Raw genomic sequence first — 48,828 nt, 5'->3', positions numbered from 1 at the left:
TGGTCATTGGGAGAGCGACCTCATCATATTCGAGCGCCCGTTTGGCCATGCCAACGTCACATCACTCGTTGAGCGCAAAAGCCGCTACACCGTTCTGAGGTGGGTTCAAGGATGAAGTGCGACTTGCTAATGATCCCAATGGGTTATCACGCGCAAGGAAGACGCAATGCGACACACCTACTCTCAGATTGGATTGGACGAACGCCGTAAGGTTGAAAGCAACGCATTGCGCTAAACGCAATACACTCGTTAGATTTATTGCAATTCACGGCGCAGTCAAACTCGTTCAGTTTTGGGGCTCCAAACATTTCTCGAAGGAGTTCAAGATGACGAACGAAACAAACACTCTACGCGTTCAATCCGCAAACCACGGCGTGGCCTGGGAAAAAGCATTTGGCTACGCACAAGCGGTCAAGGTTAAGGATACGATTTACATCTCTGGGCAGCTTAGCCATGACAGCCAAGGTAATCTGGTCGCACCCGCCGAAATCGACGCCGCTGGAAAGCCAGCCTCGTTCGAGACCATGGAAGCTCAAATTCGTCAAACCTACCAGAACGCCAAGGTCCTCCTGCAACAATTCGGCGCGACCTTCGATGACGTGGTTGAAGAGACACTTTACGTACTGGACGTCGATGCAGCCTTCGGCCCCGCCGCGGAAATTCGAAAAAAAGTCTACGGTTCCGATCTTCCTCAGCTTGCGAGCAATATCATTGGTGTTACGCGGCTCGCCTTTCCAGAGCAGCTCGTTGAAATCACGTTCCGCGCAGTTGTGGACCGGTAAATGGCTGTGAGGATACTCAGATAGAAAAGCGCGGTTTGTCAAAAAGACCGCGGCTGATTGTCGGAGCGAGTGTCGCATTTCTAACGGGGCAGCGGGGTCGCGTCTCTACCCTGCTTTAACATCGTTTGTAAGGGGGTACATTCTAATTCCAAGTGCGAGCTTGCCAGCCTCGGTTTGGCGAAAGCCGCGGGTTTTGTCGATGTTTTCGCCGATGAGATAGAGGGGCATATATGTAACTTTCGCGCACTTCAGATGCGCGAAAGTTACATGCCTCAATCGCAAAGCGCTCGTGTTTGGGGCTACGACACTGCTCTCTAAACGGAGACCATGAGCAGAATTAGACCCTTGGCACCCTATTTGTCTGCGCCCACTTCGAACGAAATCAGCAGCCTGGCGTTCAATGCGAGGACGGTCTATTCGCCAAACGGAAGTTCAATATCTTCGCGGTTTTTCTTTGCGCCGTCGATTCGCACCGTTTTGAACCGGTCTGCATCTAGTGCCGGCAGCATCCCCGCCCCGACTCGGATAGCTTCTTGCCACGCAGGCCCGCGCTCCCATGCTTCGTTGTAGACGAGTGCCAAGGCGGCGGATCGTCTTGTCTGCTGCAGTGCCTCAAAAAGCAGCGCGGCTTGACGAATGTCCTTCGCGCGCTTCGCCGGCCCCTGCCCGTCAGTGTGGCCGCGGCTGGCGACTATGAGCTTATGGACCGCATACCGAGTTGGATCGGGGACGACGACCGGGATGCAGCTTCGGTGGAGCAGTATAAGTCGAGAAGCGTAGCGGATCCGCGCTGGCGCCGCCAGGGGCGGGCATCTTCGCCGGCTGATCAATGTAGTCGTCCGAGCCGGTTCGATGTCAAAAATTCCACCCTGTAGCCGTCGGCATTCTGAAATGCCGACGAAGCCGCTGATCCCGATCTATGTGGAAGGGGCCGGAAACTGGCGAGGTTATACTGTTTTTCAGAAACGGTATAACGATCGAAAGGCAGGTCGTAATACGGAACGCAAGTTTATTGCCTTAAAACCATATCGAACGCATGCACCCGATAGACTGCTCCAGATGCAATTTGTTTCCTTAATTAAATTGGATATCGACGTTATTGTTAGTCATTGTTTCCCAGGGGGCGGGACTTTTCTATTCCATCGGCCGGTAGAATGCGAACATGCGATGGACGTACGGTTGATATTGCCTCTCGGCTGCATCAAAGCCTTATCGCGCCCGGCGCTGCGAACTTGGCCCTCCAGAACGAACCTGAAACATCGGGCGCCGGCAGCGCCAAGCCCGGAGGTGACAAACTCATGGAGCAACCAGGCATATTACCGGGTGCAGAGATGATCAGAATAATCAACTCTGCCCGGAAACGCGAAGTCATCGATAGTGCCCCTCTTCCCGCCAACCGGAAGAAGCACTCGGTTTGAGGAAGAAAGCGAGCGGTGTCGCCGCCCGTTATTCCCATATTGCGTCCCACACCCATAATCGATGGAACGAGAGCGGACGCAGATCGTTAGATTTGCGTGTGGCGCGCTGATGTTGCCCGGGAATACCGGCACTTTGCGAACAAGTGGGACGCGCCCGGATCGACATCTAATATGGGAGTGACCGCGATGACAGACCGCCTCGAGCCGCAGGATCCGCGTAACCAATATCCGCGTCCACCCTTCTCGACCCCGGAGCAGGAGATGCCGGGTCTGGTTACGAATATGACGCCTTTTCCGGATCACGGGGAAAAGAGCTACAAGGGCTCGGGCAAGCTTGCCGGCCGCAAGGCGCTGATAACCGGCGGCGATTCCGGCATTGGCCGGGCGGTCGCCATAGCCTTTGCACGCGAAGGCGCGGACGTGGCAATCTCCTATCTTCCCGAAGAAGAACCCGATGCAGAAGAGGTTGTGGCACTGATAGAGGCGGAAGGTCGCATCGCCGTGGCGCTGCCGGGGGATATCACCCATGAAGGCTGGTGTCGCGAAATGGTCGAAAAAGCGGCCGGCGATCTAAACGGGCTGGACATTCTGGTGATCAACGCCGCAAGGCAGCAATATCGCGAAGGTATAGACGAGCTGTTGACCGAAGATTTCGACCGCACGATGAAGACCAATCTTTACGCGCTGCACTGGATCGCCCAAGCCGCCGTTCCGCATCTCAAACCCGGCTCGTCCGTGATTACCACAGCATCTATACAGGCCTATGAGCCGTCGCCGATCCTGCTCGATTACGCGACCACCAAGGCTGGCATTGTTGCCTATACCAAGGCGCTGGCCAAGCAACTGATCGAAAAGGGTGTGCGTGCAAATGCGGTGGCGCCCGGACCTTTCTGGACTGTGCTGCAGCCGAGCGGCGGCCAGCCCAACGAGAAGGTGCGCAATTTCGGAAAGGACAGCGATTTCGGTCGTCCGGGGCAGCCGGTGGAACTGGCGCCTGTCTATGTGCTGCTGGCATCGCAGGACGGCAGCTTTATCAATGGGGAAGTCTATGGCGTGACCGGCGGCAAGGGCATCGCCTGATTGCGATGCGTCGACCTTGAGGATTTTACATGAAAGAGCAAGCTGAACGCTCAGACGCGGGGATAAATCTTTCGATGTTCGCGACCAGCTGATTTTGGCGCTTTATGCGCATCTTAAGGCCAAGAGGTGTTGGTTTCCAGGCCGAACTGATGAAGTTCGTCTAATCACAACTGTGGTGTCAAGCTTGAATTTCTCTGAAGATCGCTGCCGGGTGCATGGTTGTCTTCGCGGTCGACATCAGTCGCCGCATGATAGAGCTACGCAGCACGAGCCTTCAATGTGGACGACGCATTCAGCTGAGACAGCGATGCAACCCCATCAACGGAATGGCACGGCTCACGTCCCGGCAGGGACACTTCAAGCGCTCAGTTATTGAGCGCTATCAGATACTATGCCGCCACGCCCGCAGTCGGATTGAAGAACTCTCCGGTTTTCAGCATGGTGTGCATAATGACAGCCAGCTTTCGCGCGACAGCCACGGCAGCTCTTTTGAAGCCGATCCTCTCTCGCAGCTGAAGCCCCCATGTCCGCAACGAACTCTGTTTGGAACTGCGCGTGAGAATAACCGAGGCTGCTTCGTATAGGAGCCCGCGCAAATGGCGGTCTCCGCGTCGGGATATATGTCCGTCATCATCGACTTCACCGGATTGGTAGCGGCGCGTGGTGAGGCCGACGCACCCACGGACCGAGACTTCCTGAAGTTTTCCGGCTCTTCAATGGCGGTAGCGAAAGATGTCGCAGAATCGATGGGGTGTCATCTATCTGGAAGCACAAAGCAGTTGAGCGGAAACGAGCAGCCGGTCACCTGGATAATGACTTTGGTGGGGTTCATTAGACTGGCAGCAATTTATTTCTGTAATGACAGCGAGTACCGGGTATGCCTACGTTCACCCGTACGCGTAAGTGCACCGGTCTCCACGAGCTGCTGAAGGTCGCGTGTTGCTGTGTCGCGGGCTGGACACACTACTGGGTAATAAGTAGCCGCGGGCGCGATTTGCATGCGCTGGGCGGGAAATCAAGCGAGGAAGGCACAAATGGTAAGCGGGGGCGATCACGGCCAACGGTCAGAAAAATCCATTCCTTCACCCCACGTCTTTGTTGTTTTGCTGGCGGCAGGCTTATCAAATCGGATGGGAACGTATGGATCAAAGCTGCTAGCGGATTTTGATGGCACTGCACTCGTACGACGTTCCGCCCACGTCGCGCTCGGCTCGACCGCCGACGCCGTGGTCGTGGTAACCGGCCATCGTCGACTTCAGATTGAAGCCGTGCTCGACGGCCTGAAGGTCGAGTGTGTCGAAAACCCGCTATACGAGTCCGGAATGGGAACCTCACTTGCTGCCGGGGTATCCCGCTGTCGTGATCGAGGAGCGGACGCCATCCTGATCATGCTTGCCGATATGCCGGGATTGACAAGCGGTGATCTGGATCAACTTATTGCCGCCTTCCGTTCCACCAACGGTGACGTGGTGGTTCGCGCGATGGGGGCCGGCAAGCCGGGAAATCCCGTATTACTCCCAAAAACGCTATTTGAAGCCGTGGAGCAGTTGGAGGGCGACGTGGGAGCTCGACAAGTTATCGAAGCGTCCGGCCTTCCGGTCGTTTATGTAGAAATCGGCCAAGCGGCGCTCCTGGACGTAGATACACCTGAAGCAGTACGCGCAGCAGGTGGAACACTGAACGCGTAACTTTATAGCTCTGTCAGGTGGTCGCGACGGCGACCAACCCGAAACCTGTTCAATGACGCACGTTATTTCGAACACATACTCAAACCATGCAGGCCGGGGCCGGGCAACGAATGCTATCCGAAATCGGGCGCCTGTTGACCGCAAGACCTGGCCGCAGCGATATCGGCGACAACGGAAAGCGCTATAGACGAAGCATCCCTTGCTTTGTCGAAAACGCCGATCGGCGCCTTGATCCTCGCAATATCCGCATCTTCAAAGCCATGCTCGCGAAGCAAAGCGATCCGTTTCTCGTGGGTTCGTCTGCTCCCGAGAGCCCCGATGTAGAACGGGTTTGAGCGCAACGCGGCCTGAAGTAATGGCAATTCCCGGTCGAGGTCGTGGAATAACAGCGCGACAGCGGAAAACTGGTCAATCCTCGAAGCGAACGCGCTGCTATCGACGGCCAGATCGATCTGGTCGACCTCGTAACCAGCCGCCCTCGCCACCGCGGCGGTGATCGTCAACTCGACGGATCGGCCACACAGCAGAACACGAATGCGCGGTTGATAATGTGTAGTAAACGTTCCGTCGAACCACCCAGCTTGGCTCCGACTACCCTCTTCGCCGAACTCCATTGATTCCGATCCGGGCGTGTACCGAAGCGTAGCGGGGCGCCGGGAGGCCAGATTTGATAGCACCTCGCCCAATGGGTCTGCCTTCTTGAGGATGTGAATTGAAAGGGTGATCCCTCCCCCGCATGGGAGCACGATATCGAAGAAAGGCGAACCTTCTCCAAGCCGCAAAAAACGATCATGCCCCTTACGCAAAGCCTGGATAGCTTCCGCTGCCACCGCCGCCTCGGTACAGCCGCCGGAAACGAAGCCGCAGTAGCGGCCGTCTCCCCGCACTGCCATCTGCGCTCCGATCGCGCGCGCCGCGCCGCCACGAACCTCAACCAGAGTTACCAAGGCAACGGGAATGCCCGCACGAAAAGAGTCGTACGCGTAACGGAGGATTTCGACCGGTTCGTCCGTCGCGAGCGCAACCGTCGGCAAAACCACTTCGTCCTCACCAAAATCATGCAGGCTCATTCGTGACCTCCCGTTAACACAGGTCAGAAGTTCTGGACCTGACTTCGATCACCGTCTCAATAAACTGCTGATTTCAGCGGCGACCTCGTCAATGCCGGCTGCAGCGTCAATACGACGAAGCAACTGGCGATGATCATAGAACGGCGTTAGCGCCGCTGTTGCGCGAGCAAATTCTTCTACCCTTTTCTTCAACACGTTCACATTATCATCAGTCCGCGTTGAGGTCCCGGTGGCCCGCGATTGTTCGGCTCTCTTCGCAATTCGCTCCTCGAGAAAGCCGATCGGGATATCGAATATGATGACGTGATCGAGCGGGCTGTTCAAACTATAGAGTAGACGCTCGAGCGCCTCGGCCTGCCCGACCGTTCTCGGAAAACCGTCTAGGATAAAGCCCTGGTCCGGTTTTTTATCGGACAACCGTTCCTCAACGAGGCCGATTACAACTTCATCCGGGACGAGTGCCCCGCTGTCGACAGCCGCCCTGGCCTCGCGGCCGAGCAACGTCTCTGCCCTGATCGCCTCGCGCAGCAGGTCGCCAGTAGAGATATGAATGAGCCCATATTCCCGCACGAGACGCTCGGCCTGCGTTCCTTTCCCCGCTCCGGGTGGGCCAATGAGGACCAGATTGATCATCACGAAACCCCCATGCACATATATTTGATCTCGAGGTAATCATCCATGCCGTACTTCGATCCCTCGCGACCATTGCCGCTTTCCTTTACGCCGCCGAAGGGAGCGACCTCGGTCGAGATAAGACCCTCGTTGATGCCGACGATGCCGTATTCGAGCGCCTCGGCAACACGCCAGACACGCGCGATGTCGCGGCCGTAAAAATAGGCCGCCAGCCCGAACTGCGTGTTGTTGGCGAGCCGGATGGCTTCGTCCTCTGTGTCGAAGCGGAAGACTGGCGCAACGGGCCCGAAGATCTCTTCAGCAAAGATCTGAGCATCGGAAGACGCGTCGGCAACGACGGTCGGCTCGTAAAAGCTGTGGCCGAGGGCGTGCCGGTGACCTCCTGTCAGAATGCGTCCGCCGCGGCTGATGGCGTCCGATACCAGCTCCTCGACTTTCGCGACCGCCTTGTCGTCGATCAGAGGACCGATCTGGACGCCATCATCAAAACCGTTCCCGACCTTGAGAACGGAGACGACTTCGGCCAGCCGCTTGACGAAAGCGTCGTGGATCCCGGACTGGACAAGGAAACGGTTGGCGCAAACGCAGGTCTGTCCGGCATTCCGGTATTTTGAGGCGATCGCGCCTTTGACCGCCGCCTCGACATCGGCATCGTCAAAGACGATGAACGGCGCGTTGCCACCAAGCTCCATCGACGTCCGCTTCACTGTCTGCGCGCATTGCGCCATCAGGACCTTGCCAATTTCCGTCGAGCCGGTGAAGCTGAGCTTGCGCACGATCGGGTTGGATGTCAGTTCCTCGCCGATCTCGCTCGCCGACCCTGTCACGCAGGAGAGCACGCCCTTCGGCACGCCGGCGCGCTCGGCCAACACACAAAGAGCCAGCGCTGACAGCGGTGTCTGGCTGGCTGGTTTTATGACCGTGGTGCAGCCCGCGGCGAGCGCCGGCCCTACCTTTCGGGTGATCATAGCGGCCGGGAAATTCCACGGCGTGATTGCGGCGCACACGCCGATCGGTTGCTTGATGACGACGATCCGTTTGTCGGACGTGGGCGCAGGAATGGTGTCGCCATAGACCCGCTTCGCCTCTTCGCCGAACCATTCGATATACGACGCTGCGTAGGCGATCTCGCCTTTTGCTTCGGCAAGCGGCTTGCCCTGTTCTGCCGTCATGATGGCGGCCAGATCGTCCTGGTTATCGATCAGGAGATCAAACCATTTCCGCAGGATGGCCGCACGCTGCTTTCCAGAAAGCGCCTTCCATCCCGCCTGCGCCTCCTGGGCGCTTTCAATCGCCCGGCGCGTTTCACTGGCACCCATCCGCGGGACCGTCGCAACGACGGAGCCGTTGGCAGGGTTGGTGACGTCAATCACCCGGTTATCGTCCGCATCACGCCATTCGCCGCCGATGAAGCACTTGTCGCGCAGGAGCGACCGATCCTTGAGAGTAAGAACTGCCATGGGTGTTTCCTTGTCTTTTTTTAATCAGGTTGAATGACAAGCGGCTCCAGCAGCCGTCTTGCCTTGGCGCCAAAGGGAATGGGCCGACGCGATAGCCGATCAACGTTTACGTGAATGAAGAAGCCTTCGGCAGCCGCCACGTCCTCGTCATTGCGGAACAGTCCGATCTCGTAACGCACAGAGGAACTGCCAAGCTTCGCAACACGGATGCCCGCCGTCACGCGATCCGGGAAGGACATTTCGGCATGGTAGCGGCAGCCCGTTTCAACCACCAGAAACACTTCTGCACCGCCCTTGATGTCGAGCACATCATGCTCGATCAGGTAGGCGTTCACTGCCGTGTCGAACAGACTGTAATGCACGACGTTGTTCATATGACCGTAGGTGTCGTTGTCTGACCACCGCAGACCGATCTCCCGGAAAACCTTGTAGACAGCGCGGCTCGATGGGGTTGCACGCTCCGCCATTACCACGCCGCCCTGTAGATCGAGAGCGCATCCGCTTCGTTAACTTCACGCGGATTATTCACGAGGAGGCGCGTCTGCTTCATCGCGTCGCTCGCCATGCCTGCCAGATGCTCTTCACCGATGCCGACATCACGAAGTCTTGGCTGGAGGCCGAGTTTTGCGGACAGACCGGTAAGCTTCTCGATGAAAGCGGCGCAGCGTCCCTGTGCCCCCTGCTCCGCGGCAAGCTCCGGAAACGCATCCGCCGCGATTTCAGCGTAGACGGAAGCCGCGTCCGGGGCATTAAACCGCAGGACATGGGGCAAAACGAGGGCGTTGGACAGGCCATGCGGGATATGGAACGTACCGCCGATCGGGTAAGCCAGCGCGTGGACGGCAGCAACCGGAGAGTTGGCAAAAGCCTGGCCAGCCAGCATCGATCCGAGAAGCATGGCGCCGCGGGCGTTGAGGTCCTTCCCGTCGAAAACAGCTTTCTCGATGTTCGCACCCAGAAGCTGGAGTGCCTGCCTCGCCAGCATCTTCGAAAGTGGGTTGTTGTTCGCGCTTTTCGACGCGTAGGCTTCGATCGCGTGCACCATGGCGTCGATACCTGTGGCCGCGGTGATATGAGCGGGAAGGCCGACGGTCAGGTCCGCGTCGAGAATGGCGATATCGGGCAGGATGATCGGCGACGACACGCCGCGCTTCTCGTCGCCGCCGACGGTGATGATCGAGACGGAAGTGACTTCCGACCCGGTTCCGGCGGTAGTCGGCACGAGCACGAGCGGCAAGCGGGGGCCCTTGGCATTGCCGACGCCCCACGCTCCGTCGATATCTTCACCAGAGCCGCACAGTAGTGCCACGACCTTGGCGACATCGAGAGACGACCCGCCACCGAAGCCTATGATCCCGGTCGCACCTGTCGTCTTGGCCGCACCCACCGCCGCCATCACGGTGGCAAGCGACGGATCGGCCTCGACGCTGTCGAATACGGTTGCCTCGATCCCCGAGGTGGCAAGCGAGGCGAGCGCCGGATCACACAGTCCGAGTTTCCGCAACCCCGGATCGGTCACGAAGAGGATGCGCTGTCCGAGCTTCGCCTTGACGATATCGCCGATCTCAGCTGCAGCACCTGGCCGGAAAACGATCTGCGCGGTCGTGTTGAAGACGAACGGGTTCATTGCAATTCTCCTTAGTCATGTCCCTCAGGCCGGCAGGCTCTCGCGCAGCTTCACGCGCAGGATCTTGCCCGATCCCGTTCGGGGTATCTCCTGGACAACATAGATGCGGTCGGGTACCTTGTAGGCGGACAGCCGCTCCTTGCAGTGATTGAGAAGCGTCGCCTGATCGAAGGCATCGGCGTCCTTAAGAACGACGCAGGCGACCGGAACCTCGCCCAGCATCGTGTGCGGCATGCCGATGACGGCGCAATCCAACACCGCGTGGTCGAGCAGGATCGTTTCCTCGACCTCGGCCGGCGCGATATTCTGTCCGCCGCGGATGATCAGTTCCCTCAGGCGGCCGGTGATCGTCAGGAAACCGTTGGGATCGGACCTGGCGAGATCGCCGGTGCGGTACCAGCCGTCGACAATCGCCTTCTGCGTCTCCTGCGGCTTGTTGTGATAACCCTGCATCAGGTTCGGCCCCTTGCAGATCAGTTCGCCTTCCATACCGGCCGGAACGTCGAGGCCGGTCTTCGGATCGACAAGGCGGACCGCCAGCCCCGGCACAGGCAGACCGCAGGAACCGGGCAAACGCCAACGGCCGGGCCAGTTCATGGTCACCATGGTCGAAGTCTCAGTGATCCCGTACCCGTCGAGCAGGGAAACGCCAAAAAATTGCTCGAAGTCGTTGTTCAGCGTACCGGGCAGAATGGCACCGGCGGATACGCAGAGCCGCACCGATGACAGCAGCTTCTCGCCGCTCGCCTGGCAGGCGGAGAGAAAATAGTGGAAGACGGTCGGCACGCCGGGCATGAACGTGAAGCGGGCTGTGCGGAGGAGTTCTGTTGCCTGCGTCGTGGAGAATTTCTCCATGATGTATTCGCTGGCGCCGGTCGCGATGATCGACAGCACTGCGATGTTCAACGCGTAGGAATGGTAGAGGGGCAGCGTATTGAGGACGACATCGTTCTCGTTCATGCCCGCAATTGGCGCCCAGCAGGCGGCAGTAACCCAGAGCATCGATCGTGTCGAAAGAAGCACGCCCTTCGGCTGGCCGGTCGTTCCCGACGTATAGACAATGTAGGCAGCACGATCGACATCCGCATCGTCTTCGAAACCGGCTGGTCCCACCTGCGTCGCTGTTTCAAATCCTGAGGCGGGATCGGCCCCAACCACCGTGACGGGGCGATCGAGGCGCGCCAGCACCGCGTCCACCATCGGCCGCTTTTCGGCAAGGCTAACGATCACCGTACATCCGGCATCAGTGATGCGATAGGCAAGCTCGGCTTCGGTGGATTCGATGCTGACCGGGACGGCGATACCACCGGCACGCACGACGGCAAGACAGGCAACCACCCAGTTGACCGAGTTCGGCAGGAAGATCGCGACGGCCTCCCCCTTTTGCAATCCCGAAGTAACAATATGCGAGGCAAGAGCCTCCGTCTCCTTATCGAGTTCAGGATAGGTGACCGCCCGCCTCCGATCTTCGAAGGCCATCTTTTCCGGGTACTGGCGTGTGTTCCGTCGAAGGATCTCTCCGACGGGCGCGATCAGATCGAAGTGTATCATGTTGGATCCTCCCAATCCTCCGGTTAGACCATGCAAAAGCCGCCGTTGACACTGATCACCTGACCCGTCACCCAAGACGATGCGCCAGCGGCAAGGAACGTTACCATGGGCGCCACGTCATCCGGCTTGCCGATGCGGCGCAGCGGATAGGCCTTGACGATCTTCTCCCGGTTCTTCTCGAGGAATTCCGGATCGGAGTGGGAGGTCTCGATAAGACCGAGCGAGACCGTGTTGACGGTAATGTTGTTGCGGCCGAATTCACGAGCGAGCGACTTGCCGAGCGCGATCGTGCCGCCACGCGCTGCCGCCGCCAGAGCAAGGTTGGCTTCGCCGATGCGGGAGCTATCACCGACGAGATTGATGATCCTGCCCGAGTTCTGGGCGATCATCAAAGGTGCCACCTCGTGGCAGCAATTGATCGCGCCATAGAGGCACACATCGATCTGCTTTTTCCATTCGTCCGGCGTCGAATCCACAAAGCGCTGGTATTTGACGTAGCCGGCATTGTTGACGAGAATGTCAACCGTTCCGAAGTCCGACTTGATCGCGGCGACCATCGTCTTGACCTGAGCATTATCGCTGATATCGGCCTGATACGCCTTCGCCTTGCCGCCGCCTGCCTCGATTGATTGCACGACCGCTTGGGCTTCGTCTTTCGACCGGGCGTAGTTTACCGCAACGATGGCGCCTTCGGCCGCAAGAGCACGCGCGATATCGCCGCCGACATCGCGGCCGCCGCCCGTGACGAGCGCTACCTTGCCCTTGAGATTGGTCTCCATTGAATGTCTCCTTGGGGTGGGATGCTGCCTGTGCAGCGGATTGAGGGGTTGGTTGAAACCTGGCCGTCAGCGGCCCATAAATCGTGGCGACCGCTTTTCGGCGAAGGCTTTGCGTCCTTCGGCGTAGTCCTCGCTGGAACTCGCCTGGTCGATCAGCCCTTCAGCTTCGGTGCGGTCGAGATCACCCCGGGCACAGCCATTGAGGATGAACTTCGCGCCCTTGATCGTCAGGGGCGCATTCGCGACCATCGCATTGGCGCGCTCCGAGGCTGCCGCCGTGGCATCATCCGCCAGCTCGTCGATGAAGCCGTTGCCAAGCGCCTGAGCGGCGGTAAAACGGTTAGCCGAATAGAGAATTCGCTTCGCCTCCGTGACACCAACGAGCGAGAACAGCTTGCGTGTCGCAGAGACGCCATAGACGATCGACAACCGGGCCGCTGGAATGCCGAACACAGCGCTTTCTTCCGCAATCCGGAAATCGCAAGACATGGCCAAATGTGCTGCACCACCAAGGCAATATCCACGCAACACCGCGATAGTGAGTTTCGAAACGTCGTAAATGGCATCGCCAGCAGCGTCGACGGCTATCTCATAACGCGTGCTCTCTTCTGCCCCGCCCCTTACCGCATCGAACTCGCTGATGTCGGCGCCGGCGGAGAAGTCCGCGCCCGCCCCGGTCAGCAGAATGGCGCGGACATCCGCATCCTTGTCGAATGCGCGGAACCGCTCGGCAAGCTCGCACCACATCGCATAGGTCACGGCATTGCGCTGGTTGGGCCTGTTCAGTGTAACGATGGCGACACCATCCGTTTTCTCGACCTTAATGTCAGTCATGCCTGCTCGTCTCTTCCTGCCGACCGCGACCGCGTTCAGCGTTTAGGGTGCGCCCGGCGCGGGAGAGCCGGGCGCTTCTCTGGATCACTTCTTAACCAGCGGGCACTGGCTTTCGGAGAGAGGACGGAAGGCCTGGTCGCCTGGAATGGTGGTGACAAGCTTCAGAAGGTCCCATTCGCCCTTCGATTCAGCGGGCGTCTTGACCTGGTAGACATACATGTCATGCACCATGCGACCGTCCTCGCGGATTTTGCCGTCCTTGGCGAAGAAGTCATTGACGGGTGTTTCCTTCATCTTCGCCATGACCTGCTTCGTGTCAGTTGTGCCGGCGGCCTTCACAGCCTGCAGGTAATGCATCGTCGAGGAGTAGTCGCCCGCGTCGCCCATATGCGGCGGACGCCCTACCCGCGCCTCGAACTTCTTAGCGAATGCCCGGGTCTCTTCGTCGCGATCCCAGTAGAAGGCGTTGGTCAGGATCATGCCCTGCGCGGTATCAAGTCCCAGCGAATGGACGTCAGTATCCCAGACGAGCAGGCCGGCAACGGTTTTGCCCGAGGACGCGAGACCGAACTCGGCGGCGGATTTGACCGCGTTGACAAAAGTCGTTCCGGACCCTGCCATCGCAACGACATCGGCGGGCGACGCCTGCGCCTGCAGCATGAAGGCGCTATGGTCGGAGGTCTCGATGGGGTAGCGGACAGCACCGGAAACAGTGCCCCCGTTCGTTTTGACAATCTGGCTCGCATCCGCTTCCAGCGCATGGCCGAAGGCATAGTCGGCAGTCAGGAAGTACCAGTTCTTCTTGCCTTCCCGGATCAGTTCGTTAGCGGTGCCATTTGCCAGCGCATAGGTATCGTACGAGTAATGGATGCTGTTTGGCGTGCAGCCGTCGTTCGTTAAACGTGACGAACCGGAGCCGTTGACGATCGCGATCTTGTCCTCGTCCTTGGCAACCTGTGTGACAGCCAGCGCGATTCCGGAATTGATCAGGTTGTTGATCATCGTCACGCCTTGCGACTCGTACCACTCGCGGGCGGTGGAGACCGCGACCTCCGGCTTGTTCTGGTGGTCTGCTACGACCACTTCCAGCGGACGGTCGAGGACCTTGCCGCCGAAATCCTCAACGGCCATCTTCACCGCAGCGATCGCCCCCTCGCCCGCCTCATGCGAGAACTGACCGCTGACATCGGTCAGGACGCCAATCCGGATCGGCCCCGAATCCTGGGCTTGGGCACTCATCCCCATAGCGGTGAAAGCGGCCGTACACGACAGCAAAATTCGCAGATGCTTCATCAATCCATCCTCCCAGATGCGGCACCGAAACTCCTCCTCAAGCGCCGACGTTAAACTTGCGCTATCATACTTACGGTCGGTTGTGAGCCAACGTTATAATGCGCTGCACCAAGATGCCTAAATAAGATAAGCAGAGTTTTTGCCGTCATGCAAGCTTGCATTATTAGACTTTGTGTGTTTTTCTAAAACTGCCTTTTGTGAGGAGAGGCACGTGGCGATCATCACCCGACGCCACCGGAGGAGAAAATCGAGCCGGTAGGGAGGACTCGTGCCGGAGAACGTACCCATCATCGAGGCGCGCAACTTGACGCGCTCGTTTGGCGGCTTCATCGCCGTCAACAATGTCGACATCCAGATTCGACCCGGAACGATCCACGCCCTGATCGGCCCTAACGGCGCCGGGAAGAGCACGCTGTTCAATCTGCTGACCAAGTTTCTTTCACCGAGTTCCGGCCAGATTTTCTTCAAGGGTCGCGACATCACGCAAATGGCGCCGGCCGACATCGCGCGGCTCGGCCTCGTGCGATCGTTTCAGATCTCGTCGGTCTTCCCGCACCTGAGCGCACAGGAAAACGTGCGAGTGGCGCTGCAGGCCCGCGAGCGAGAAACCTTTTCATTCTGGAAGTCCAACCAGTGTCTGAAACGCTTCGACGGGGAGGCGATGGCGCTCCTTGAAAGCGTTGGCCTTGCGGAAAAGGCGCAAACAAAAGCCAGCGAGCTTTCGTACGGACGCAAGCGTGCGCTGGAACTGGCGACCACACTGGCGCTCGAGCCGGACGTGCTTTTGCTCGACGAGCCTATGGCCGGGATGGGCACAGAAGACATCGGCAGGACGGCAGCACTGATCCGCCGCGTCGGCACGGGTCGCACTGTGCTGATGGTCGAGCACAATCTTGGCGTCGTCGCCGATCTTTCCGACACGATCACAGTGCTGCGCCGCGGGGAGGTCATTGCCGAGGGCGCCTATGCCGACGTCTCCACGAACAGCGAGGTTCGCAAGGCCTATATGGGAGGAACCCATGTCTGAAACACTTCTAGACGTCACCAATCTTCAGGCCTGGTATGGCGAAAGCCACGTCCTTCACGGCGTGGAATTCAACGTCAGGAAGGGCGAGGTCGTCACCCTGATCGGCCGCAACGGCGCCGGCAAGACCACCACCCTGCGCAGCTTGATCGGCGTCGTCAGCAAACGGGCCGGCAGCAGCACCTATAAAGGCGTCGATCTCTTGCGAACGCCGGCGCACAGGGTCGCCCGGCTCGGCATCGGCTATGTTCCGGAGGAGCGCGGCATCTTCTCGACGCTGAACGTCCTTGAAAATCTGATGTTTCCACCCGCCTGGCAATCGGGCGGAATGAGCGTCGAGGAAATCTACAGCCTCTTCCCCAACCTTAAGGGCCGCGACACCACGCCCGGCACGCGGCTTTCCGGCGGCGAACAGCAGATGTTGGCGATTGGCCGTATCCTGCGCACCGGCGCCGATTTCATCCTGCTCGACGAGCCGACCGAAGGCATCGCACCCGTCATCGTTGAGGAGATCGGAGCGGCGCTCCGCATCCTCAAGGATCGCGGCATGACCATCATTCTCGTCGAACAGAACCTGCGCTTTGCAGCCTCCGTCGCCGACCGGCACTTCGTCCTCGACCAGGGAAAGGTCGTTGACGAGATTTCCAATGATGCGCTCGACGCCAACATGGACCGGCTGAACCGGTATCTGGGGGTATGATTGCCATGCGCACGCTTCAACAGGTCAAAATCAGATGACAGATTTTCTCGGGGTGCCGATACCCGTTCTCCTCGGCCAATTGCTGCTCGGACTAATCAACGGCTCATTCTATGCGCTCCTCAGCCTCGGGCTGGCGATCATCTTCGGCATGCTTAACGTCATCAATTTCGCGCATGGCGCTTTTTACATGTTGGGCGGCTTCGTCGCCTGGTACCTGCTGTCGACACTTGGTCTTGGGTATTGGGGAACGCTCCTCGCGGCCCCCATACTGGTCGGGTTCGCCGGCGTTGTGGTTGAAAAGCTGTTTCTGAAACGGCTTTATCGCATGGACCATCTCTACAGCCTCCTCCTGACATTCGGCATTGCACTGATGCTGGAAGGGCTGTTCCGACACGTCTTTGGCGCAGCAGGAAAGCCCTATCCGGTTCCCGCGGCGCTGACGGGCGGCATCAATCTCGGCTTCATGTTTCTGCCCATGTACCGCGCGTGGGTGATCGTGATCTCACTCATTATCTGCCTGCTCACCTGGATGGCGATCGAGAAGACCAAGCTGGGCGCCTATCTGCGGGCAGCGACCGAAAACCCCTCCCTGGTTCAGGCTTTCGGCATCAACGTGCCGCTCATGCTGACGCTGACTTATGCATTCTGCGTCGGGCTCGCTGGCTTTGCCGGCGCGCTTGCAGCACCTCTCTATCAGGTCAGTCCCGGCATGGGCTCGAGCATCATCATCACCGTCTTCGCGGTCGTCGTCATCGGCGGAATGGGGTCGATCGGCGGTGCGATCGTCACCGCGCTCGGTCTTGGTGTCATCGAAGGCCTCACCAAGACATTCTATCCGGCAGCCTCCTCGATTGCGGTCTTCGTCGTGATGGTGCTCGTGATCCTCATCCGGCCAGCCGGCCTGTTCAGCCGGGAGGCATGACATGAAAAGCGCAACCCTTTCCAACGCGGCTGCCACCTCCGGTCATAGCCAATTGATCGGACGCATCCTGCTGCTCGCCGTTGTGGCGATCATGCTGATCGCGCCGCTCGCAGTCTATCCGCTCTTTCTGATCAAGATCCTTTGCTTTGTGCTGTTCGCCGCGGCCTTCAACCTTGTACTCGGCTACGCGGGTCTGCTGTCCTTCGGACACGCCGCCTTCTTCGGCGGCGGCGCCTATATCGCGGCCCAGGCCGCGAAGGTGTGGCAGTGGCCATTCGAACTGTCGGTATTGGCGGGGACGCTGTTTGCGACCTTGCTGGGGCTGGCCTTTGGAGCGCTCGCCATCCGCCGTCACGGCATCTACTTCGCCATGATTACGCTGGCACTTGCCCAGATGGTCTATTTCATGGCGGTCCAGATGCCCTTCACGGGCGGTGAGGACGGCATCCAGGCCGTGCCCCGCGGCTACCTTTTCGGCATGATCGACCTCAGGAATATCACTGCAATGTACTACACCGTGCTCGGCGGCACGGTCATCGGCCTCTTCATCATCTGGCGCGCGGTTAACTCGCCTTTCGGGCATACGCTGTCCGCCATTCGCGAGAACGAAACGCGCGTCACCTCACTCGGCCTGAAGCCGGAACGTTACAAGCTGATCGCATTCACGCTCTCAGCAGCACTCTCGGGCTTTGCCGGGTCGCTCAAGGCGATCTCCTTCCAGCTCGCCTCGTTGGTCGACGTTACATGGCACATGTCTGGGGAAGTCATTCTGATGACCCTTCTTGGGGGCATGGGAACACTGATCGGCCCAATCGTCGGCGCGACCATCGTCGTCGGGCTCGAACATTTTCTGTCGACCAGTGGGCTGCCGATCACGTTCATTATCGGCCTGTTCTTCGTGGTCTGCGTGATGATGTTCAGACGGGGGGTGTTCGGCGAACTGAAACTTCTCCTTGATCGACGCAAGAACAACTAGGAAGTCTTCCTGTGCAAGTTAAAATAAAAAGGCCGGAGCCCTCGCTCCGGCCTTTTTGCTGGAATGGGAAAGCCTAGTTCGAGATTCGCCCGAACAGGTAGCCGATGGCAGCCGCCATGATCAGTTGCGCGATGCTGGCAAGGTCGGGCGAGATGCGAGCGGGCGCATCCGCCGGTGCAAGGCTCGGCAACAGCCCACCATAGACCGCCCACAGGGCGACAAGGACGGAAGCAAGGACCACGAGCGCAAGCACCGGCCAAGAGACGCTGGAACCAACAGCCACCCCGGCCTTCGCGGAAGGCTGGGCCACTGCCATTGTCGACGCCTCCCGCCGCGGCGAAACGGCTCTTGCTTGTACCGGCGCGGGCCCCGCCCCCGCCGGCTGAACCGCCCCGGCTGCTTCCTGCGGGTTCTGGCGCGCCTGAATTTCCTCGGCGAATCGCTTGAAGAACTGGCCGGCCATTTGTTTCGCGGTCACGTCGATCAACCGGCCACCGAGTTGTGAAAGCTTGCCGCCGATCTGCGCGTCCACCGTATAGTCGAGCACGGTCCCGCCACCCGCCGCAGAAAGTTTGACGACAGCGATCCCCTTGGCAAAGCCTGCCACGCCACCCTGCCCTTCGCCGGTGATCTTGTAGCCATTCGGAGGATCCAGATCCGACAGTGTTACCGCCCCCTGGAACCGCGCCTTGACCGGCCCGACCTTCATGACCGCGACGGCTGCCATCTCTGTATCCGAGGATTTCGTCAGCTCCTGACAGCCGGGAATACAGACCTTGAGCACGTCAGGATCGTTGAGCGCGGCCCAGACTTCTTCCTTAGTCGCCGGGATCAATTGTTGGCCAGACATTTCCATGGATAATCCTCCTCACGTGTCATTAGAACGGAAACGCTCCGCTCCGCTCGATCTGCCTGCTTGACATTCTCCCTTTAAGTCTAATAATGCAAGTCAAATTTGGTATAGGCATCATCGATGGGAAATGATGTCGGAGGAGCAGTTATGGCACGATCTTCAGTCAGTGCGACGGCCGCACCGGCGGCACGGGCAAAACCATGAAGCCCGCACAGTTCGACTACAGCGTACCGGCAACGGTCGAAGAAGCGGCATCAATGCTCGCCGCATCGGCCGGTGACGGCAAGATCATCGCCGGCGGGCAGAGCCTGATGCCGATGATCAACTTCAGACTGGTGAAGCCCTCCATCCTTATCGATATTAACCGTATCGCTGGTTTGGATAAGATAGAGTTCGACGGCAGCCGGCTGAAGATCGGGGCGACCGTCCGTCATCGCATGACAGCCACCGATGCGCTCGTCGCCCGGCACCTGCCGGTCGTTCACGACGCTATGCATCACGTCGCACACATGACTGTGCGCAACCGTGGCACGTTTTGCGGCAGCGTCGCCCATGCGGACCCCGCAGCAGAAATGCCGATGATGACCCGCTTTCTCGACGGTACGATCATCGCCTTTTCCGAGCGTGGCGAGCGCCGCATCCCTGCCGCCGACTTCTTTGCCGGTTCGCTGGTAAATGCGCTTGACGAGGACGAACTCGTCACCGCGGTGGAAATCGACGCCATGCCAGAGGACGCCGGCTGGGGTTTCGAGGAATTTGCCCGCCGCCACGGCGACTTTGCGCTTGCCTGCTTCGCAACAACCTTTCGCGTCGAAAACGGTGCAGCAACCGGCGTTCGCGTTGGCATGATGGGCGTCGGTGAAACCCCGCTGCGCCTGCCGGAAATCGAAGAGATCGTCGAGGGCACCAACCTGTCGGAACCCGTTCTCGATACGGTGGCAGAGAGACTGGCAAACATCCTGACCCCCAACTCCGATATCCACGCGTCAGCGGATTATCGCAGGCATCTTTCCGGCGTATTGGCGAAGCGGGCATTACGCACAGCTTGGAACCGCGCCAATGGAAGGGAGATACGACGCCATGGCTGAAAAGCAGATCACTTTCAACGTCAACGGCCTATCCTACACGCGCGCAGTCGAACCCCGCATGCTCCTCAGCGATCTCCTGCGCCATGAGCTCGGCCTGACAGGAACCCATGTCGGCTGCGAGCACGGTGTCTGCGGCGCGTGCACCGTCCTCCTCGACGGGCGTAGCGCCCGCTCTTGCCTCACGCTCGCAGTGCAGGCCGAGGGCATGGTGATCGAGACCATTGAGGGGCAGGGCAGCATCGACCGGCTCGGTCGGGTTCAGGAGGCGTTTCGCCAGCATCATGGCCTGCAATGCGGCTTCTGCACGCCGGGCTTCATCATGGCGATCACCGATCTTCTCCGCCATCACCCGCTGGAAAGCGACGAGGAGATCCGGGAAGCGCTCTCCGGAAATATCTGTCGCTGCACGGGCTATGAGCACATCGTCAATGCCGTCCGCGAGCTCGCACGTGAAAGAGGACCCCTGACATGAAGATGCATTTTCTCGAAGGCGGCCGGCTGCGTATGCGCCGCTCGATCTTTGTAGCCGGAGCTGCAAAGGAAGAAACCATCGAACTGCCCGTCCATGCCACGCTGATGCGCCATACCCGGGGCAATGTGCTCTTCGACAGCGGATGCAATCCGGATGCGGCGATCGATGCCCAGGCACGTTGGGGCGGCCTGAGCAAGGTCATGACGCCAGTCTTTTCACCGGAGCAGACCGTCGTCCGCCAGCTCGAAGCCATCGGCCTGCAGCCCGACGACATCGACGTCGTCATTTGCTCCCATCTTCATCCCGACCATTGCGGATGCAATTCCTATTTCCGCAAGGCGACCATTCTGTGCCACGAAGCTGAGGCCGCGGCAGCCAGGGCCGAGGGTGCCGAAAACCTCGGCTACTTGCCTAGGGAATGGGATCAGCCCCAAGGCTTCCAGACGTTTGATACAGACCATGACGTGTTCGGCGACGGCCGTATCGTCGTCATGCCCATGCCTGGGCATACAACCGGCATGAGCGTGGCGCGCATAGAACTGGAAAAGGACGGCAACTTCATTCTCGCGTCGGATGCCGCCCCCCTCCAGGCCAATATCGACACCGGCATTGCGCCGAAGAACACTTGGAACATGGATCTGGCAGCTGGCTCGCTCGCGCGGCTCAAGGCCTTGCGCGACAGCGGCGAAACGATCATCTCTGGCCATGACGACGTCCAGTGGCAGGGCCTGAGAAAAGGCCGGGAGTTCTATGAATGAAACATTCTGACCATTCCGTCGAACTTCGTCCCAAGCTGGTTGGCAAGCGCGTCAAGCGCACGGAGGATCCTCGTCTTCTGACCGGCGTCGGGAAATATGTCGACGACATGGCGCCTGCCGGCATGCTTCATGTCGCGTTGCGCCGCTCCGACCAGCCTCATGCGAAAATCCTCAACATCGATATTGGCGACGCCTTCTCGGTCCCGGGCGTCATCGCGATCTATGATGCAAGCGATCTCGAGGGAGAGATAAAGCCTGCCATTCCGACCTCACGCATGCCGGGCTATTACGCCACGCCGATCTGGCCGCTGGCACGGGGCAAAGTCCGCTACGTCGGCGAACCGGTCGTCGCTATAGTGGCGGAAAGCCGCTATGCCGCCGAGGACGCGCTGGAACACATTACTATCGAATACGAGCCCCTCCCCTTCGCGATCCGGCAGGTCGATGCGGTCAAGGACGACGCGCCACTCCTGCATGAAGAGGCCGGCACGAATACGATCATCCGCCGCGAATTCAAGCGCGGCGATGTCGACGAAGCATTCAAGGACGCGGCGGTGACCGTCAGGGGCCGGTTCCGGATGACCCGCAAGACGGCCGTCGCCATGGAAAACCGGTCCTATCTCGCCGAGTGGGACAGCCGAAAACAATCGCTGACGCTCTACACCTCGTCCAACATACCTGGCGTTATCCGCGACGTGCTCTCCGGCTGCCTCGAACTTCCCGGAACCCGGATGCGCGTCGTCGCGCCAGACGTGGGCGGCAGCTTCGGCGGCAAGGGTTCTCTTTACGGAGAGGAAATTCTCGTCTGCACACTGGCGCGGAAGCTGAAACGGCCCGTCAAATACATCAGCGACCGCCTCGAGGATCTTTCCGCCACCAGCCAGGCGTTCGACGAACTGATCGAGGCGGAACTGGCGGTTACAAAGGACGGCATGCTGATCGGCCTGCGCGCCGATGTGATCGGCGATGTCGGCGCGTATTCGATCTATCCGTGGACGGCGGCGCTCGAAACGGTGCAGGTCGTCAGCTTCCTGCCCGGCCCTTACCGGATGGAGCATTACCGCGGTCGCATTCGCGGCGTGCTGACCCCAAAGCCGCCCACCGGCCCCTATCGCGGCGTCGGCCGTCCCTCGTCTACCTTTGCAATGGAGCGCCTGGTCGAGATGGCGGCGCGTAAACTGGGCATGGACCCGGTCGAGTTTCGGCGAAAGAACCTTGTGAGGGATGACGAATTTCCCTATCGCACTGCCTCCGGTATCATCTGGGACAAGTCGGCCTTTCAGGAGTGTCTCGAAGGCGCCTGCACGCATGTCGATTATCCATTGCTGGTTCGCGAGCGTGACGAGGCAAGAAAGGCCGGCCGCTGGGTCGGCATCGGGCTTGCGAGCTATGCGGAGCTTACCGGCATCGGATCGCGGATTTCGGTCGCTCCGGGCATGCCGATCAATACCGGGACCGAGACTTCCAAGATCGAGATCGACGCGACCGGCGCGATCACCGCCGCCTTCGGTATTTCGTCCCATGGCCAGGGGCTGGAAACGACGCTGGCGCAAGTCATCGTCGACGAACTCGGCTGCAAGCTGGAGGACATTGAGGTCAAGCACGGTGACAGCGCTCTTGTCCCAATGGCCAGCGGCACCTATGCCAGTCGCTCGGCCGTGCTCGGCGGTGGCGCGGCCACGCTTGCCGCCCGCGTCGTCAAGGCCAAGGTGCTGCGCGCTGCAGCCTATCTGATGGAGCAAAGCGTCGAGGAGCTAGACATTCACGACGGCATCATCAGCAGCCGAAACTCCAATTTGTCGATGACGTTGAAAGAGGTCGCCTCCGCCGTCTATACCCAGATGGGACGCATTCCACGCGACCAGCGCGAGGACCTGGCGGCATCGGAGACCTATGACCCCTATCTCGGAACTGCCTGCTCGTCGACGCATCTTGCCATGGTAGAGGTAGATTCAGAGACCTACGGTGTGAAGATCCTCCGCTATGTGGTGGCGGAGGATTGCGGCAAGATCATCAACCCGATGATTGTGGACGGACAGGTTCATGGCGCGGTGGCGCAGGGTATAGGCGCAGCTCTGCTCGAAGAGATCGTCCATGACGATCAGGGACAGGCGGTGGCGGCCAGCCTCGCCGATTACCTGGTCCCGGTGGCGAGCAGCGTGCCTGAAATCGGCATCGTCCATATCGAGGCCGATCTGCCCAATAATATCGGTGGCTTCCGCGGCATGGGAGAAGGCGGCACGATCGGCGCGCCGGCGACAATCGCAAATGCTGTGTCCGACGCACTGGCTCATCTCGGTGTGTCGGTGGAGACACTCCCGGTCACGCCCGAACGGATCTTCCAGATGTTGCGCGAGAGACGCCAGGCATCCGCAGAAGCGACAGATACCGCGTAAGTCGATGATCGACCGGCTATAGGTCGAACTGATATCGGAGCAGATAGTCGGTATCCTTGGCCGCGATCGGCTTGCGGCATTCGGAACATACGACGATCGCCGAAAAATCCTGGCCACAGGTCTTGTGACGCAGTCGCATGGGCGGCTTTCCGTCTGCCAGCCAGCGATCTCCCCAGGCCATCATCACCAGCATCGGCTTGTAGAGATCGAGACCCATTTCGGTAAACCGATATTCGAACCGCTCGCCGGAATTGTATGGGACCTTTCGAAACACGCCAGCCTGCACGAGGCGAGCTAGACGATCGGACAGGATATTCGTCGCGATCCCGAGATTTTCCCGCATTTCTTCGAAGCGCCGCACGCCGTTCCAACCTTCGCGCAGGATCAGAAAACTCCAGCGGTCGCCAATGATGCCCAGCGTGCGTGCCACCGAGCACGGTCGAACTCTCTCCAGAAGGGTTGGATCGGAGCTTCGTCTCGATGTAGGGCGATTTTCAACCGGAGCATAGCCTGCGCCAGGCCCGTCCCGCGGTGCCACCTCTTTGGCGGTGAATGGCTCGAGACATTCACCGCAGACGGTTACAGGATGGCAATTGCATCCGCAGCTCTTGTGGATGAGTTGAAGGGGCGGCTCGTTGGGGCCGGCCAGCCACTTGTCGCCAAACTCCATCAGAGAAAGCATTGTTGGGAAAAGATCTTTGCCACGCACCGTCAAAAAATACTGCTGCCCCGGTTCGTTCGGTCGTTTCCCGGTGCTGAAGATCTCATTTGCGACGAGCGCAGACAGTCTGGAAGAAAGGGTCTGCCGTGGAATTCCTAACCGCTGCTGAAACTTATCGAACCTGCGCACGCCAAAATAGGCTTCCCGAAGTATCAGGAAGTTCCACGTGTCCAGAACAATCTCCATGGTCCGACGCACGGATGATTGCCGCTGCATGGAGAGGGGCTTGTCCGATACAGCTAGGGGAAAGTTTTCGACTTTTGTCGTCGTTATGTCATTCACGGAGTAAAACCTGTAGGGGATACGATTACGTTGCGAATAGAATATAGAGAGTAAAGTCTGACAATGAAAGTTAATCCGTGCTCTGACTGTGGACATTCGACCTTGGTCGTGTGTCATTCACGTCCGCGATGGACTTCTTACAAGGAGTGATCTCCGAGATCGACAGGTCGCAACTTCCAACGCCCCGTTTCGATGTCATCAGACTTGATAAAAAGAGTGCTATCTCGGCTCTCGCTGGCACAATCGGCGCGACCATCATTGTCGGCAGTTCGGTTTTTCGACTGTGTCCGCAATTGCATTGTGCACCAGATGGGCCGGGCAAATAGCGAATTGGTCATGCTACGTGACTTCAAGGAGTTGCATGATGATGCGCACGAAATCGCCCCTTTGCTGAAGTCAATCGACAGGTGGGAACCTGTCAAAGCGGTTTTTCAGCAGAACTATCCAAATCATTTGCTCACTTGACTCTGGTTCTGGCGCGTTCGCCAAGGTCACAGCATGTCGGGTGGCAGGCCGAGCGCGAGCATGCCTTCAAAGACGGTTGCTCGGGTCGATTCTCAGACCAGCTCGCACCGAAGGGTGGCGGCGACCACGATCGAAGCAGCGCCGCTGGCAGTGGCAAGCGATAGCGTTCTGAGTTTGCCCCCTACTCCAGATTCCGCTTGCCCACCAACAGCGCCATTTCAAGCATACGGTTGGCGAAACCCCATTCGTTGTCGTACCAACCGAAAATTCTGAGCAACCCGCTGGCTGCGGACATCGAAAGCTCTGGTCCGCTGACAGTCAGCGATTCCGGGCGCCCGCGCAAATCCACCGAAACGAGAGGTTTTTCGATCCACCCAAGGACAGGTGATCTCTCGCAAAGGTCGCGGAGAATATCGCGAACGTTCCCGATATCCGTTTGCGCCCGTAGAGCAACGGTGAGGTCTATCGCCGAGACGCTTGCAGTAGGCACACGAAGGGCTCGTGCTTCTATGAGGCCGGCAAGATGAGGAAGAACTTCACCTAAAAGAAGATGCGCGCTGGTCGTCGTTGGCACCATGGACAAGGCTGCCGCTCTACTGCGTGCCGGATCTCCCCTTGGCTGATCAACGGTAGGCTGACTTCCGGTGTAGCAATGTACCGTCGTCAGATGTCCTCCAATTACGCCAAACTGGTCATTAACGATCCGCAGCAGAGGAGCAATCGCATTAGTCGTACATGACCCATTCGAAACAATGTGCTGGTCACGATAGCTCTCCTCATTCGCACCCATCACGAGGGTCATATCGGCCCCTTTTGCAGGACCTGATATGACGACACGGCGCGCGCCCGCAGCCAAGGAGGAACGCGAGAACATTAGCGTGTCGCGGTGCCCCGTGCATTCGAGAACGACATCGACGTTCGACAAATCCAGGCTCCCTATGTCGGGCTCATGATGAAATGGAATAACGCGACCGTCGATTACGAGGTTATTTCCCGCTATTTCCACACGCCCGGTCCAAGGCCCGAATACACTGTCAAACTCGAAGAGATACGCCAAAGTTTCAAGCGAAGCGACATCATTGATCAATGCAATGTCGAAGTCGTCGCACTTCGCAGCCAGACGCAAAACGGACCGCCCGATGCGTCCAAAACCATTAATGGCAATCCTCATCTGAGCCGACCTTGCGCTGTGATTTACCGGATAGAAAACGCTACATGCGATGTCGACCTTCCGAAGCCCCACGGCTTCCGAGCAGATCGAACGGGTTGCTCTTCCTCACCTCCCCGGGCGCCTAGAAATCCACGACAACGGCCACACCTTTTTGAACAGCCAGATCGACCGCTTTCGACGCCACGGCCAGATCCTGAAGCCCGACCCCGGTTCCATCGAATATTGTGATCTCTTTGGCGTTTGAACGACCCGGATGATCCCCGTTGATGACCGCCCCGATCTCGACGATCTTTTCGGGAGAGAGCAGCCCCTTGGCAACTGAATGTTGCGCTTCGCCGATCGTAACCGATTGAGCGATCTGATCGGTGAAAACGGTCGCGGCCGCAAGCAGTTCGGCCTCGACTTCCTGTTTACCCTTGGTGTCCGTGCCCATGCAGGCAAGATGGGTACCGGAGCGAATTTGCGCGGCCCTTAGGATCGGGGCGAAAGACGATGTAATCGTGATAATGACATCGGCTTCTGCACCCAGCCGATCGAGGTCAACCGCCTCGAATGGAATATCATGCTCAGCGGCGATCTTGGCGAGACGGTCAAGCGCCTCGGGATAAATATTCCAACCAACGACCTTCTCGAAAGGGCGCTGCTCGAGGGCTGCCCGAAGCTGGAAGGTAGACTGATGGCCCGCACCCACCATGCCGAGCACTTTGGCGTCAGGCCGCGCCAGATATTTAATCGACACAGCGGATGCAGCCGCGGTGCGCAGCGCTGTCAGCAGGTTGCCACCGACGACGGCCCGGCATTTACCGGTATCCGCATCGAAGAGAAATATGGTCGACTGATGGTTCGTCAGCCCTTTTTCCATGTTGCTGGGCCAGAAGCCGCCGGACTTCAGGCCAAGAGCCAGACTTACCCTATCGAAACCCGATTTGAAACCGTAGAGCGCATCGGCGTGTCCGATGGCCTCACGGATGACCGGGAAGTTATAAGCGGATTTCTGCGCCATCGATGCAAAGACCTGCTCCACTGCAGTCAAGCAATCGGATGCAGAAACGAGGCCTTCGATCTCGCGTTCGGGGACAATGATCATGAAAATTACTCCCGCCTTCGATAACGCCGGGGCAAGCAATATGCCCCGGGTCGTGAACTCCATCGGCCACCGTCGATGCTTCAGTAGGCCTTGCCGCGGGCCGAGACCGGCCACAGGGTCTCGACCTTGCCATTGCGCACCCCGACATACCAGTCGTGGACATTGCAGGTCGGATCGCAGTGACCGGGTACGAGACGCAGTTTCTCATTGATCTTGAGAACCCCGTTCGTGTCCTCCACCACGCCATGCTCGTCGGAACATTTGACGTATTTGACATCGTCGCGACCATAGACAAACGGAAGACCGCTATCGACAGATTGCGCCTTGAGGCCGGCATCAACAACGGCGATATGCGGCTTTGCATGGCTCATCACGGAGGTCAGGATGAACAGGGCGTTTTCCCACTCTCCCTGGTCGATCCGCTTGCCGTCCTTGTCGTGAATGCGGCCATAGTCTGCATCCATGAAGGCGTATGAGCCGCACTGAAGCTCGTTGTAAACACCGGAGTTGGACTCGAAATAATACGAGCCAGTGCCGCCGCCCGAGACCAGTTCCGGGTCAAGCCCCTCGGCCTTGAGGACCTCGACAGCCTCCGTCACCTGGGAAATCGCCGCATCGAGCTTGGCCTTGCGGTCTTCAAAGCTGTTCATATGCTGCATCGCGCCCTGATAGGCTTGGATGCCCGTGAATTTCAGGCCCGCTGCTGCGTCGATCGCCTTGGCTATCTCCACCACCTCGGACGTCGCCTTTACGCCGCAGCGCCCGGCGCCGCAGTCGATTTCGACGAGGCATTCGAGGGTCACGCCGTGCTTTTGCGCCGCGGCCGACAGATCATCGACATTGGCGAGATCATCGACGCAGACGATAATCCGGCTGCCGAACTTAGGCAAACGCGCCAGACGGTCGATCTTGGCCGGGTCGCGGACCTGGTTGGATACGAGGACGTCCTTGATACCGCCACGCACAAAGACCTCAGCCTCCGAGACCTTCTGGCAGCACACGCCAATCGCGCCGCCGAGCTTTTCCTGAAGCTTCAGAACGTCGACGGACTTGTGCATTTTGCCATGGGCGCGGTGGCGCATGCCGTGGGCCTTGGCATAGTCGCCCATCTTCTGGATGTTGCGTTCCAAGGCGTCGAGATCGAGGATCAGGCAGGGTGTCTGAATGTCCTTCTCATCCATGCCCGGAAAGGCAGGAACATCGTATCCGACTTCAAGGCCGGCGAATTCTGTATGGGCGTTCATGGTTCTCTCCTCAGTTCCAGGGCAGCTTGTCGAGATCGACGTTACCGCCGGTGATGATGATGCCGACACGCTTGCCGGCAAATGCCTCGCGATTCTTCAGGATGGTTGCCAAGGGCACGGCGCTGGACGGTTCCAGCACCACGCGCAGGTGTTTCCAGGCGAGCTTCATCGCATCGATGATCTCCTGATCGGAGGCGGTATAGATCTCGGAGACATGGTTCGACACGAAATGCCAGGTGAGATCTTTCAGCGGCACAAGCAGCCCATCCGCGACGGTCTTCGGCGCATCGTCGGCGATGATGTAACCCGCCTTGAAGCTGCGATAGGCGTCATCGGCCTGTTCAGGTTCGGCCGCAATCACCTTCGTCTCGGGCGCCAGCGTCGACAGAGTAAGGCAGGTCCCCGAAATCATGCCGCCGCCGCCGATCGGCGCTACGACCATCTCAAGCCCATCAGCCTGTTCCATGAATTCTTTCGAGCAGGTTCCCTGACCGGCAATCACGCGCGAATCGTTATAGGGATGGACGAAATCCCCTCCTGTTTCGGCTTGGACCTTCGCGAAAGTCTCTTCCCGTGAGGAGGTGGAAGGCTCGCACTCGGTAATTCTGCCGCCATAACGGCGCACGGTATCCTTTTTGGCCTGAGGTGCCGTGCGGGGCATGACGACATTGCAGGGGATTCCGCGCCGCATGGCCGCATAGGACAGGCATGAGGCGTGATTGCCTGAGGAATGCGTGGCCACACCACTGGCTGCCTGCGCTTCGTCCAGCCCGAATACGGCATTGGCGGCGCCGCGCACCTTGAAGGCGCCCGGCTCCTGAAAGTTTTCGCATTTGAAGAACAATTGCGCGCCGCTGAGATCGTTGAGATACTCCGACTGCCGGATCGGTGTAAGCCTAATATGAGGCCTGATCCGCTCATGGGCGGCGAGCATGTCCTCATAGCTGGGAATATACATCTCGATATCGCTCATCACGCGGCTTTCCTCTGGGCGTTTCCTGCGCTCTGACGGTAGGACTGCTGAGCCGCAGCGACGCCGGAACCGAGAGTGACCGGCAGCCCGAGGTCCGCCATCACCATCTCGGCGGTGGCGATACCGGACAACGCCATGACGTCGGTCAGGCTGCCCAGATGACCGATGCGGAACACTTTCCCCGCGACATCGCCAAGGCCCGTTCCGAAAGCAACGCCATACGTGTTGAGCGCGTGAGCGACGATCTTGTTGGCGTCGAACCCTTCCGGCGTGCGGATGGCGCTGACGCTGTCCGAATAGAGTTCGGGACGGGCAGCGCAAAGCTTCAGCCCCCAGGCGGAAACAGCGCGACGTACACCTTCGGCAATCCGATGGTGTCGGGCAAAGACGTTTTCGAGCCCTTCATCCAGCAGCATGTCGGTCGCCACCTTCAACCCGTTCAGCAAACCGACCGGAGGCGTATAGGGATATCCATTCGAAGCATAACCCTTGGCCATGTCACGGACATCGAAAAAGGTTCGCGGCAGCTTGGCGGAACCGGTCGCTGCCAGAGCCTTTTGGGAGAAACCAACGATTGCGAGGCCCGGTGGAAGCATGAAGCCTTTCTGGGATCCAGTGACGGCGACATCGACACCCCATTCGTCCATCCGAAAGTCGTAGCAGGCGATCGAGCTGACGCCGTCGACGAAGAGCAGGGCTGGATGTTTTGCGTTGTCGAGCGCACGGCGCACGGCGGCAATATCAGAACGAACGCCCGTTGCCGTTTCGTTGTGCGTGGCAAGCACAACCTTGATTTCGTGACCTTTGTCCGCCGTCAGAATTTCTTCGAACGTGTCTGTGGGTACGCCTTCGCCCCATTCTTGCATCACGACCTGAACGTCGAGGCCATGGCGTTGGCACATGTCGATCCAGCGGTGGCTGAACATGCCGTTACGCGTCGCCAGGAGCTTATCCCCTGCCGACAGGGTATTCGTAATCGCGGTCTCCCAACCACCGGTACCGGTGGAAGGAAACACGAAAACTTCAGCCTTGGAGGTCTTGAGGATCGCTTTGACGCCTTCAAGCGCAGGATGAAGGATATTGCCAAAAAGCGGACTACGGTGATCAATGGTCGGCATATCAACGGCTTTACGGAGCACCTCGGGGATGTTCGTCGGGCCGGGAATGAAAATAGGATTCTGGGTGCTCATGGCTACTCCTCCTTGTTTAATTAGAGAATTACCACGCACGCTTCATTTAGTAAATTTTTTTGAAATGATTTTTCATTTTACTAAAAAAATACAAATAGCTATTTAAAAACATAGCATTGCATTTTTTCATTATTCCTAAGTTGATTTTACTATTATTTTTTCTACCCTAAAGCCATGCAGCAAACGGTCAGAAAACGAGGACGCCCAAAGGGTGCCAAGCCAACTCAGCCAGCGGCGAGCATTCAGGCTCTCGCCCGGGCGCTCGATGTGCTCGAGGCGCTGGCGGCCCACGATGGCGTTACTCTCACGGAATTGTCCAAATACCTCGATCAGTCCCCGGCAACTCTTCACCGCATACTCGCAACGCTTGAAAACCGGAGATACGTTGAAAGCAACACGGAACGGCAAGAGTGGTTTGTTGGACCGGAAGCCTTTCGCCTGGGCTCCGCTTTCTTGCGCAGAACGAATATCGTCGAACGAAGTCGGCCAGTGATGCGCGATCTTATGGCCCGGACAGGAGAGACCTCCAATCTTGGCATCGAACGAGATGGCGACGTATTGTTTATAAGTCAGGTGGAAACGCACGACACAATCCGTGCATTTTTCCCTCCCGGCACCCGCTCTCCCCTGCATGCGTCAGGAATAGGAAAAGCGCTTCTCAGCGCTTTCGACGACGATAGGCTGGAAGCGTTCCTTAAAACCGCGACGTTCACCCGCTTCACTGATAAGACGATCGCGAACATCAAAGAATTGCGCGAATCAATTCAGCAAACGCGCCGTCTTGGCTATTCCTTCGACGACGAAGAGAGAACCATAGGCATGCGCTGCGTTGCAGCTTCTATTGTGAACAGTTATGGCGAGGCCGTGGCAGGTATTTCCGTTTCAGGTCCAACAATACGTATGCCGGACAAAAGGGTCCGAGAGATCGGCCAACTGGTTTCGGATGCCGCGAACGAAATATCGCTGCAACTCGGATCTCCGCTGCTCAACCTTCCTCGCCACAGAGACTGATGGGAGCAAAACCGCCCTGTCCTTCAACCCCAACGCCGGTTCGGCACAAAAGGGTCGACGCCGGAGCGCGAATGGGTGATCCGCCTCCCGGCCTTTACCGTCGGGCGGCGCAATAGGAATTAGAAGGTAGGTGGCAAACATGAATGGGAACGCACCAAGCAGACCAGAAAGAGCGGCGGACACCGTGGCGAGGCATATTGAGACCCTTATTCTCGAAGGCTCTTTACGCCCTGGCGTGCCACTGCTCCCGGAGCGAGAACTGGCGCTGAAACTTAACGTTTCGCGGCCAACACTTCGTGATGCGTTGCAATCTCTCGAAAAGCGAGGCTTCCTGACAAGTAGGGAAGGAAAAGGCGTGAAAGTGGCTCAAATCGGCGCGACAACTATTACGGATCCATTGATAGCGATGCTCTCTGAGCGAAGTGAAGTCGCGGACGATTACCTCGAGTTCCGGGACGTGGTGGAAAGCTCAGCTGCCGCGCTGGCGGCGCAACGGGCAAACGAACCAGAGATCCAACGTATTAAAGAATGCGTGTTGAAGATCGAAGCGGCGCACAAAGCCAACAACCCAATCGAGGAGGCAGATGCCGACGCGGAGATGCACATCGCAATCTACGAAGCCAGCCACAATCTGGTAATTCTCCAGATCATGCGTGCACTCTCCGAAAACCTCAGAACCGACGTTCTGCATAATAGACGGCGCCTTTTCGCGATCCCCTATGTTCGGGATCTCCTGCGCGATCAACATATCGCTATTGCGCAAGCAATCATCGACAGAAAGCCTGAGGCAGCGCAATCCGCCGCACATGAACACCTCAGTTATCTAAGACAGGCGTCCAGAGAAATTCGAGAAGCGGAAGAAAAACTCGAGATTTCCCTTCGTCGTCTTGAAAGTGGTGGCCTCAGCACTTCGAAAAGCTGAGGCTGTCGGAGGCGGTTTTCATTGAATTTCGTTCGCGGACGAGGTTGGCTGGTTGTTGCAGGTTGCTCTCTATCCGCTCAAAAGAGGGAACTCAAAACTCGAAATAATGACTACCGGAAACGAAGATGCCCGGCGTTGAGTTGATCAAGTTTCGTTAATCCCATCAACTTCATGTCGCGCTCAATCTCAGCTTTTAGATTTGAAAGTGTTTTTTCCACACCAAGCTGACCACCCGCTGCCAGCGCGTAAAGATAGAGATGACCACCCGAGCAGGCAGTAGCACCGGCAGCCATTGCCTTAAGTACGTGTGTTCCCCGACGGATCCCTCCGTCGCAAATAATTTCAATTTGCCCGCCGACAGCATCGGCGATCTCCGAGATTTGGTCAAACGGCGCACGGGACCCATCGAGTTGGCGACCGGCATGATTTGAAATCATGATAGCCGTCGCACCGATGTCCACGGCACGTTTGGCGTCTTCGACACTCATCACCCCTTTAAGGCAAAAATGACCGCCCCAACGCTCCCTAACCTGTTCAGCGTCTTTCCAGCTCATCGATTGGTCGAGCATCGTTGAAAAATATTCCCCGACCGAAATGGCAATGTTGGTGCCTTGGCTAACGTGACCGTCAAGCTGGGGGAGGCTGAATTTTTCCTTCGTCAGATGGTGCCATGTCCATCTGGGTTTCATCGCAAAGCTTGCGAGGCTGGAAAGCGTCAATTTTGGAGGGGATGTAAATCCTGTGCGCAAATCGCGCTCACGGTTTCCACCGGTGATCGTATCGACGGTCAAAGCGATAGCGTCGAATTTTGCCTCACGGCACCGCTCTACCATGCTCCAGGTCAGTTCACGATCCTTATGAAAATAAAGCTGGAACATCTTCGGAGTCTGAATTGTCTTTCCGATCTCCTCGACACTCACTGTGCCAAGTGACGAAACACCGAAGAAGGTGCCAAATTTTTCAGCCGCCCGAGCCACCGCCCGCTCGCCGTCGTGATGAAACAGGCGCTGGAGCGCTGTGGGTGAAAGAAACAGCGGCAAATCCAGTTTTTTGCCCATGACCGTGACGGACATGTCTACGGTCTCCACTCCAGCCAACACGTTTGGTACCAAATCGCAGGTCGCAAACGCCTCGGTGTTCCGGCGGTATGTAATCTCATCGTCAGCCGCGCCGTCGATATAGTGAAAAATCGGAGCAGGAAGGCGTCTTTTTGCAAGCAAACGAAAATCGTCGACGTTTCTGCAACGGGCAATGGCTCTGGACACTGAATTTCCTACCTTTCGGATAAAAACAAATGCTCCGGCACTCCCCCGACAGCACAGCGCCTAACCCTCAGCCGTCCCCTTAAAGATCAGCCCGTGGCATATGGCGCTGATCTTTGGTAAATTAATTTTACCACGTATGTCAATTGGTAAAATATATGTTCATATAGGAATGACTGAGGTAGAACTGACAGCTGAGCCTTGGAACTGCCCGTCAACCCTGCGCATCAAGTGAACCGAAGGTGATGTCTGGATTTCCTCCATAATCACCCTCGGAATTGACTAGGATACAAAGCAGATCGGAAATTCTTGCCGCCCGGCAAGTTAGTCCACCTCTGCTATAGCCTCAATTTCAACTGCCATCCCCGAAGGAAGGGCGTTGGTTCCAAATGAGATGCGAGCATGCTTGCCGGCGTGCCCGAGAACATCACAAATCAGGTCTGAGGCTGCGTTCAGTACGCGGGCCTGTTCCTCAAAGTTATCTGCGCACCGGACAAGACCGCCGACACGAACCATTCTGACAATTCTGCCGAGGTCCCCTTCGCATGCATGTTTGAGTTGTCCCAAAACATTGAGCGCGCAGAGACGGGCTGCGGCTTGACCGTCCTCGACAGACAGATCATGGCCAACTGCGCCTTTATAGAGCAATTGGCCGTTCTGCCGGGGCCCCTGGCCCGCAACGAAAACGAGCGAACCTGTTCGGACATAGGGCAGATAATTGCCCTGGGGAGGATTGACCTGGGGAATTTCGATTCCGAGGTCTGACAACCGGTCTTCAATTGTGTTCATTTGACCACTCATTTCAGCTGCCGCCAGTCCCCGCTATCCCCTTTCCATCCTGTCACCCTGCCTGCAAGTCTCTCCAGGGTATTACGAAGTGTATCAACAAGCCCTTCCCACTCCTGCGCGGAAATACCGTCTACGGCCGGCTCCGGCCCCATGAACATGCCGTCTACACCACCGAAGGAGACACATTGCTCAATACACCGGCGTTCAAGCCCGCCGTCGTGAAACACCGACGGCTTTTCGAGCAGCGCTGAAAGCGCCGCCACAAGACCGGTCGCCCCCCAATTGGAGACATTGGAGACGATAAGATGATCTGCGGCAGTAGCCGCGGCGACGCCCCCTCTCCCTGGATGGCCGCTATCCCTCGCCTTCGGCGAGAACTCTTTCAACTCCTCCGCGATGACCCCCATGCCCAGTTCGTTACCGCCATCACCAATACCAATGAATGGTACGCCTTGCTCTTTTGCGCGCAGGAAGAATTGGTCGAGATCGGCCACGAGTTTATCAAGCGGCCTGCCCCCAAGACCATGGTAGAGGCCTAGATCATTGCGACCTGGACGTTCGATGGAGAGCACCAGTGAGGGTCTCGTAACGTCGAGGAGTTCGTCCGTTATTGCTTTGCAACCCGCATCGTCTTTCGGGACGCTGCGAATATAGACCGGACGAATAAAATCGATCGGCTTTATCTTGCCGTCTTCAGGGAAGGGCAAGGGTGCAAGACCCGCACCGCGGCACGTCCCTTCCATCATTCCGACCCAATCATTGTCGGTGAGGATCACACTTTCAACGCCCAGGCCGAGAAATAAGGCCCGAGCGATGAATGCGGCCCCTACCGGGCCGTCAGTTTCGGGCACACCCGCTCCTTCGGGAAACCCCGTCGCAATGACGACTGGCCCGCCATGGTCACGCACTCGCTCAACGATAAGCTTCGCGGCCGACATACAGGCAAAGCCGGGCTGTCGTTTCTGCAGGGCTTCATAAATCTTTCCGATGAGCCCCACCCCCGTGAGGTCAAGTGTCATGAAGTGTTCGATGGTTTGAGCAATATTCTTGCCCTTAGCGCTTTCCAGATCGAGCATTATCGTTGTCCCGGACAGGTGTTACAGAATGTATGAAGCAAATTTTTCGGCATCGACGTTTCCGCCGCTGAGAAGGATTGCAACCTTCTTTTTCTTGACATCGAGTTTGCCAGCGAGGATGGCTGCCAAGGCCACTGCACCGCCAGGTTCAACCACGAGCTTCAGCTCCCGATATGCAAATCGGATCGCCTCAATGACCTCGTCGTTCGAGACCGACAAGCCACCCGCCAGATGGGATCTGCATATAGGATAGGTGAGATCGCCTGGAACAGGCACTAAAAGGGCATCACAGATAGAATTCCCGGTCGCTGGTGCTTTCTGGCGGGTCCCGCTTGCGAGCGAAAGGGCCATTCCATCGAAATTGTCAGGCTCCACACTGAAAACAGACGCTTGCGGCATGATTGTGTGGACGCCACAGGCGGCACCGGCGACAAGCCCACCGCCCGAACACGGGAACAGTGCAAGATCCAATTCGTAGTCTCGATCTTGAACCTGCTCTGCTATCTCCTGTCCCAACGTCGCCTGCCCGGTGATGACATAAGGGTCGTCATAGGGAGGCACGATCACAGCGCCGGTTTCCAAAGCAATCTTCGCCCCGATTTCTTCTCGTACTTCCTTCGTTTTGTCGTAGAGACGTACGGTTGCGCCGTTAGCCCGGACACCATCGATTTTCGTTCTCGGTGCCTCCTGCGGCATAAGCACAGTCGCCTTTATGCCTAGTTCTTTCGCCACATAGGAAATGGCAAGTCCATGGTTGCCCGACGACCAGGCGACGATACCACCTTCGCGCTCTGCCGGGCTGAGTTGCAAAGCCCTGTTGAGCGCTCCCCGAAGTTTGAAGGATCCCGACCGTTGCAGGTTCTCCGGCTTAATGAAGACCTTGGCATCTGCCAGTCGGTTCAGAACTTCACTCTCGAGTATTGGCGTGCAAACCGCATATTCTGCAATTCGCACTCTCGCTTCCGCGATTTCGGTGACGGCTGGTCTAAAGTCTTTGGGGTGCGGGGTATTCAGCAAATCAATCTCCCAAGGTGTTGTGGGAGGATTAAATCGCGGGAGCATATTGAAGTGAAATTATATTATTCGATCAATTTTCATTAGAGAATTGAATACATAGTCGGTTCACAGCTCCGTTGCCGATGCAACATCCAAAGCGATACCGGCGAGTTGTTCGAATACCTCTCCACGCACACCGTTCTGAAAATAGGCATAAAAGCTCAGTGGCTGCAATTCGATGTCGCTTTGCAGAACTTTCATTTTAGCCAGCGCCTGATCGCTCAATGCCCCTTCGGCGACAAGGGCGACGCCCAAACCGTCCAGCGCCATTTTCTCGATCGTGGAAATTGACGAGTTCGTGAAAATGCGCGGGATGCGACCAATTTCCCTGAAGATGATCTCTCTCAGATAGGTATAGGGATACGTGTTTCGTGGATAGGTTATAATAGGTGTCATCGGCATTGAATTGACCGAGAAAACATCCGTCGATACCAGATCAGGGATTGCATAAAACTTAAGGGCGTAATCGCGTAGCTTTAGACAACTGAAGCCCTCCACGATCGTTGGTCCCAGCATCAACGCCATATCAATTTCACCGCTGCGAAGAGCGTTCAACATCGATGGTGTCACGTCCACCGTCATGTCTATATCGAGCCGAGGGAAATGGCGGGCGGCTTGTTCAAGGAATGTCGCGAGCCAGGTTTGCACGATCGTTTCCGAGACCCCAAGCCTTATCGTACCTTCGAAACGATTGCTGAGTTCGAGATCACGCTCCATCGCTTCAACGTGCCGCAGTAATAATTCCGAATGCCCAAAAAGAACACGCCCAACAGCAGTAAGCGCTATCGGTTTTGCGGAGCGATCGAAGAGTGCTGCCCCTATCACGCCTTCCATCGCCGCAATTCGCTGGGAGATCGTTGGTTGCGTCGTGTGAAGCTTATCCGCAGCGCGGGAAAAACTCCGCAGATGCGCGGTCCAGTAAAAGACTTCGAGACTTCGAAAGCTGAACATGCCTAGCGCTACCTTGCCTGATCACAGATCGTCTGCGAATGCTATTCCATTAAGATCGAACATTGCTTTTCGCCCCTGGTTCGTCATCAAAAACGCTCAAGCCCCGACGTCAGCCTGTGCTTCCAAAAATAAAACCCGGGACGGCTGAGATGAGAATGGTCAAAGATGTCCTTGCATCTAAAGTGGCAACTTTGATGCGCTCCCGGGGAAAATTTGGTTGAGTGAAGGGCGTTGGGAAATGTAGAGAAGAGCTAGGGACAGATTGCCGCCCTGACGGAACTCATGCGATTTCCTCAAACATAAGATCAACGACGTCCACGACTTTAATCTGGTCAGCCAAGCCAAGATTATTGACCGCCGCAGTATACATGACCTTGTCTTTCGGACAAGAAACAACAAAACGCTGAATCTCGCCGAGAGCAATCGCCTCCTTGATACGGTTTTCACTCGGTCGTTCCGTAAAATCGCTGTCATCCATCCAAAAGCGGCCGCCACCGGCACCGCAACAAAAGCTGTTCTCGCGATTTCGCGGCATCTCCAGAAGATCATACCCCGCAGCGGTAATGAGGGCTCGAGGAGCATCGTAATCACCGTTGTAGCGGCCGAGATAACACGGATCATGATAGGTTACCTTGGTTTTATCGGCATTTTTTGGAGGAGCAAGGCGCCCGTCCGTTACCGCTGCCAAAAGGACCGACGCATGGTGATGAACCTCGAAATTTCCACCGAGGGACGGGTATTCGTTCCTGAGTGCATTCAAACTGTGCGGGTCCGAAGTAACAATCCTGTTGAATTGCGCCTCCGACAAGGCGGCGATGTTGTTGGATGCCAAAGCACGAAACGTGCCCTCTTCTCCGGCGCGTCTCACGTCATTTCCCGAGTTACTCTCTCCATCATAAAGAATGCCATAATTCAGTCCCGCGCGATGAAACAGCTCGGCCAAACGGCGCGTCGTCTCCAGGGCGCGGGGATCAAACGCAGCAACGTCTCCGACAAACCAGAGCCAGTCGACCGGTTGATCCCGGGCATCGGGTATTCGAAAGGCAAGATCTTTCGTCCATTTTGCCCGGCTCTTGCCGGGTTTACCAAAGGAATTGCCGGTCTTTTGAAGATTGGTAAATGCCGCAGCCAACTTGGGTTCAACATCAGCGTTCTCCACCAGCATTCGCCGCAGATCGACGATCTTGGGAAGATGCTCTATGTGGATGGGACATTCATCCACGCAGGCGCGACAGGTCGTACAGGCCCAAAGTGCACTTTCCGAAATTCCCGCCTCGTACCGGACTTCTCCCTCCCGTAAACTTTGATCGCGCAATGTCATGATCAAAAGCTTAGGGCTAAGGTCCGAACCGCTGGCCGCAGCGGGACAGACGGCCTGACATCGACCACATTCGGTGCACGCAAGGACGTCAAGCTTATCTTTCCAAGAGAGGTCGATCTTGTCTTCTGCGTCATCCTTTAGAATGCGCTGGTTCGGCTCCGGCAACCAGCCCTTCGGCTCAAGGCTTCGGTAGAATATGTTAGGACCAGCGAGAAGGATATGCCGATGCTTTGAGCCGGGGATATAAACGAGAAAACCCAGAATCGCGAAGATGTGCAACCATCGCGCCGCTTCAAGTGCGATTTGACTATATGGTGGCGATAAAGGGAAAAGCAGGGCTAGAAGCGAGGATACGGGATGGGAAATAGAAAATGGTAGACCCTGGAGCGCGCGCAGAGCGGCGAATTCCACCATCATCGACAGAATGATAGCCAAAACAAAGACATATATGAGCAGCGCGTCGCGCCCATTTGACCCGCGAAAACGACGCGGCTTCATCACATATCTGTGCCAGGCCGCCAATCCGACCCCTGCCAAGACGGAGATGGCGGCGAATTCCTGCAACGCACCGAACCAGCTGAGCGAAACGAGGGAGGCTACTTCGTCAAGAACGGGAAACAGCGCGCTTAATATGGACTGGAACGCGGCGGTGACGAGAAACAGGAATCCGAAAAAGATGAGCCCGTGCAGCAGGCCGGAAAGTGTGAACCGCCGCAATCGCTGATGCAGGAAGATATCCTGCACCATTCCCAGGAGCCGCTCCCTGCGGCGATCATTGCGCGTGGGTCCGCCCGGCACCACTATTGCCTTGTAGAGCCGGAAGTACCTGACAAACATCATAGACACAAATGCGGCAGTGGCGATCCAACCAGCGACCAGAAACATAGAACTATCCGTTCCGCTTGCGAAGAGCTTCACCGAACGCATCCGCGAAGTCAAAGATGTCGCATGTTATTCCCAGGTCGGCCCGGCGGAATATGGGAGCTTTTTCGTCCGTATTGACCGCCACCACATATTCTGCACCGACAATGCCCTCAAGATGCTCCACCGCACCGGAAATGCCCATCGACAAGTACAGTTCCGGCCGCACGGATTGTCCCGATTTGCCGACCTGGCGATCCTTCGAAAGCCAGCCATTATCGATAACCGGCCGACTTCCTGCAATTTCGGCACCCAGGAGGCTTGCCAACTCGCGGAAGGCACCCAGTTTTTCCTGGCTGCCTATACCTCGCCCAACACTTACGATACCGCGGGCGCTGGCGAGATCGAAAACCTTGAGGTCCGGCGGAACGGGCGTCGCCAACATGGGAACGATCGTGAATTGGTCTGTGTCGGAGAGGGCGGTTATTGCGGCGCGACTGTCGAGCGGCTCGGCGGGTGGATAGGCGCCGACGAGAATGATAAGCGACGCAGGGAGCGAACCTGTCGCTTTGCCCACGAGTTTGCCATCATACAGCAACACGTCGCAATTTATGCTGCCGCTGGCGATATCTGCATGCTGCACTCCGCTAATGCAGCATCCATCGCAGGCCGCTGCCGACACCGGTCCCAGTTCCACACCGGCAAGCGAATAGGACATCAGAACAAGATCGGGCGATAGCTGACGAACTGCATTGCGGACGGAAGCGGCCGCCAGAACCGGTATATAGTCCGAGGGAATGGACTGTGGTCGAACGACGGAAGCGTAAGATGCCATCTTCTCCAACGCCGTGTCGTTGCCGTAGAGAGGCAATATGGTAATTTCGACCGCCGAGGCCAACGATCTCGCCAGCGAAATCAGCTCGAGCGTTCCACGCGCTACCGCATCGCCAGTTGTCTCGCCGATAATTAGAACCTGCGTCATCACTTTCACCTCAGATGTAGTTGCGCTCTTCAAGAATGGCCATCAGGCGGGCCGCCGCTTCTGCAGGGTCAGCGATCAACTCGATGCCCTCGACAGACTGAGGAAACTCCAACTTCAAGCTGGGAACATTCGTGCGAAGCCGATCATTGGATACCGAAACCTTTTGATAGGAAGGGTTGGCCATCGCGTCACGTAGCTTGGAACCCGAAATGTAGCGGATGGGGCGGCTCGCTGCCTGCACACCGATGACTGCCTTTCCGGAAAACTCAATCCATGCCCAGTTCCCGCCACCGTATTCCTGGAGTATCCTCAGGCGTGAAGTATCCGGGACATTCACCTGTGTTGCGCCTGCGATGACAGAAAGTTCCAAGGCTGCCGACAGATGTGCGGCAAGGCCCCCGAAAGGATCATCCACCTTTTGATTTCCAACCAGGATCACGTCAAATTGCTGGTCGCTTAGCCAATCGGCAATAGTCTGAGCGGTTGCGGCCGACGAAAGAGCCTGAGCTTGTTCAATGCCGAGATCCAGTTCCACCACGTCATCGGCACCCTTGGCCAGAGCTGACCGCAGAAGGCGTTGTACCCCTTCGTCCGACAATGCGACCGCGGTGACTGTGGCGCCAGTCGCCTCCTTGACGACAAGCGCCTCTTCTAGAGCCTGCTCGTCCGTCTCGTTGGCCTGGGTGTCGGTCCACTCCCGATCAACATCGGTTCCGTCCTCGTTAAGATCCACACCCTCACTGAGATTGGGTACCAAACGCATCAATACGGCGATTTTCATTGCTCTAAACCTTCCTGCAACTCGTCATGGAGTGAGACGACAGATGGTGCCGCGGGCGATAACGCCAGCCAGCATTTCCCGTGTCGGTATCTCGGTTGGGTCATTCTGCTCACGCTCCACCCTTTCCTGGCCCGGATAGCCGAGTACATTGCGAATATCGGGGGTCATCAGGTAGGCGGCAGAGAGCACAAGTCCGATCGCGCGCATTGCAGCGGGATCCTGAGCGTACAAGTGCTTCACTGCCTGGAGCGGCGCCATATCTGTGGAGGCGGCAAGCCCTTTTCGAAGGTCGTCCAGCAGGTCCGGCCGGTAATTCACGACGCGTTGAATGGTATTTTCGATAACCGGCGTGTCTTGCAGCCTCGGCAAACTGTCGTAGGCCGGGATCAGAATATTACCAATTTGTACCAGTCGCGATGTTTCACCGGCGTTCAGAGGACCGGGATCGGAAAGATTGCTCATCGGTTCTCCAACTCTCTGCGCGTTTCAATGATGTTTCCCGCCTGGCGATGGGCGACCGCCATGATTGTCGCCGTCGGATTTACCGCCGCTGATGTGGGAAATGTGCTTGCGTCGAGAATGTAGAGATTGGGGATATCGTGCGTAGCGCCCCACTGATCGGTGACCGAGGTTTCCGGGTCATCTCCCATTCGTGCGGTTCCCAAAAGGTGCCAGCCGGTTTCACGAACCTGCGGAATGACGTGCGTCTCGATGGCACCTGAGGCCTCAGCCGCTTCAACACAGCGTGCGACGTTGAACTCGAGCAACTTTCGCGAGTTTTCGGATACACGGTAAATGACTTTTGGCGCCGGTATTCCATCGCTGTCCGTCAGGTGTTCGTCGAGAACGACCCGGTTATTCTCCTCCGGAAGATCCTCGCCCTGGATGCCATAGAGAATTCCCTTTCCGAAACGACGCAGGATTGTTTCTGGAAATGCCTTACCCCATCTTTCGAAGGGGTCCGAGTGAGCCTCGCCCAGCACGTCGCTGCCGAACATGCCCGTAACGCCAAGCGGTCCACCGGTCGGCATGATGTTCCACTTTGCACCGCGCTTGAACCCGCGGGCGGCGTCAGTCTCGTAGAACTCGTAGGATTCCAGCGACAGCCCAAACGGACCACGCCAACTCTCGAGATTCTCATCGAATATCCCAAGCACGGCGGCATAGGGATGCATCATGAGGTTGCGTCCCAGCTGGTCGGATCTATTGGCCAGTCCATTCGGGTGCTTTCCCGTCGCTGACGCCAGCATCAGCCGGGGCGTACCAACCGCATTGGCACACAGGATGACCACATCAGCTTCCTGCCGCCGCCTGCGACCGCGGCTATCAATGTAAACGACCCCTTTTGCCAACCCGGCATCGTTCAGTTCGATTTCAGCGACCCGACAGTTTGTAAGGAGCTGGGCGCCGGCCCGTATAGCGCTCGGCCAATGCGTTATGTCGGTGGTCGATTTCGCACCTTCCGTACATCCCGTCATGCACGTGCCGCGACGAACGCAAGGGTTAAGCCCGTTATAAGGGCGAGAAGCGATGGCATGAATGCCGGGCCACCAGTGCCAGCCCAGCTTGTTCATTCCCTCAGCGGCTTTTTTACCGACCTTGCCGATCGGAAGGGGCGGCATCAGATGAGAGTCGTCCCTTTCCGGATATGCTGTGTTGCCGGGCAACCCCGAAATTCCTACATCTTGCTCAACCGCGATCAGGTCGGGCAGGATGTCCTCATAGGTGAAAGGCCAGTCAAACCCCACATTGTCCAGGGTCTTCGTGCGAAAGTCTGATGGCAGGAACGGTGCCCAATGCCCACCATACAGGATGGCGCTTCCGCCAACCCCCGCATACATGAGGGGCGTGATCGACGATTCCGAGGTTTCAATCGGATAGTCGGCGACACGGTCACGTATATTGGGATCAGGATGCCACTGCTTCTGATTGACAAGTTCCCATTCGTCGCGAACCCCTGGAAAATCCGCCGCATCCGGCATCGCGCCCTGCTCAAGACAGACAACCGACATGCCTGCCTCGGCGAGACGCTTCGCGGCAACTGATCCTGAGGGACCAGCGCCGACGATCAACACATCAACCTTTTCACCACGAAACGATTTGTTTGTTGAGTTCACAATTGTTCTCCCATCGACAAGTGCGTCGCACCTAACCTTCAGATAGAGCCGAGAACGTCACTTCGCTGGCTGCGAGGCGATTTGTCCCTTTGAAATTTGAACAGCAAGATCTCTTTGCCATTGCTCAATCCAAGTGGCCGCACCACCAACATCACAGCCATGAGGACGCCAAGTCCGAGCTCCTGACTTCCCGTGGGAAGTGCGATAAACCCATCACCTCGCTCAAGCGCGCGCAGCGACTCCGTAACAAGGGTCACAAAAATCACCCCCGAAACAGCACCTGTCAGGCTCGACATACCGCCGACGACGAGCATGGCGATCGTCAGAAAACACAGTTGCAGGTAGAATGGATCAACCGTCAGAATGCCCAGGAAATAGGCATATAATCCACCGCCAGCTCCAACGACTGCGGCGCTCAGCACAAAGGCCAATAGTCGCACGCCGACAAGACTGACACCTGACGCAACTGCTGCGACCGGATCATCCCGGGTCGCCTTCAACATGATGCCAATTCGCGATGTCTGGAAAGCGAAAGCGATGCAAATGGCAATTCCGGCAAAGACCAGGGCGATCCAGGGTTCGACCACGGTGGGAATTCCCGTGATGGAGCTGACGCCGGCCGTAACCGACTCCCAGTTCGAATAGAAACTGTTCACAATCATCAGGAACGCAAAAGTCGCAATTGATGAACCGACGCCGGAAATACGCATAATCGCAATGCCGAGAACGAGCGCGACGCATGTCGATAAGAATACCGCCAGTGCAACTCCGGCCATAAAGGGATATTGATGCAGCCTGAGAATGTCCGGCAGCCCGGAAAGCATGACATCCTTGAAAAGGGGATCGGCGCCCACCCAGGCGGCCGCATAGGCTCCAATGCACATGAACCCGATGTGGCCGAAGGACACAATGCCGGAATTTCCGATGAAGATGTAGATACCGACGACAACGACAATTCTAATCATCATCTCAACAATCGTTGTCGATATAACGCTAGAATCAAAGAATGAAGCCAGAACGACGATGAGGGCAATACAGGAGACAAGAATTGCAGGCGCCTGCCAGTCAAATATCGCCTTGCGCCAAGTATAACGGCTTTCCGTAATCACGATATAATCTCCTAGACTCGTTCGATTGTATTTCGTCCGGGGATCAGACCTGAGGGACGTACCAGGAGAATCAAGATGACCAGCGCAAAAGCAAAGCAGTCGCGGAACCCTCTCAAATCTGGAGGGAGATATGCCTGGAGCATCGTAACGAGGAAGCCGATCAAATAACCGCCGATAACCGAGCCGGCGAGATTTCCCATGCCGCCGACGACAACGGCGACAAACGCAAAAAGTGCCAGGGGAACACCCATCGTATAGGCGACGGTGGCTGTTTGGGTCGTGTAAAGCAGGGATACCGCCGTCGCCAGAACGCCGCTGATGACAAAGGCGAGACCAATGACCAGATTGCCTCGGATACCCAGATACTGCGACATACGGAAATCTTCGGAAGCAGCCCGCATTTGCTTCCCGTACTTGGTCCATTTCAGGAACAGGATCAGGCCCAGCATGAGCGCCATGGTCGCGATCATGGTCACAAGCTGAAGGATAGGAACCCGCAACTCGCCCAGCGCGAACTGCTGGTTAAGATTGTTCCACAAGTTTACGCTTTTGGCTCGACCGCCGTAGATTGTCAGAATACCGTTCTGAATAATGTAGCTTACTGCAAAAGACGCGATCAGCAGCGTCGGCGATGCGGCGCGCCGCAACGGTCTAAAAACTGCAATATCCGTAAGCAATGCCGCAACGACGACAATAAGACAGATAAGCGGAATCATCAGGTAGATGTCGAAGGACCCGATGAACATCTCGGCCGCCACGTTGGAAGACGGAACGATCAGAGCATAGGCGCCTATCGTTATGAGATCCCCATGGGCGAAATTGATGAGCCGCAATATTCCGAAAAGAAGACCTATACCCAGTGCGGTCAAAGCGTAGATGCTGCCTAAACTTAACGCATCGATGCTGTATTGCAGAAATTCAACCATGACCGTTTCCCTCAAAGCCGAAATATGCACGTCGAATGCGCTCACCGTCCTTCAGATCATCTGCGCGCCCATGCAGTTGAATCTGGCCGGAGCGAAGAACGTAGATTCGATCTGCGTGCTTCAGGATACGGTTGGATGACTGTTCGTTTATCAGAAGGGTCAACCCGTCGCGGTCCCGTAACTCTGTGACGATACTGTAGATTTGCTCGACAATCTTCGGCGCCAGACCCAGTGAAGGCTCGTCGATCAGCAGGAGCTTCGGCTTCGTCATGATCGCTCGTGCTATGGCGAGCATTTGCTGTTCACCTCCGGAAAGGCGGCCTGCGGGATAATTCAACCGCTCGACCAGCCGGGGAAACAAGCCCAATAGCCTATCTCGATCTGCTCTAACCGCCTTCTTGTCCGTGCGCCGATGGCTCCCGATCATCAAATTCTCGTCGACGGAAAGGGATGAAAATATATGTCTTCCCTCCGGGACAAGCGAGACGCCCATGTCGGCCAGCTTTTCAGGGCCAAAGACCGCCGTATTCGTGCCGGCCAAATGAATGGCGCCTTTGGTTGCCTTGACACCACCTGCGATGGCGGCCAGCGTTGTGGACTTACCGGCGCCATTCGGGCCGATAATGCACACGATCTCATTCATGTTGACCTCAAGGGAAATACCCCTCAGAGCGATCATTCCATTGTAATGGACATGGAGATCATCAATTGCGAGCAAGGGCGTCAATTACTCCTCCATCCCGAGATAAGCATTGATGACGGCCTCATGGCGCTTGATCTCTTCAGGCGCACCCTCGGCCAGGGTCTTTCCTCCATCGAGCACATGAACCCGACCACATATGCTCATCACCAGATGCATGTTATGTTCGATCAGCATTACGCTACAGTCGAACATCTTCGGCATTTCGCCGATAATTCCCATAAGTTCCTCGGTCTCAGTATCGGACATGCCGGCGGCCGGCTCATCCAGCAACACAAATCTCGGCGAAACCATCAATGCCCTCGCGATACCAAGACGGCGCTGGTCGGTGTAGGCGAGGCTAGACGCCAAATGATCGTATCTGTCCTTCAACCCTGTCCAATCCAACAGCGCTCGGGCCTGCGCCCTCGCCTCCCGACTGCCCATGCCAAGGGCAACACCGGTGACCAGTGCGTTCTCAAGGACGGTCATATCTTTGAAAAGGCGTCCGGCTTGAAAGGTACGCGCGACGCCTCTTCGCCTGAAGGTTTTCGCGGTCCATCGGGTGGTGTCATGGCCATTAAAGAGAATTTGACCTTCGGTCGGCTTTTGAAAGCCGGTAAGACAGTTCACGAGCGTTGTCTTGCCTGCGCCGTTCGGACCGATCAGGCCGAGAATCTCGTTACCCCCGATCGACAACGTCACATTCGAGATCGCGGAAAGTCCTTGAAAGCGCACCGTGAGATTGTTTACGGTCAACTCACGACGAGCGCCATCGGCTCCGAAGGTATCCTTCGCAAAAAGCTTCGATAACAACATGTATTACACTCGATTGAGCGTCAATTTGGCGCGGCGGCTGGCAACGCCAAATTGATGCTTAGTTAGTTGTATCGGTTCACTTTTTGGTTCTGTAGAGAACCTCGGCCGGGATGTCCGTCGGAATACGCCATTCCTCCACAAACGCTTGTTTTCCATCCGCATAACCCGTTATTAAAAGAGGTGATCGCGTCTGGATGTGAAGCTTCGGGCTGAAGCTCCGGAGGCCAAGTACTGTGGGAACATCCGAATAGGTTTCCAGTTCGGTGACGACAGCTTTCGTGTCGGTAGTTCCGGTTGCTTCGACGGCTTTTCTCCAGAGGTCAAGCCAGGCATAGATCGGATAAGGATACTGTGTACTGGGCACAGAACCGTACTTCGCTTTGAACGCTTCAGTAATTTTGTTGACTTCCGGGCGGCTATCGCCCTGAGGAAGCGCAGACGTCGGAAGATAGAAATCCTTCAAATCCGGAACGGAATTGACCCAATAGGTTCCGTCCATTGAAGTGCCCGACATGATGGGAATAGTAATGCCCGCTGCGCGAATCTGCCTGATAACGCTTGCTGCTGGCGTACCGCTAAAGCACACCATCACGTTATCAACCCCGTCGTTCTTGACGGCCTCAGCAAGTCGCGTTACCTGGGCGTTGACGGCAGCGTCGGTAAGCTTGAATGAATCGCTACCAACTACTTTCGCTTTTGAGCCAAACGCCCATTTGTATCCCGCACAGACTGATTTCGAGTATTCGTTGATGTCATCGATGAGTTCATAACCTTTTTTGAACCCTTTCTTCTCGATGCCCCAGTCGGCCATTGTAGCCCCTTCCAACTGAGCAGCAACGGCGGAAGTGAAAACCAGTGGGCCAATGCCGACAACGCCCATTTTGGGGTCGCCTGCGCCAAGGGAGACAGAGACAACGCCCGCCTTCTGGCCTTGCAGGGCGGTCGGAGAACCGTAGTCATAATCCGCAGACACGATGAGGAGATCAACTCCTTCGGATACGAGCCGTTGGCCAGCTTTCGCGGCTTCTACCCGATCCGTCTTCGTATCGGCCGTCAGAAGCTTGATCTTTTTGCCGCCAATTCCACCCGATGCATTAACCCGCTCAATCCAGAGCTCGGCCATTTTGGCACCATCGCCGTCATAAGCCTCCATCCAGCCCGTTTTCGCGTAGGCCATGCCGATGACAATCTCCCCGTCCTTTGCGACAACCGGGTTCGAAAGCGTCAGCGTCGAGACCGAAAAAAGTGTTCCTGTAACAATCGCCGAAATTTTCATAGTTCCCCCTTTTTTTGAACTATACAATTCTCGTTACATGGTTTTCTTCTGACTATATTAGAATAAGTCGCATATTGTTTTTTAAACTTCTTAATGCGACCAAATCATTTCACAACCGAAGATTTTTATCCTGTGTATATTCGGTATTTCATCCTCCGTATGTCGGTTTCTTTGATTGAATGTCACGAAGATCATTTTGGAAAATTATTTTATCTAATGTCGAACTATAGGTTTTCCTTATATTGGGACGACTTAACGTATTTAGACTCGGCTAATACGTTTGTTAGGAAAGTCGTTGGCGCGCGATCTTGAGGCGCGCAAAGTCTTCGCCGGCATGGTGAGAAGACCGTGTC

44 protein-coding genes and 2 pseudogenes are annotated in these 48,828 nt (G+C 57.1%); 13 read left to right on the top strand and 33 right to left on the bottom strand.

Translation table 11 applies throughout. The annotated features are described in order from the left end of the window. The first annotated feature begins 326 nt into the window (after window positions 1-326). The gene (locus tag O3S81_RS25655; RefSeq protein WP_269347642.1) at window positions 327-782 is read left to right on the top strand and encodes a Rid family hydrolase; all 456 of its coding nucleotides are present in this window, start codon (window positions 327-329) and stop codon (window positions 780-782) included. Between the two features lie 413 nt (window positions 783-1,195). On the opposite strand, the pseudogene O3S81_RS25650 reads toward O3S81_RS25655, so the two are convergent. After that, window positions 1,196-1,725, bottom strand: a pseudogene (locus O3S81_RS25650) (GSU2403 family nucleotidyltransferase fold protein); the annotation flags it as partial. 661 nt (window positions 1,726-2,386) lie between these two features. Here O3S81_RS25650 and O3S81_RS25645 point away from each other — a divergent pair. After that, entirely contained in the window at window positions 2,387-3,280 is an 894-nt protein-coding gene (locus O3S81_RS25645) for an SDR family oxidoreductase (RefSeq protein WP_269347641.1), read from the top strand. Window positions 3,281-3,669: 389 nt separating this feature from the next. Here O3S81_RS25645 and O3S81_RS25640 read toward each other — a convergent pair. Continuing rightward, window positions 3,670-4,022 (bottom strand): annotated as a pseudogene (locus tag O3S81_RS25640) (transposase); the annotation flags it as partial. Window positions 4,023-4,314: 292 nt separating this feature from the next. Between O3S81_RS25640 and O3S81_RS25635 the strand changes: the two are divergent. Beyond that, window positions 4,315-4,968: a nucleotidyltransferase family protein gene (locus tag O3S81_RS25635; protein WP_269347640.1), complete on the top strand. Its 654-nt coding sequence runs from the start codon at window positions 4,315-4,317 to the stop codon at window positions 4,966-4,968. Between the two features lie 113 nt (window positions 4,969-5,081). Here the strand turns inward: O3S81_RS25635 and O3S81_RS25630 are convergent, their stop codons facing one another. From O3S81_RS25630 to O3S81_RS25590, 9 genes are all read right to left on the bottom strand, one after another. Beyond that, complete coding sequence (locus O3S81_RS25630) at window positions 5,082-6,038, bottom strand: XdhC family protein (protein WP_269347639.1); 957 nt, start codon at window positions 6,036-6,038, stop codon at window positions 5,082-5,084. Window positions 6,039-6,086: 48 nt separating this feature from the next. Beyond that, window positions 6,087-6,671 (bottom strand): adenylate kinase, encoded by a 585-nt coding sequence (locus tag O3S81_RS25625; protein WP_269347638.1) that lies wholly within the window; start codon window positions 6,669-6,671, stop codon window positions 6,087-6,089. Continuing rightward, window positions 6,671-8,131 (bottom strand): NAD-dependent succinate-semialdehyde dehydrogenase, encoded by a 1,461-nt coding sequence (locus tag O3S81_RS25620; RefSeq protein ID WP_269347637.1) that lies wholly within the window; start codon window positions 8,129-8,131, stop codon window positions 6,671-6,673. Before O3S81_RS25620 ends, O3S81_RS25625 begins: the two co-directional genes overlap by 1 nt. 20 nt (window positions 8,132-8,151) lie before the next feature. Next, on the bottom strand, window positions 8,152-8,598 hold the full coding sequence (locus O3S81_RS25615; RefSeq protein WP_269347636.1) for an acyl-CoA thioesterase: 447 nt from the start codon (window positions 8,596-8,598) through the stop codon (window positions 8,152-8,154). Further along, window positions 8,598-9,758: an iron-containing alcohol dehydrogenase gene (locus tag O3S81_RS25610; protein WP_269347635.1), complete on the bottom strand. Its 1,161-nt coding sequence runs from the start codon at window positions 9,756-9,758 to the stop codon at window positions 8,598-8,600. The genes O3S81_RS25615 and O3S81_RS25610 overlap by 1 nt, the downstream gene beginning before the upstream one ends. A gap of 24 nt (window positions 9,759-9,782) precedes the next feature. Then, window positions 9,783-11,309 (bottom strand): class I adenylate-forming enzyme family protein, encoded by a 1,527-nt coding sequence (locus O3S81_RS25605; protein ID WP_269347634.1) that lies wholly within the window; start codon window positions 11,307-11,309, stop codon window positions 9,783-9,785. 23 nt (window positions 11,310-11,332) lie between these two features. Next, window positions 11,333-12,088: an SDR family NAD(P)-dependent oxidoreductase gene (locus O3S81_RS25600; protein WP_269347633.1), complete on the bottom strand. Its 756-nt coding sequence runs from the start codon at window positions 12,086-12,088 to the stop codon at window positions 11,333-11,335. Window positions 12,089-12,154: 66 nt separating this feature from the next. Then, window positions 12,155-12,922 carry an enoyl-CoA hydratase-related protein gene (locus O3S81_RS25595; protein WP_269347632.1) on the bottom strand — a complete coding sequence of 256 codons (768 nt, stop codon included), beginning with the start codon at window positions 12,920-12,922 and terminating at the stop codon, window positions 12,155-12,157. A gap of 84 nt (window positions 12,923-13,006) precedes the next feature. Beyond that, window positions 13,007-14,215: an ABC transporter substrate-binding protein gene (locus tag O3S81_RS25590; RefSeq protein ID WP_127757455.1), complete on the bottom strand. Its 1,209-nt coding sequence runs from the start codon at window positions 14,213-14,215 to the stop codon at window positions 13,007-13,009. Window positions 14,216-14,483: 268 nt separating this feature from the next. Between O3S81_RS25590 and O3S81_RS25585 the strand changes: the two genes are divergently transcribed. The 4 genes from O3S81_RS25585 to O3S81_RS25570 are packed head-to-tail and all read left to right on the top strand — an operon-like array spanning window position 14,484 to window position 17,837. Further along, complete coding sequence (locus O3S81_RS25585) at window positions 14,484-15,242, top strand: ABC transporter ATP-binding protein (RefSeq protein WP_269347631.1); 759 nt, start codon at window positions 14,484-14,486, stop codon at window positions 15,240-15,242. Beyond that, the gene (locus O3S81_RS25580; RefSeq protein WP_164865461.1) at window positions 15,235-15,939 is read left to right on the top strand and encodes an ABC transporter ATP-binding protein; all 705 of its coding nucleotides are present in this window, start codon (window positions 15,235-15,237) and stop codon (window positions 15,937-15,939) included. Before O3S81_RS25585 ends, O3S81_RS25580 begins: the two co-directional genes overlap by 8 nt. Window positions 15,940-15,973: 34 nt before the next feature. Further along, window positions 15,974-16,861 (top strand): branched-chain amino acid ABC transporter permease, encoded by an 888-nt coding sequence (locus tag O3S81_RS25575; RefSeq protein ID WP_269347630.1) that lies wholly within the window; start codon window positions 15,974-15,976, stop codon window positions 16,859-16,861. Between the two features lies 1 nt (window position 16,862). After that, a complete protein-coding gene (locus O3S81_RS25570) occupies window positions 16,863-17,837 on the top strand; it encodes a branched-chain amino acid ABC transporter permease (protein ID WP_127757343.1) in 975 nt (324 codons plus the stop codon). Between the two features lie 73 nt (window positions 17,838-17,910). Here the strand turns inward: O3S81_RS25570 and O3S81_RS25565 are convergent, their stop codons facing one another. After that, window positions 17,911-18,693: an SRPBCC family protein gene (locus O3S81_RS25565; RefSeq protein WP_269347629.1), complete on the bottom strand. Its 783-nt coding sequence runs from the start codon at window positions 18,691-18,693 to the stop codon at window positions 17,911-17,913. Window positions 18,694-18,890: 197 nt separating this feature from the next. Here O3S81_RS25565 and O3S81_RS25560 point away from each other — a divergent pair, with 197 nt between their 5' ends. From O3S81_RS25560 to O3S81_RS25545, 4 genes are read left to right on the top strand one after another with little or no spacing between them, the layout of a single operon-like run. Beyond that, window positions 18,891-19,778: an FAD binding domain-containing protein gene (locus tag O3S81_RS25560; protein WP_269347628.1), complete on the top strand. Its 888-nt coding sequence runs from the start codon at window positions 18,891-18,893 to the stop codon at window positions 19,776-19,778. Beyond that, a complete protein-coding gene (locus tag O3S81_RS25555) occupies window positions 19,771-20,250 on the top strand; it encodes a (2Fe-2S)-binding protein (RefSeq protein ID WP_127757340.1) in 480 nt (159 codons plus the stop codon). Before O3S81_RS25560 ends, O3S81_RS25555 begins: the two co-directional genes overlap by 8 nt. Further along, window positions 20,247-21,008 (top strand): N-acyl homoserine lactonase family protein, encoded by a 762-nt coding sequence (locus O3S81_RS25550; RefSeq protein WP_269347627.1) that lies wholly within the window; start codon window positions 20,247-20,249, stop codon window positions 21,006-21,008. Before O3S81_RS25555 ends, O3S81_RS25550 begins: the two co-directional genes overlap by 4 nt. Beyond that, window positions 21,005-23,404, top strand: a complete 2,400-nt coding sequence (locus O3S81_RS25545) for a xanthine dehydrogenase family protein molybdopterin-binding subunit (RefSeq protein ID WP_269347626.1) — start codon at window positions 21,005-21,007, stop codon at window positions 23,402-23,404. Before O3S81_RS25550 ends, O3S81_RS25545 begins: the two co-directional genes overlap by 4 nt. 16 nt (window positions 23,405-23,420) lie before the next feature. Here the strand turns inward: O3S81_RS25545 and O3S81_RS25540 are convergent, their stop codons facing one another. The 6 genes from O3S81_RS25540 to bhcA form a co-directional block, all read right to left on the bottom strand. After that, window positions 23,421-24,407, bottom strand: coding sequence for a winged helix-turn-helix transcriptional regulator (locus O3S81_RS25540; RefSeq protein WP_269347625.1), 987 nt, complete (start codon window positions 24,405-24,407; stop codon window positions 23,421-23,423). Window positions 24,408-25,053: 646 nt separating this feature from the next. Continuing rightward, a complete protein-coding gene (locus O3S81_RS25535; RefSeq protein ID WP_269347624.1) occupies window positions 25,054-26,043 on the bottom strand; it encodes a type I glyceraldehyde-3-phosphate dehydrogenase in 990 nt (329 codons plus the stop codon). 121 nt (window positions 26,044-26,164) lie between these two features. After that, complete coding sequence (bhcD, locus tag O3S81_RS25530) at window positions 26,165-27,130, bottom strand: iminosuccinate reductase BhcD (RefSeq protein WP_269347623.1); 966 nt, start codon at window positions 27,128-27,130, stop codon at window positions 26,165-26,167. 80 nt (window positions 27,131-27,210) lie between these two features. Then, on the bottom strand, window positions 27,211-28,374 hold the full coding sequence (bhcC, locus tag O3S81_RS25525; protein ID WP_269347622.1) for a 3-hydroxy-D-aspartate aldolase BhcC: 1,164 nt from the start codon (window positions 28,372-28,374) through the stop codon (window positions 27,211-27,213). A 10-nt stretch (window positions 28,375-28,384) separates the two neighbouring features. Then, on the bottom strand, window positions 28,385-29,332 hold the full coding sequence (gene bhcB, locus O3S81_RS25520) for a beta-hydroxyaspartate dehydratase BhcB (RefSeq protein WP_269347644.1): 948 nt from the start codon (window positions 29,330-29,332) through the stop codon (window positions 28,385-28,387). Window positions 29,333-29,346: 14 nt separating this feature from the next. Further along, window positions 29,347-30,537, bottom strand: coding sequence for an L-aspartate--glyoxylate aminotransferase BhcA (gene bhcA, locus O3S81_RS25515; RefSeq protein WP_269347643.1), 1,191 nt, complete (start codon window positions 30,535-30,537; stop codon window positions 29,347-29,349). A 174-nt stretch (window positions 30,538-30,711) separates the two neighbouring features. Between bhcA and bhcR the strand changes: the two genes are divergently transcribed. Continuing rightward, a complete protein-coding gene (gene bhcR, locus O3S81_RS25510) occupies window positions 30,712-31,548 on the top strand; it encodes an HTH-type transcriptional regulator BhcR (protein WP_269347621.1) in 837 nt (278 codons plus the stop codon). 139 nt (window positions 31,549-31,687) lie between these two features. Next, window positions 31,688-32,470, top strand: a complete 783-nt coding sequence (locus O3S81_RS25505; protein ID WP_269347620.1) for an FCD domain-containing protein — start codon at window positions 31,688-31,690, stop codon at window positions 32,468-32,470. A gap of 110 nt (window positions 32,471-32,580) precedes the next feature. Here O3S81_RS25505 and O3S81_RS25500 read toward each other — a convergent pair whose 3' ends face one another. From O3S81_RS25500 to O3S81_RS25430, 15 genes are all read right to left on the bottom strand, one after another. Continuing rightward, a complete protein-coding gene (locus O3S81_RS25500; RefSeq protein ID WP_269347619.1) occupies window positions 32,581-33,735 on the bottom strand; it encodes an alpha-hydroxy acid oxidase in 1,155 nt (384 codons plus the stop codon). A gap of 321 nt (window positions 33,736-34,056) precedes the next feature. Next, window positions 34,057-34,521 (bottom strand): RidA family protein, encoded by a 465-nt coding sequence (locus O3S81_RS25495; RefSeq protein ID WP_269347618.1) that lies wholly within the window; start codon window positions 34,519-34,521, stop codon window positions 34,057-34,059. Window positions 34,522-34,529: 8 nt separating this feature from the next. Beyond that, a complete protein-coding gene (locus O3S81_RS25490) occupies window positions 34,530-35,597 on the bottom strand; it encodes a DUF4392 domain-containing protein (protein WP_269347617.1) in 1,068 nt (355 codons plus the stop codon). Window positions 35,598-35,618: 21 nt separating this feature from the next. Next, window positions 35,619-36,614 carry a threonine/serine dehydratase gene (locus O3S81_RS25485; RefSeq protein WP_269347616.1) on the bottom strand — a complete coding sequence of 332 codons (996 nt, stop codon included), beginning with the start codon at window positions 36,612-36,614 and terminating at the stop codon, window positions 35,619-35,621. A 105-nt stretch (window positions 36,615-36,719) separates the two neighbouring features. Continuing rightward, a complete protein-coding gene (locus tag O3S81_RS25480; protein ID WP_269347615.1) occupies window positions 36,720-37,604 on the bottom strand; it encodes a LysR family transcriptional regulator in 885 nt (294 codons plus the stop codon). A gap of 280 nt (window positions 37,605-37,884) precedes the next feature. Then, on the bottom strand, window positions 37,885-39,810 hold the full coding sequence (locus O3S81_RS25475; RefSeq protein WP_269347614.1) for a heterodisulfide reductase-related iron-sulfur binding cluster: 1,926 nt from the start codon (window positions 39,808-39,810) through the stop codon (window positions 37,885-37,887). Between the two features lie 4 nt (window positions 39,811-39,814). Next, window positions 39,815-40,768 (bottom strand): electron transfer flavoprotein subunit alpha/FixB family protein, encoded by a 954-nt coding sequence (locus tag O3S81_RS25470; protein WP_269347613.1) that lies wholly within the window; start codon window positions 40,766-40,768, stop codon window positions 39,815-39,817. 10 nt (window positions 40,769-40,778) lie between these two features. Beyond that, window positions 40,779-41,549: an electron transfer flavoprotein subunit beta/FixA family protein gene (locus O3S81_RS25465; RefSeq protein WP_269347611.1), complete on the bottom strand. Its 771-nt coding sequence runs from the start codon at window positions 41,547-41,549 to the stop codon at window positions 40,779-40,781. A gap of 24 nt (window positions 41,550-41,573) precedes the next feature. Then, complete coding sequence (locus tag O3S81_RS25460) at window positions 41,574-42,011, bottom strand: hypothetical protein (protein WP_269347610.1); 438 nt, start codon at window positions 42,009-42,011, stop codon at window positions 41,574-41,576. After that, a complete protein-coding gene (locus O3S81_RS25455; RefSeq protein ID WP_269347609.1) occupies window positions 42,008-43,666 on the bottom strand; it encodes a GMC family oxidoreductase in 1,659 nt (552 codons plus the stop codon). The genes O3S81_RS25460 and O3S81_RS25455 overlap by 4 nt, the downstream gene beginning before the upstream one ends. Window positions 43,667-43,704: 38 nt before the next feature. Beyond that, a complete protein-coding gene (locus O3S81_RS25450; protein ID WP_269347608.1) occupies window positions 43,705-44,775 on the bottom strand; it encodes a branched-chain amino acid ABC transporter permease in 1,071 nt (356 codons plus the stop codon). Window positions 44,776-44,786: 11 nt separating this feature from the next. Next, window positions 44,787-45,701: a branched-chain amino acid ABC transporter permease gene (locus O3S81_RS25445; RefSeq protein ID WP_269347607.1), complete on the bottom strand. Its 915-nt coding sequence runs from the start codon at window positions 45,699-45,701 to the stop codon at window positions 44,787-44,789. Further along, window positions 45,694-46,428, bottom strand: a complete 735-nt coding sequence (locus O3S81_RS25440) for an ABC transporter ATP-binding protein (RefSeq protein WP_269347606.1) — start codon at window positions 46,426-46,428, stop codon at window positions 45,694-45,696. The genes O3S81_RS25445 and O3S81_RS25440 overlap by 8 nt, the downstream gene beginning before the upstream one ends. Then, window positions 46,429-47,199 (bottom strand): ABC transporter ATP-binding protein, encoded by a 771-nt coding sequence (locus O3S81_RS25435; protein ID WP_269347605.1) that lies wholly within the window; start codon window positions 47,197-47,199, stop codon window positions 46,429-46,431. A 76-nt stretch (window positions 47,200-47,275) separates the two neighbouring features. Next, entirely contained in the window at window positions 47,276-48,475 is a 1,200-nt protein-coding gene (locus tag O3S81_RS25430) for an ABC transporter substrate-binding protein (RefSeq protein ID WP_269347604.1), read from the bottom strand. Between the last annotated feature and the right edge of the window lie 353 nt (window positions 48,476-48,828).

This window comes from Agrobacterium sp. SOY23 (assembly GCF_027212525.1).
Classification (GTDB): domain Bacteria; phylum Pseudomonadota; class Alphaproteobacteria; order Rhizobiales; family Rhizobiaceae; genus Agrobacterium; species Agrobacterium tumefaciens_I.
The sequence above is the reverse complement of the archived record's forward strand: the minus strand, read 5'-3'. Positions and strand labels throughout refer to the sequence as shown.

Bases quoted from the DNA above. Each gene is read 5' to 3' on its own strand.
- O3S81_RS25545 (WP_269347626.1), top strand. From the start codon at position 21,005: ATGAAACATTCTGACCATTCCGTCGAACTTCGTCCCAAGCTGGTTGGC.
- bhcD (WP_269347623.1), bottom strand. From the start codon at position 27,130: ATGATCATTGTCCCCGAACGCGAGATCGAAGGCCTCGTTTCTGCATCC.
- bhcC (WP_269347622.1), bottom strand. From the start codon at position 28,374: ATGAACGCCCATACAGAATTCGCCGGCCTTGAAGTCGGATACGATGTT.
- O3S81_RS25470 (WP_269347613.1), bottom strand. From the start codon at position 40,768: ATGACGCAGGTTCTAATTATCGGCGAGACAACTGGCGATGCGGTAGCG.
- O3S81_RS25550 (WP_269347627.1), top strand. From the start codon at position 20,247: ATGAAGATGCATTTTCTCGAAGGCGGCCGGCTGCGTATGCGCCGCTCG.
- bhcB (WP_269347644.1), bottom strand. From the start codon at position 29,332: ATGTATATTCCCAGCTATGAGGACATGCTCGCCGCCCATGAGCGGATC.
- O3S81_RS25495 (WP_269347618.1), bottom strand. From the start codon at position 34,521: ATGAACACAATTGAAGACCGGTTGTCAGACCTCGGAATCGAAATTCCC.
- O3S81_RS25615 (WP_269347636.1), bottom strand. From the start codon at position 8,598: ATGGCGGAGCGTGCAACCCCATCGAGCCGCGCTGTCTACAAGGTTTTC.
- O3S81_RS25465 (WP_269347611.1), bottom strand. From the start codon at position 41,549: ATGAAAATCGCCGTATTGATGCGTTTGGTACCCAATCTCAGTGAGGGT.
- O3S81_RS25620 (WP_269347637.1), bottom strand. From the start codon at position 8,131: ATGGCAGTTCTTACTCTCAAGGATCGGTCGCTCCTGCGCGACAAGTGC.
- O3S81_RS25480 (WP_269347615.1), bottom strand. From the start codon at position 37,604: ATGTTCAGCTTTCGAAGTCTCGAAGTCTTTTACTGGACCGCGCATCTG.
- O3S81_RS25595 (WP_269347632.1), bottom strand. From the start codon at position 12,922: ATGACTGACATTAAGGTCGAGAAAACGGATGGTGTCGCCATCGTTACA.
- bhcR (WP_269347621.1), top strand. From the start codon at position 30,712: ATGCAGCAAACGGTCAGAAAACGAGGACGCCCAAAGGGTGCCAAGCCA.
- O3S81_RS25645 (WP_269347641.1), top strand. From the start codon at position 2,387: ATGACAGACCGCCTCGAGCCGCAGGATCCGCGTAACCAATATCCGCGT.
- O3S81_RS25630 (WP_269347639.1), bottom strand. From the start codon at position 6,038: ATGAGCCTGCATGATTTTGGTGAGGACGAAGTGGTTTTGCCGACGGTT.
- O3S81_RS25445 (WP_269347607.1), bottom strand. From the start codon at position 45,701: ATGGTTGAATTTCTGCAATACAGCATCGATGCGTTAAGTTTAGGCAGC.
- O3S81_RS25490 (WP_269347617.1), bottom strand. From the start codon at position 35,597: ATGCTCGATCTGGAAAGCGCTAAGGGCAAGAATATTGCTCAAACCATC.
- O3S81_RS25600 (WP_269347633.1), bottom strand. From the start codon at position 12,088: ATGGAGACCAATCTCAAGGGCAAGGTAGCGCTCGTCACGGGCGGCGGC.
- O3S81_RS25610 (WP_269347635.1), bottom strand. From the start codon at position 9,758: ATGAACCCGTTCGTCTTCAACACGACCGCGCAGATCGTTTTCCGGCCA.
- bhcA (WP_269347643.1), bottom strand. From the start codon at position 30,537: ATGAGCACCCAGAATCCTATTTTCATTCCCGGCCCGACGAACATCCCC.
- O3S81_RS25590 (WP_127757455.1), bottom strand. From the start codon at position 14,215: ATGAAGCATCTGCGAATTTTGCTGTCGTGTACGGCCGCTTTCACCGCT.
- O3S81_RS25575 (WP_269347630.1), top strand. From the start codon at position 15,974: ATGACAGATTTTCTCGGGGTGCCGATACCCGTTCTCCTCGGCCAATTG.
- O3S81_RS25535 (WP_269347624.1), bottom strand. From the start codon at position 26,043: ATGAGGATTGCCATTAATGGTTTTGGACGCATCGGGCGGTCCGTTTTG.
- O3S81_RS25635 (WP_269347640.1), top strand. From the start codon at position 4,315: ATGGTAAGCGGGGGCGATCACGGCCAACGGTCAGAAAAATCCATTCCT.
- O3S81_RS25475 (WP_269347614.1), bottom strand. From the start codon at position 39,810: ATGTTTCTGGTCGCTGGTTGGATCGCCACTGCCGCATTTGTGTCTATG.
- O3S81_RS25560 (WP_269347628.1), top strand. From the start codon at position 18,891: ATGAAGCCCGCACAGTTCGACTACAGCGTACCGGCAACGGTCGAAGAA.
- O3S81_RS25435 (WP_269347605.1), bottom strand. From the start codon at position 47,199: ATGTTGTTATCGAAGCTTTTTGCGAAGGATACCTTCGGAGCCGATGGC.
- O3S81_RS25655 (WP_269347642.1), top strand. From the start codon at position 327: ATGACGAACGAAACAAACACTCTACGCGTTCAATCCGCAAACCACGGC.
- O3S81_RS25430 (WP_269347604.1), bottom strand. From the start codon at position 48,475: ATGAAAATTTCGGCGATTGTTACAGGAACACTTTTTTCGGTCTCGACG.
- O3S81_RS25570 (WP_127757343.1), top strand. From the start codon at position 16,863: ATGAAAAGCGCAACCCTTTCCAACGCGGCTGCCACCTCCGGTCATAGC.
- O3S81_RS25580 (WP_164865461.1), top strand. From the start codon at position 15,235: ATGTCTGAAACACTTCTAGACGTCACCAATCTTCAGGCCTGGTATGGC.
- O3S81_RS25565 (WP_269347629.1), bottom strand. From the start codon at position 18,693: ATGGAAATGTCTGGCCAACAATTGATCCCGGCGACTAAGGAAGAAGTC.
- O3S81_RS25460 (WP_269347610.1), bottom strand. From the start codon at position 42,011: ATGAGCAATCTTTCCGATCCCGGTCCTCTGAACGCCGGTGAAACATCG.
- O3S81_RS25625 (WP_269347638.1), bottom strand. From the start codon at position 6,671: ATGATCAATCTGGTCCTCATTGGCCCACCCGGAGCGGGGAAAGGAACG.
- O3S81_RS25605 (WP_269347634.1), bottom strand. From the start codon at position 11,309: ATGATACACTTCGATCTGATCGCGCCCGTCGGAGAGATCCTTCGACGG.
- O3S81_RS25505 (WP_269347620.1), top strand. From the start codon at position 31,688: ATGAATGGGAACGCACCAAGCAGACCAGAAAGAGCGGCGGACACCGTG.
- O3S81_RS25555 (WP_127757340.1), top strand. From the start codon at position 19,771: ATGGCTGAAAAGCAGATCACTTTCAACGTCAACGGCCTATCCTACACG.